This is a genomic window from Sphingomonas sp. YR710 (assembly GCF_900101455.1).
Taxonomy (GTDB): Bacteria; Pseudomonadota; Alphaproteobacteria; order Sphingomonadales; family Sphingomonadaceae; genus Rhizorhabdus.
Map to the genome: position 1 here is coordinate 1 of NZ_FMZJ01000021.1, position 57,671 is coordinate 57,671.

Sequence of the window (57,671 nt, forward strand, 5' to 3'; positions counted from 1 at the left end):
TCGGCAAACTGCTCGATCACTTCCCTTCCGCTGAGTGTGCAAACTACATCCGCGGTGCGGGCTATGCGTCAATATGAATCAGAAAGACTCTAAGGTTAGACGGCCGGCGTCGCAGATCAGCGGGCAACGGTCTCCATCATCGACACGATATGCGCCCGGCGGACGGGATCGCGCGTGATTTCCAGCATGGCGCTCAGACTGTCGCGCGCCTTTTCCGCCTGCCCCGTCTGCCATTGCAGCCGCGCCAGATCCCACCAGCATTGCGCATGCGCGGGGGCGACTGTGGTCGCACGTTCGTAGATCGCGCGCGCCCGCGCCCGATCGCCGCCGCGTTCGGCGCGGCTGGCCTGGTTGAGCAGCAGCCGAACCAGCACCTGGCGATTGGACATCGGCGCGAGATGGTCCTTGGTGAGCGCGACACGCGCGCCGAGCGCACCCGCGAGCAGATCGGCGATATGCGCCATCGGCACCGGCGCGCCGCCGTTGAACGGATCGATCACCACCGCGGCGCCGGGCGGCCCGATCCGCACCAGCACGTGGCCGGGCGTGTTGAGCGCGAAGGCGATCCAACCGATCCGCCGCGCCAGCGCGACATAGAGGATCGAGAGACTCACCGGCAGCCCGCGCCGCCGATCGAGCACGCGGATCATGTCGGCGTTGAGCGGCGCATCATACGTCTGATGATCGCCGGAAAAGGCATATTTGCCTGCCAGCAGCTCTGCCATGATCCGGCCCTGGCGAAGCCCGTCGGCATCCGCCCCCGCGGCCGGGGCAAGCCGCCCCTCCATCTCTTTGAGCAAGGCGAAATAGGGATCGAGGCTGACGCCCTCATGATCGAGCGCGCTGAGATCGAGCGCGGCCAGATCGAGCGCAATGTCTTCATCATCGAGAAGACCGAGATGGCTGACGGCGGGGATCATGCCCTTATGGCGTAGCCGAAGCGGCCGCCCAATGCCATATATGACGAAGCCGGCGGAACGCTATCGCGCACCGCCGGCTCGGTCAGCCGTCATCGGAAGGGCTCAGCGCGAGGCGAGCCGGGTTCCTTCAGCCTTGACGGCCATCGCGACCTGCGACCGGGCCGACTTCAGGGCTGTGCTGCGGCACTGCGCAACGGCCATCCGGTCACCGCTATTGTCGGCGCAGACCTTACGGGCAGCGTGGTGGATGCGGCTGTCGAGCGCATCGACGCCGGCCTGGGTACCGAGGTTCAGATCGCCATAAGCGACCTTGACCGAGGGCGCCTCGGCGCGCAACGGCGTGGCAACGGCGAGAGTGAGCATGGTGGCGACCAGCGCAGCGGTGCCAGCGAGCGAGCGGTTTGCGAAGTTGAGCATTGGTAGATCCCTTTGTGTAGAAGTTGGTGATGCACAGTCCTTCGCACAAACCGTGCCAAATGAATTTCACCTGATTTTATTGATGTTTTCGGAAAATATTACATAACTCTGTTGCCAATGATTGGCAGAATTTCCGTACTCATGGTGTTTTTTCCAAATTGCAGCGAGATTGATCGCTTGTTCGCATTAAAGAGAGGAAAATGATGGGCCCGGTCTTCGATACCGTGTTCAACGAGCGGCTTGCCGAGTTGCTGGCCTGGCGCCGGGATGTCCGTCGGTTCCGAACGGATCCGGTGCCCCCGGGCCTGCTGGATCGACTGTTCGATGTCGTCCAGCTCTCCCCGTCAGTCGGCAACAGTCAGCCCTGGCGATGGGCGGCCGTCGACGATCCCGCGCGACGCCAGGCGGTCTGCGCCAATTTCCAGCGCTGCAACGATGTCGCGTTACACGAGCAGGCGGATGAGCGGCAGGCGGCTTATGCCGCTCTCAAGCTCGAGGGGCTGCGCACCGCGCCGGCGCAGTTCGCGATCTTCTGCGATGTCGAAACAGAGCAGGGCCATGGCCTCGGCCGCGCGACGATGCCGGAGACATTGGCCTATTCCACCGTCCTGGCTATCGCCGCCTTCTGGCTCGCGGCGCGCGCCCGCGGGCTTGGCGTCGGCTGGGTATCGATCCTCGATCCGGCCGCAATCAACGCAATCGTCGATGTCGATCCGGCGTGGCGCTTCATCGCCTATCTGTGTGTCGGCTGGCCTGAAGAGGAGCATATCGATCCCGAACTTGCCCGCCACGGCTGGCAAAGGCGCACCGATGCAGGACGCACGATCCTGCAGCGCTGAGGCTGTAACCTTCCGCCGCATCCTCCCGAAGTAGCATGTGCCACATCGGCAATAACCTTTCGGAGAGACATCATGACCATCACCAGATCCGGCGTCAGCTTCGCCGCCACCGCCGCCCTGATCGCGCTCGCGGGTGCGACCGCATCGGCCCCGTCCTTTGCCGCCGGCGCGAAGACCGTCCATTGCTACGGCGTCAACAGCTGCAAGGGCACGTCCGACTGCAAGACCGCGCACAATGACTGCAAGGGCATGAACACGTGCAAGGGACAGGGCTTCAAGGAAATGACCGCGAAGAAGTGCACCGCCGCCGGCGGCAGCCTGACCGAGATCAAGTGACGATCCGGCCCGGCTGCGCCACGTGGCCGGGCCACATTCTTACGCGAGGACATGGCAGATGGCGCCTTCGGCATTTCATGGTTTCGGCCTCGGGCTGCGCGCCCGGCATTATCCGGATTTTCTGGAAAGCCCGGTGGCGGTCGACTTCGTCGAGGTGATTTCCGAAAATTTCATGATCGACGGCGGCCGGCCGCTGAACATCCTCGGCCGCATACGCGAACGTCATCCCGTTGCACTCCACGGTGTATCGATGTCGATCGGATCGACGGACGGCATCGATCCCGACTATCTGGCGCGATTGAAGGCACTCGCGGATCGGATCGAGCCCCTGTTCGTGTCCGATCATCTGTGCTGGACGCGGATCTCCGGCTTCAATTCGCACGACCTGCTGCCACTGCCCTATACGCAAGAGGCGCTCGACCTGGTCTGCGCCAATGTCGATCGGGCACAACATGCATTGCAGCGGACGATACTGATCGAGAATCCCTCAAGCTATATCGCTTTCGACGGCGCGGATATGACCGAATGGGAATTTCTCGACGCCTTGTGCGCCCGCACCGGCTGCGATCTGCTGCTCGACGTCAACAATATCTTCGTGAGCGCGACCAATCATGGCTTCGATGCGATGGCCTATCTAAATGGCGTGCCGGCACAGCGCGTCCGGCAGATCCATCTTGCCGGACACAGCCGCCGCGGCGACATGCTGATCGATACGCATGACCAACCGGTGCCCGATCCGGTGTGGGCATTGTACGAAGCGGCGATCCGGCGGGTCGGCCCGGCGGCGACGATGATCGAGCGCGACGATGCGATTCCGCCGCTGGCCGAATTGCTCGGCGAGCTCGATGTCGCCCGATCGCATGCGCGCAACCGCGAAAGGCTGGCCGCATGAGCACCGCAATGCCATTGGCCGAATTGCAGCGCGGTTTCTACGATTGGCTGGTCGACGCGCCGACCGATTTCGCCAGACGGATCGGCGATCGGGCGGCCGCGGGGCTTAAGGTATATCAGCACAATTACCGCAGCCAGCTTGTCGCCTGTCTCGGCGAAACCTTCGAACATCTTCATGCCTGGCTCGGCGATGAGGCGTTCGCCGATGCCGCCCGCGCGCATATCCAACGCAACCCGCCTTATGGATGGACGCTCGGCATCTTCGGCGAAGGCTTCGATCGGACGCTCGCCACGCTCTATCCGGACGATCCCGAGGTCGCCGAACTGGCCTGGCTCGAATGGTCGCTGGCGCAGGCCTTCACCGGGCCGGATGCCGATGAGATCGCGCCAGAAGAATTGACCGGCATCGACTGGGATACAGCTCGGCTGATCTGTGCGCCCACCATGCGGATGCGGGCCGCGACGACGAACGCCGGCGCGATCTGGTCGGCCTTGTCAGCCGGCGAGGCGCCCCCGGCCGCAGCGCTGCTGCCCGAACGGGGCGCGATGCTGGTGTGGCGCAATCAGCTTACGCCCTGTTTCCGAACGATCGAAGCCGACGAGCAAAAGGCGCTGGAGCGGATAGCCGCGGGCACCGGCTTCGGCGAAATGTGCGCGCAACTGGCCGCACAAGCCGGCGAAGCGGGTATTCAGCTGGCGGGGATCATGTTGGGCCAATGGCTGCGCGACAGAGTCGTGATCGGCGTGTTGCCGCCTGCGTGATACGCGGCGCGGCTCGTTACCAGCGGCCGCCGGTGAACGGCGCGAACGACTGGTGATATTTGCCGACATGCGCCTGCGCATAGGCCTCGAACACGGTCTGGGGATCGCAACCGGTCTTCGAAGACTGCACTTTCTGGAACAAGGCAGCGTCCATCAAGCGCTGTGCGACCTCGAAATTGATCTCCCGGCCGCTCGCGTCGCGCACCATTGTCACTGTTATATTCTCCCCCAAACCCAGAGATTCATAGCACAATGTTGTTACGGCTCAATGTTGTACGGTACAAAGATTGCCGTGGACTTAAGGCGAGCAGGGCTTGAGGCCCCACAAGATTCATTGCGCTTCACTCTGCCGGATTGGACTGTATAGCGACTCGCACGATGGCGGCCCGCTGGTTGGGGTCAGCCGGGAGGGGGATAGAAGCCGGATGAGTTATCCGCAGACGCAGGGCCTGTACGATTCACGTAACGAGCATGACGCTTGTGGCGTCGGCTTTATCGTGAACATCAAGGGCGAGAAATCGCACGCCACCGTCCAGCGCGGTCTCGAGATTCTGGTCAATATCGATCATCGTGGCGCGGTGGGCGCCGATCCTTTGGTCGGCGACGGCGCGGGCATATTGATCCAGATTCCCGATGCGCTGCTGCGCAACTGGGCCAGCGAGACCGGCATCGACCTGCCACAGCCCGGCGAATATGCGGTCGCGATGTGCTTCCTGCCGCGCGATGCCGCTGCACGCGACGTCGCCACCGCCCATTTCGAGGCTTTGATCGCCAAGGAAGGCCAGAAGCTGCTCGGCTGGCGTGACGTGCCCGTCGACACCGACGGCCTCGGCAAGACCGTGCTCGAAGAAATGCCCGCGATCCGTCAGGCGATCATCGGCCGCGGTGAAGGCCTCGACGATCAGGATGCCTTCGAGCGCAAATTGCTCGCGATCCGCAAGCAGACCCAGAATCCGCTCAAGGAACTGGCTAAAAAGCAGAATTTGCCGGGGCTCAGCGAATTCTACATGCCATCTTTTTCGACACGCACCGTCGTTTACAAGGGGCTGCTGCTCGCCGGGCAGGTCGGCAGCTTCTATCGCGACCTCGCCGATCCGCTGACCCAATCGGCGCTGGCTTTGGTCCACCAGCGTTTCTCGACCAACACCTTCCCGTCGTGGAAGCTTGCCCACCCCTATCGCTACATCGCGCATAATGGCGAGATCAACACGGTGCGCGGCAATGTGAACTGGATGAACGCGCGCCGCCGCACGCTGGAATCGGAGCTGCTCGGCCCCGATCTCGACAAGATGTGGCCGCTGATTCCGCACGGCCAGTCCGATACCGCCTGCCTCGACAATGCCCTCGAACTGCTCGTCGCGGGCGGCATCGCCTTGCCGCAGGCCGTGATGATGCTGATCCCCGAGGCGTGGGCAGGCAATGCGCTGATGTCGCCCGAGCGCAAGGCATTCTACGAATATCATGCCGCGTTGATGGAGCCGTGGGACGGCCCCGCCGCGATCGCCTTCACCGATGGCCGTCAGATCGGCGCGACGCTCGACCGCAACGGCCTGCGCCCGGCCCGCTTCGTCGTGACGGACGACGACCATGTCATCATGGCGTCGGAGTCCGGCGTGCTGCCGGTGGCCGAGGAGAATATCGTCCGCAAATGGCGGCTCCAGCCCGGCAAGATGCTGCTGATCGACCTCGAAGAAGGCCGGATCATCGAGGACGAAGAGATCAAGGCCAAGCTCGCCGGTGCCGCGCCTTATGCGCAATGGCTGGAAGCGACGCAGTATAAGCTGGAGGAACTCGACGTCGCGGCGGCACCGCCGGCTACGCCCAACGATCCCGATCGGCTGCTCGATCGCCAGCAGGCGTTCGGCTACAATCAGGAAGATGTCGGCAAGTTCCTCGAGCCGATGGCGCGCAATGCCGAAGATCCGATCGGATCGATGGGCACCGACACCCCGATCGCAGTGCTTTCGAGCCGGTCGCGGCTGCTCTACGATTATTTCAAACAGAATTTCGCACAGGTCACCAACCCGCCGATTGATCCGATCCGCGAGGAACTGGTGATGTCGCTGGTGTCGATGATCGGCCCGCGCCCGAATCTGCTGGGCAGGCAGGCGGGCATGCACAAGCGGCTCGAAGTCGCGCAACCGATCCTGACCGACATGGATCTGGCCAAGATCCGTTCGGTTTCCGAAGCGCTCGACGGCGCATTCCGCACCGAGACGATCGACATCACCTGGTCCGCGCAAAGCGGGGCCGCGGGTCTCGAACTGGCGCTCAAGGAAATGTGCTGGGCGGCGACCGAAGCCGTGCTCGCCGATCACAACATCCTGATCCTTTCGGACCGCGCGGCGAGCGAGGACAGGATCGCGATTCCGGCGGCGCTGGCCACCGCGGCCGTGCACCATCATCTGATCCGCCAGGGCCTGCGCATGCAGACCGGCCTCGTCATCGAGACCGGCGAGGCGCGCGAAGTCCACCATTTCTGCGTGCTCGCGGGCTATGGTGCCGAGGCGGTCAATCCATGGCTGGCGTTCGAGACGCTCGAGGACATCCGCGTCCGGCAGAACCTGCCCTTGTCATCCTATGAGGTGCAGAAGAATTACATCAAGGCGGTCGGCAAGGGCATCTTGAAGGTCATGTCCAAGATGGGCATTTCGACCTACCAGAGCTATTGCGGCGCGCAGATTTTCGACGCGATCGGCCTGTCATCGGCCTTCGTCGACAAATATTTCACGGGCACAACCACGACGATCGAAGGCGTCGGCCTGGCCGAAATCGCCGAGGAAACCGTCCGCCGCCATCGCGATGCTTATGGCAATAATCCGATCTACAAATCGATGCTCGATGTCGGCGGCAACTATGCCTATCGCATCCGTGGCGAGGATCATGCCTGGACGCCGACCAGCGTATCGAAGCTGCAGCATGCGGTGCGCGGCAATCGCGCGAGCGACTATGCCGAGTTCGCCGCCAGCATCAACGAGCAGAGCGAGCGGCTGCTGACGATCCGCGGCCTGATGACGCTGAAACCGGCCGACAAGCCGCTGTCGATCGACGAGGTCGAGCCGGCGGCGGAGATCGTCAAGCGCTTCGCAACCGGCGCGATGAGCTTCGGTTCGATCAGCCGCGAGGCGCACACCACGCTCGCGATCGCGATGAACCGGATCGGCGCCAAATCGAACACCGGCGAAGGCGGCGAGGAGCCCGATCGCTTCGTGCCGATGGCCAATGGCGATTCGATGCGATCCGCGATCAAGCAGGTCGCATCCGGCCGGTTCGGCGTGACCGCCGAATATCTGGTCAATGCCGACGACATCCAGATCAAGATGGCGCAGGGCGCGAAGCCCGGCGAAGGCGGGCAGCTGCCCGGCGACAAGGTCAACAAGAATATCGCCAAGGTGCGCCATTCGACCCCCGGTGTCGGCCTGATCTCGCCGCCGCCGCATCACGACATCTATTCGATCGAAGATCTCGCGCAGCTCATCCATGATCTGAAGAACGTCAACGATCGCGCCCGCATTTCGGTGAAGCTCGTCTCCGAAGTCGGCGTCGGCACGGTCGCCGCCGGTGTTTCCAAGGCGCGCGCCGATCATGTCACGATCTCCGGCTATGAGGGCGGCACCGGCGCATCGCCGCTGACGTCGCTCACCCATGCTGGCAGCCCCTGGGAAATCGGCCTCGCCGAGACCCAGCAGACCCTGCTGCTCAACGGGCTGCGCAGCCGCATTGCGGTGCAGGTCGACGGCGGGTTGCGCACCGGCCGCGACGTCGCGATCGGCGCATTGCTTGGCGCCGACGAATTCGGCTTCGCGACCGCACCCCTGATCGCCGCCGGCTGCATCATGATGCGCAAATGCCATCTGAACACCTGTCCGGTCGGCGTCGCGACGCAGGATCCGGTGCTGCGTACGCGCTTCACCGGCCAGCCCGAACATGTGATCAACTACTTCTTCTTCGTCGCCGAGGAACTCCGCCGGATCATGGCGGATATGGGCTTCCGCACGTTGAGCGAGATGACCGGCCGCGTCGACCGGATCGACATGAACAAGGCCGTCAGCCACTGGAAGGCGCAGGGCATCGATCTCGGCAAGATCCTGCATCAGGTGAAGCTGCCCGAAGGCGCGCCGCTGCGGAACACCGGCGGCCAGGACCATGGCCTCGATCTGGCGCTCGATCGCGAGCTGATCGCGGCATCGGCCGCTGCGCTCGATAGCAAGGAGCCGGTGCGGATCGAACGGCCCGTCCGCAACGTCAACCGGACCGTCGGCGCAATGCTGTCGGGCGAAGTCGCGCGGCGCTACGGCCATGCCGGCCTGCCCGAAAACAGCATCGTCATCCGGCTATCCGGCGTTGCCGGCCAAAGCTTCGGCGCGTTCCTCGCGCATGGCGTGACCCTGGAACTGACCGGCGACGGCAATGACTATGTCGGCAAGGGCCTGTCGGGCGGCCGCATCATCGTGCGCCAGCCGGCGCATATCACTCGCAACCCGCTGGAAAATATCATCGTCGGCAATACCGTGCTTTACGGCGCGATCGCGGGCGAAGCCTATTTCCAGGGTGTGGCGGGCGAACGTTTCGCGGTTCGCAACTCGGGAGCGATCGCGGTCGTCGAGGGCACCGGCGATCATGGCTGCGAATATATGACGGGCGGCGTGGTGGTCGTGCTCGGCAAGACCGGGCGCAACTTCGCGGCCGGCATGTCGGGCGGCATCGCTTATGTTTACGACAGCGATGGCCAGTTCCGCGCCTTGTGCAACCCGGCGATGGTCGACATCGAACCGATCTCGATAGAGCGCGACGATGATGACGGCTCCGGCCGTCCCGCGCAGCGCCCCACCGACGTCAGCGACTATGGCATGGGCGACGTGCTACGCCACGATGCCGATCGGCTGCGCATCCTGCTGGAGCGGCACGTGCTCCACACCGGAAGCGCACAGGCGAAGGCGCTGCTCGAAGACTGGCCGACAACCATCAGCCACTTCGTCAAGGTCATGCCGCGCGACTATCGGCGCGCTTTGCAGCAGATCGAGGCCGAGCGGATCGCCGCCGCCGCCGTCGCTGCAGAATAATCGGAGAATTTTTGAGATGGGCAAGGCCACCGGCTTCCTGGAAATCGAACGGCGCGACCGCGGCTATGACAAGCCGGAGAAGCGGCTGAAGAACTGGAGCGAGTTCGTCAAACCGCTCGGCGAGACCGAAATTCGCGATCAGGCCGCGCGCTGCATGAATTGTGGCATTCCTTATTGTCACAATGGCTGTCCGGTGAACAACATCATCCCGGACTGGAACCATCTGGTCTATGAGGATCAGTGGCGTTCGGCGCTCGACGTGCTGCATTCGACCAACAATTTCCCCGAATTCACCGGCCGCATCTGCCCGGCGCCGTGCGAGGCAAGTTGCACGCTCAACATCGACGATTCGCCGGTCACGATCAAAACGATCGAATGCCAGATCGTCGATCGCGGATGGGAAGAAGGCTGGATCTTGCCCCAGCCGCCCAGGATCAGGACCGGCAGGCGGGTGGCCGTGGTCGGATCGGGCCCCGCCGGTCTCGCCTGCGCGCAACAGCTCGCACGCGCCGGCCACGCCGTGACCGTGTTCGAGAAGAATGACCGGGTCGGCGGGCTGATGCGGTACGGCATTCCCGACTTCAAGATGGAAAAACACCTGATCAACCGCCGCGCACAGCAGATGGAGGCCGAAGGCGTCACCTTCCGCACCAGCGTCGAGATCGGCGTGATGATGTCGGTCGACAGCCTGCAGGAAAATTTCGACGCGGTGGTGATGGCGGGCGGCGCGGAAAAGCCCCGCCTGCTCGATATCCCCGGCTCCGAACTGTCCGGCGTGCGGCTGGCGATGGAATTTCTGACCCAGCAGAACAAGCGCAATGCCGGCGACGACGAAGTCCGCGCCGCGCCGCGCGGCTCGCTGACCGCGACCGGCAAACACGTCATCGTCATCGGCGGCGGCGACACCGGATCGGATTGCGTCGGCACATCGAACCGGCAGGGTGCCGCCTCGGTCACCCAGCTCGAAATCATGCCGAAGCCGCCCGAGCGCGAGGATAAGGCATTGAGCTGGCCGAACTGGCCGCTGCGCCTGCGCACGTCATCGAGCCATGAGGAAGGCTGCGACCGCGACTGGGCGGTGCTGACCAAGCGCGCAACCGGATCGGCCGACAAGATCGAAGCGCTCGAATGCGTCCGCGTCGAATGGGTGAACGGGCGCATGGAGGAAATCGCCGGCAGCGAATTCGCGCTGAAGGCCGATCTCGTCCTGCTCGCGATGGGCTTCACCGGCCCGATCCAGGCCGGGATGATCGAGCAGTCCGGCGTCACGCTCGACGCGCGCGGCAACGTCCAGGCGACCATGCAGGATTACAGGACCAGCCGTGATGGCGTGTTCGCATGCGGCGACATGCGGCGCGGCCAGTCCCTCGTCGTATGGGCGATCCGCGAGGGCCGCCAATGCGCCCGCGCGGTCGATCTGGAGCTGATGGGCACCAGCGAACTGCCGCGTTAGAGTTTTTCGGGCACAGACCGACGAAAGTCGGAAAACTCTAAGTCAGCAGGAAGGCGATGGCGACGGCGGCCATGACCGCTGTCGCCAGCCAGCCGCCGCCTGCCAGTTTGCGGGAAATCGCCAGGCGCCCCATGATGCGCCGGTTGCGCGCGATGATCATCACGACGGTCATCAACGGCGCGGCCAACATGCCGTTCACCACCGCCGCCCAATAGAGCGCCTTCATCGGATCGATCGCGACGAAGTTCAGCGCAAGCCCGCCGATCGTGGCCGCGGCGATTGTGGCGTAGAATGCCTTTGCCTCGCGCGGTTGCCGATCGAGCCCCTCAACCCAGCCGAACGTCTCGCTGACCGCATAGGCCGCGGAGCCCGCCAGGATCGGCACGGCAAGCAGGCCGGTGCCGATGATCCCGATCGCAAACAAGGCGAAGGCGAATTCGCCCGCGATCGGCCGCAGCGCTTCGGCCGCTTCGGCCGAAGTCGCGACATTGACGATACCGTGCGCATGCAAAGTGGCGGCGGTCGCGATGACGATGAACAATGCGGTAAGATGCGAAAAGCCCATACCGACCAGCGTATCGATGCGGATTCGCGTGAGTTCGGGTCCCGCCGAGCGTGGCGAGATACAGAGCGGCTTGACGTGGCGGCGATGCTGCTCCTCCACCTCCTGACCCGCCTGCCAGAAGAAGAGGTAAGGGCTAATCGTCGTGCCGAGAATGGCGACCAGCGCCATCGCATGGTCGCGATCGAACCGGAATTGCGGAATCACCGTCTGATGCAAGGCCGTCGCCCATGGCACATGCGAGACGAACACGACCGCCACGTAGGAAAAGAGCGACAGCGTCGTCCATTTCAGGATCTGCGCATAGCGGCTGTAGCTGAGGAAGGTTTCCAGCAATATGCTGACGATGCCGAATACGACCGTGAACAGCAGCACCGGGCCGGGTATCAGCAGCGCCAGCGCAGCCCCCATCGCCCCAAGATCGGCACCAAGGTTGATCACATTCGCGATCAGCAGCAGCACCACCACCGAACGCAGCAGCCAGGGCGAATAATGCCGCCGCAGATTTTGCGCGATGCCGAGGCCCGTCACCGATCCGATCTGCGCGCAGATCGCCTGGATCGACGCGAGCAAGGGATATCCGAACAACATCGTCCAGGCCATGCCATAGCCGAATTGCGCGCCGACCTGGCTGTAGGTCGCGATCCCGCTCGGATCATCATCCGCAGCACCGGTGACGAGCCCCGGGCCCAAAGCACCGACCAAGGCTTTTCCCCAATGACGGGGAGCCTGTTCCTCGCTGCTCGCGCCCTTGTCCGGCTTGATCACCCGCTCGTTCAAACGCCGTCCCCTAATATTTCAGCCCGACGAGCGGCCCCTGCCTCGCGACGCGAGCAAGATGATCGAACCGGATCGTTCAAATGCAGACCTGTCACGTTCAGACGGCCAGTTAACGCCAGGCACCCGACGACACCTTACGCAATAGTCCGCGGCCGGAAGCCGCAACCGTCCGCCGCTACAGCAGGTTGATCGCGATCTTGCCAAAGAAGTTGCCGCTTTCCAGATGACGCATCGCATCGGGCAGACGATCGAGATCATAAGCCACATCGACGACCGGGCGAATGCCGTGCAGAGCAGCGAAAGCCAGCATCACCTCATGCTGCCCGCGATGGCCGACGGCGATCGGAGCGACCGGCTTGCCGGGATCGAGTCCCCAGCTCGCGGAGCCCTCCAGCATGCCGACCGCGGCGATGATCCCGCCGTCGTTTATCATCGTCGCTGCCGTTTCCAACCCGGCGGCGCCGACGACATCGACGAGAATGTCGACACCCCGCCCGCCCAGCGCGTGGCGCGCGGCGGCGGCCCAATCCGGGGTCGTGCGATAGTTGATCAATATGTCCGCCCCCAGCGCGCGGGCACGATGCAGCTTGGCACTGGACGAGGAGGTGATCACGACATGCCCCCCTGCCGCCTTCGCCCATTGCAGCGCGGCGAGCGACACCCCGCCCGTACCCTGCACCAGAACCCATTCGCCGGCCGCCAGCGGCCGCGGCCCGAACAGCGCGTTCCACGCCGTCAGCCCCGCGCAGGGCAAGGTCGCCGCTTCCAGATCGCCCAGTTTATCGGGAATGAGGCACAGGCTTTCGGCATCGAAGGCCCCGTAGCTCCGCGCTACGCCATCGATCGGGCCGCCCAGCATCGCCGCCGTCGGCGTCGATCCTTTGAACCAGCCGAGCGCGAACAGCGGGCTCACCCGATCGCCCGGCTTGATCCGCGTGACGCCTTCGCCCACGGCTTCCACCTCGCCCACGGCGCAGGATAACGGAACATAATAGGGTTCCTTGACGCCGGACAATTGGCCTTTCACCATCAGCAGATCGCGATAATTGAGCGTTGCCGCCTTGAGCCTAAGCAAGGCCTCGCCAGGACCGGGTATGGGCATTGGCAGTTCGACGAGGGAGATTGAATCGATTCCCGCTCCGCCTTTTGCAATGGCTGCTTTCATCACCAGCGGCCCCTCCCCTGCAGCGGGCGCGTGACCCCCGCCGATTATTGTCCATCAATTGCGAAATCACGATCTGCACCCTTGGCGCGTCTGCTTCAAGAATGTCGCCTGCTTATTCATCTGATTTCCATAGGATAGGCCGGTATCTTCACGGGCGGCACCTGCTATGGTGGCCACAAGAAGACATGGACGGCGGGATCTTGATCGGAACGGGGCAGAGCTGGAGATTTCGCCGCGCCAGATGGTTCGGTATGCTTGTACTGGCATGGTGTGGCGCCATGCTTGCGGGCGATCCCGGGCTCACCGCCAATCGCTGGGACGGCTTGGCGACAACGGTTTTCCGCAACTACGGCCGTGATGAGGGACTGCCCCATCCCGTGCCGACGGCACTGGCACAGGACCATGCCGGCTTCATCTGGATCGGCACGCAAGGCGGGCTTGCGCGCTGGGACGGCTACCGCTTCGTCGCGTATAAGGCGAATCCGGCCGTGCCGGGCAGCCTGCCCGACGACTTCATCCAGACGCTGCATGTCGATCCGGCGGGCCGGCTGTGGATCGGCACGAGCGCCGGCGGCCTCGCACGTTTTGACGCCGCGCGGGGCCGGTTTGTTGCGGTGCCGATCGGTCCCTCGACCGGGCGAACCCATATCGGGGCGATCGCGGACGATGGGCATGGTGGCCTGTGGATAGGCTCGGATACCGGCCTGCATCAGCTGAACCCCATCGACGGCACGGTTCGCACGCTGTACCTCGGTCTGCCGGGAGGCCGGGTGCAGGCCCTGCTGCGCGATCGTGCGGGCGCACTCTGGATCGGCACGGCATCGGGCCTCGTCCGGCGCGCGACGGGATCGCAAGGCTTTGCCGCGATACCGCTCGCCACGGCGGGAACAGGTGTTTCGTCTCTGCTCGAGGATCGGGACGGCCGGATCTGGATCGGCACCGTGCGGCAGGGCCTGTTCGTTATCGATCGCCCGAACGCGCGGCCACGGCGGATCGGCACCGGATCGCATCTGCCATCCGCATCGGTATCGACGATCTGCATCGCGGGGCCCCACGAAATCTGGGCGGGACTGCGCGGCGACGGGATCATGGCGATCGATACCGTCACCGGCACGGTAAGGCCGATCCGCCACGACCGGATGGTGCCGAACAGCCTCGCCCACAACGACGTCTGGGCATTGCTGCGCGACAATGCCGGTTCCGTCTGGGTGGGCGGCATCGGCGGACTCGGCTATCACCCCCACGATGCAGGCCTGATCGCGACCGTTTTCGGATCGCAGGAACGATCGGGCGGATTCAGTGCCTCCGATATCCTGTCGGTGATGGCCACGCGAAGCGGCCGGATCTGGGTCGGCTATCTCGATGGCGGCGCCGACGTGATCGATCCTCTGCGCGGCCGGGTCGGCGCGCTCAGACCGGACCCCACCCATCCGGCACAAGCATTGCCGCCCGATGCAATGTTCGCGATGGCGGAAGGCCGCGGCCGCACCATCTACCTCGGCACCCGCCGCGGCCTTTACGTGACCGATCCGGATGCCCGTGCGGCACGGCTCGTGGCGCTGCCCGGACGCGAACCGCATCTGTCGGTCACCGCGCTCACCTTCGACGCCGGCCTGTTGTGGGTCGGCGGTGAAGACGATGGCCTTTGGGGAGTCGTGCCGGGGCGAGGGGCCGGCGATCCGGGCCGGCTCGTCTTCGGACCAGCCGAATCCGCGAAACTATCCGACAAAGGGATAGACGTCATCCTGCGCGGCACGGGGCCGGATCTTTGGGTGGGCACGCGCAACGGACTTAGCCGGATCGATCTGGCCACCCGCGCAATCGAAACGATTGCCGCCGATCCGTCCGATCACGATGCCCTGCCGGGTCGTTTCGTGGTCGCGCTGCTCATCGACCGAAAGGGGCGGCTGTGGGTCGGCACGTTCGGCGGCGGTTTGGCGGTGATGACCGGACGGAGCGCTGACGGCCGGCCGCGATTCCACCGGATCGGCCTTGCCCAGGGACTTCCGCATCTCAACATCGACAGCTTGCAGATGGATGGCACCGGCACGATCTGGGCCGGCACGGACAATGGGCTGGCCCGGATCGATCCGTCGACATTCGCAATACGCACACTGCGGAGGGCCGACGGAGCACCACTGATCGACTATTTCGCAGGTGCCGGCGCGACCGATACCGCTGGCGAAGCGCTCTTCGGTGCAAAGGGTGGCCTGACGATCGTGCGGCCGGGCCGCCTTCCGCGTTGGACCTTCCAGCCGCCGATCGTGGCGACCGATGCGCGGATCGGCGGGGCCGTCCTGCCCGTTGGCCCCTTGAACGGCGCGAGCGCCGTCGCGCCGCTGACCCTCACACCCGCAACGAACAGCCTTGCCGTCGAGTTCGCCGCACTCGATTTTTCGGCACCCGAGCAAAATCGCTACGCCTATCGGCTCGATGGTTTCGATCGCGACTGGACGCAGACCACTGCCGACCGCCGGCTCGCAGTCTACACCAACCTTCCGCCGGGTGCTTACAGCTTGCGGCTGCGCGGCACCAACCGCGACGGCCGGTGGACGGGGCGCGACCTTTCCATACCGATCCGGGTGCTACCGGCGTGGTATCAGCGCCTGTGGTTCAGGTTGATGATGGCGGCGGCGTTCGTCGCGGCGATCATCGCCCTCGTCCGGTGGCGAACCGCCTGGCTTCGGCGCCGCCAGGCCGAACTCGAACGCCAGGTCGCCGATCGAACGACCGATCTACGCGCCGCCAATGAGCAGCTTGCCCAACTCGCGATCACCGATCCGCTGACCGGCTGCGCAAACCGGCGGCATTTCATGGAGCGCGCGCAGGAATTGACGGCGCTCGCGCGCCGGCACGGCACGCCGCTCAGCATGGCCATCCTCGATCTCGACGATTTCAAGCGGGTCAATGACGAACATGGCCACCCCGGCGGCGACGCGGCGCTGATCAGGGCGGGCCACATCATCACCGCACATCTGCGCTCGACAGATCTGGTGGGGCGTATCGGCGGCGAAGAGTTCGCGCTTCTGATACCCCACACCACTGCTCCCAATGCCGGAAGGCTCGCGGAGCGTCTCCGCGCGGAGATTGCCGACGGGGTGGTCGAGGTCGATGGCGCGCGCATCGGGATCACCGCGAGCATCGGTGTAACCCAACTGCGCCCCGATGAGGATTTCGACAACCTCTACATCCGCACCGACGCAGTGCTTTACACAGCGAAACAGGCGGGCCGTAATCGCGTCGAGATGGTGCCCGCCGCCGAATGATCAGATGGACGGGCCCGGCCGACGGATGGAAGCCGCCGGTTCGGCAATCTCCCAGAGAGATATGCCGAGTAACGCAGATCGCCTGAAGAAAAGCCTCATCATGGCTGACTACCATCCAGCGCAGGGGATTCGAGACCGCCGTTCCTTTCCGGGGTTCGATCACGCGTTGTGGAAGGTTTCCTCACCCGCGAGCCGGGTGCGATGCATCAGGCGTCCGCTGTCGGCGCCATAAGGGAGCGCCCGGTGCATCGTCCCGGTATTGTCCCAGATGACGATGTCGCCGACCGACCATTTGTGGCGATAGACGAACTGCGGCTTCGTCGCCCAATCCCTGAGGCGCATCAGGAGGTCCATGCTATCCTCCGGCGGCCAGCCGAGGACATATTCCGCGGTCGCCCCCAGCACCAGCGACTTGCGGCCGTTGCGGTGCTTCCACACCAGCGGCAGGTCGGCGCCGCGCTGGCGCAGCCGCTGATAATGGTCGTAGGACATCTCCGGGAGATGGGATCGCCGGTTCGCCACTGGTGAGTGGTGCACGACAACGTCTTCGACGATCGCTTTGTCCTCGTCGGACAGATCATCATAAGCGGCATATGTGCTGCAAAATTCGGTCTCGCCGCCAACGGACGCCAGACGCTTTGCGCTCAGGATCGAGGCAAAGATCGGAACATCCGCCGTCGTGCCGTCGATGTGCCAGAGAAATGAAGCCTGGAGCGAATCCGCCATCTTCGTTTCTCTGGGATCGAGGCTCACTTTGAAGATCTCGCCATCAACGCCATCTTCCAGCGCGAAGATGCCCAGCGTCCTGGTGAAGGCGACCTGCTCGTCATCGGTCATGTTGACCTGCGGGAAGACGAGCACGCCGCGACTGGCCAGCAACGAACGAATTTCCTTCGCGTAGCGTCCGTCGAGCAAGGATGCGGGATCGATCCTGATCTCGGTGCCGACACGCGGAGTCAGCTCTGCCGTCGCGAACGGCATCCGATCCGCATATTCCGATGTTGTCCTCGGGGAGTTGCCTGTCATCATCTCGGACCGATCCTTGTTGCCTGCGACCGCCTCAGCCCATCCGCTGGGTCACCCCGGCATCGACGGGAAGAAGCACGCTCGTGATGTAGCTCCCATCCGGCCCCACCAGGAACAATGTGCTCTTTGCGATGTCCCAGGCGGTTCCCTCAATTCCCAGCGAGGTCCGCTTGGCCAGCGCCTTGTTGAGCGTTTCGACGTCGAGCCCCGATTTCGCCAACACGCCGGCGCGCATCGGCGTGTTGATCATGCCAGGCGCCACGCAGTTCACGCGGACGCCCAACGGGCCGTAAACTGCGGCAATGTCGGTCATCAAACCGTGCAGGCCGCCCTTGGAAGCGGAATAAGCGGCAGATCCCTTGGCGCCCCCCTGCCCCCGCAACGCCGCGATCGAGGTGATGAAGATCACCGATCCTCCCCCGCGCTTTATGATCTCCGGGATCGCCGCCTTGGACAGCATGAAGGGCGCGGTGAGATTGATCGCCAGCATCTGCTGGTAGAGTTCGGGCGTCGTATCGAGAAGGCTCGTCGACGACGACATTGCCGCATTGTTGATCAGGATATCGACCCCGCCATAGATTGCCACGGCCTCGTCCACGATGCGCTGGCATTCCGGGATCTGGCCGAGATCGGCAACGACGATCGTCGCCTCGCCGCCTTCCGATCTGATCAGATCCAGCGTTTCCTGTGCCCGATCCTGGAATTTGTCGACCAGGATGACCTTGGCCCCTTCCCGGGCCAGGAGGATGGAAATCGCTTTTCCGGTTCCGACACCGGGGCCGCTGGATCCCGCCCCGGTGACGATCGCCACCTTCCCTTCGAGTTTCTTCTCCACTTCGGCCATGCGCCACCCGCCTCTTCGGACCATTGGTTTCATTCGACGCAAGCCGTGCGTCATTCGGACAGATTCTCCGAGCGGTCTGCTTCTATGCCTTGACGACCGGCATCCCGACCTTCGCGCCGATACCGACATGAATGCAGTCCTTCATGTCGATTATCTGATCGATATGAGCTGCTATATTTTCAACGCTCATGTCCTCGCCTCTGAAACCCTCATTTTCCATGATGGCCATTCGCATCACTTGTTTCCCGCCGCTCACCAGGAGAACGCCATTCAGCGTGCAGGACTCATGCGCGAGGTAAATAGCCGCCGGCGACGACAGTTCCGAAGGAAACATCGCCATATTCTTCACGAAGTCTTCGGCCGGACGGTCATAGACGTGAGCAAGCACGTCGGGCGCCGACAGGCGGGTGGCGATACGCGGTGCAAAGCCGTTGACGCCAACGCCATGAAATTTGGCTTCCGCGGCCAGCGACAGGGTGAGACCGATCACGCCCGCCTTCGCACCGCCATAGCCCGTGCCCCGTTCATGCATGCCGGTCGGACCTTCGGAAATGGTATTCACCAACCGTCCGTTGCCAGCCTTGACGAGATGCGGCCAGGCAGCCTTCGTTACATAGACCGTGCCGAGATAGTGCACCTCGTTCAGCAACTCGAATTGCTCGAGCGTCTGTTCTTCGAACAGTTCCGGCATACTGTTGCCGGCGTTGTTGATGAGGATATCGAGGCGGCCGTATGAATCGAGCGCGAGTTCCACCATGCGCGCCGCGCCGGCCCGGTCATTCACCTTCTCGAAGGATGCAACAGCCTCGCCGCCCGCCGCTTTGATCTCGGCCACAACTTCGCTGGCAGGTGCGTTTGACGCGCCCGAACCCCCATCCAGAGCAACGCCCGGATCGACCACCACGACCTTCGCGCCGCGCGCCGCCAATGTCAGTGCATGGATACGACCGACCCCGCGGCCCCCGCCGGTAATGATCGCGACTTTCCCGTCGAACCGCAATTCACTCATCGTTTTTCCTCTCCAGAGAGCAGCTTCAAGACCGATTTGCGTCAATTGTAGCCCTCGCAGCGCTTAAGGCAATTGCCTTATACCGATCGCACGAGAATAATGTACCCTCGCCGATGCGAAGGAGAGAGATGACGGGCAGCGATTCCAACACGCGACGCGCCCACGGGCGAGACGCAACCTACATCGCCCTGATCGAAGCCGCCGAAATGCTGTTCGGGCAATCGGGCGTCGATGGCGTGACGACCCGCGAGATCCAGGAGGCGGCGGGATCGGCCAACAAAAACGTCATTTCCTATTATTTTGGCAGCAAAGAAGCACTGGTGAATGCCATCTACCGGCATCGAATGCCGGCCATGGAGGCACGGCGGGCCGAACTGCTGGAAGCGCTCGATCGATCGGGGACGGGGAAGGATCTGGCCGCCCTGCTCGACGCGCATTATCGCCCTCTGCTCGAACAGACCGACGTCCACGGTCGGCATAGCTACAGCCGCTTCCTTTCGGCACTTCATTCCGGATGGGGACATACGCGCCTGAACGTCCGCCAGGACTATCAGGTAACCGAAACGCTGGTCCGGCGGATGAAGGAACTCCTGCCCGCGAGCGTAGCCGGGCGGCTGGAGCACCGGTTGCGCATCGTCTATATGATGATCGCGGCCGCGTTGCGGATCATCGACGAGCATCAGGCCGAACATGCTCTAAGCGCGCATCACCTTTTTTCAGAAGCCGTACATATGGCCGCTGCGGCGCTTCGGGCGCCCTTGGACCCGACAACCGAAAACCCGCCACGCTGAACAACGCAAAAGCGGCGACATAACCTGTTCCTCAGAAGGCGGGCACGCCATGTCGCCGCAGGCTCTCCTCGTTCAGGCTGCGCCCGAGGCCCGGACCACGAACCTCCAGTCGACCATCGCTGTCCGGCTCTGGCGCATCGCTGACGACCGGATGCCACCAGTCGAACACCTCCACCGGCATGCTCTCCGGCAATGCCCCCAGCAGGTGCAGCGATTCGTGCGCGAAGGTATGCGAACCGATCTCACACCCCAGCGCCTGGAGCGTGCGAGCCGCCTCTAGGAAACGCAGCGGGCCGCCCAGATATTGAACGTCGAGGATCAGCCGGGTGATCCCGATTTGCCTCAGCGCAAGCAGTTCGGAAAGTGAGATGCAGGCTTCCCCTGCAGCGACCAGTTCCTTAAAGGCCGCACCGTCGATCGCGTGGTACGGCATGGGATCCTCGATCCACATCGGCTCGCGCGAGCGCCCCTGCATAAATTGGCGGGTCCGCGTCGGGCTATATTTGAAGTGGGCCTCGACCGCGATCGAGCGAGGCTCGGGAAAAACCTCGCACAGAGCTTCAAAACGAGCTTCATCCTCTTCGCCGGGCAGGCCCAGACGCATCTTCGCCTTGCGGAAGCCGCGCTGACGAGCGGCACGGGCCTCTTCGACGAGCTCCGCCGTCGACACATCGGAGAAGAATCCGCTGGTATAGGCATCAAGCGGGGTCCGATGCCCGGCACCGCTCCAGAGGGCGGCGCACGCCTGCCCGCACGTCTGGCCCAGAAGATCCCAGGCGGCCATGCTGATCGCGCAGACTGCCGAGCGCCCCGCCTGATCCCCCATCATGCCACTGTCGAGACGCTCGATCTGGATCAGCCGGTCAAGGTTGCCGCCGCGCTCGTCGAGCAGGGCGGTCATGATCCCGGCCACCCGATGCATCACATCGGCGCTGTTCGTCTGGGCATAAGCAACACCCTCCGCGCCCTCGTCACCCCGCAACCTGAGCGCCACCGCAAAGACCCGCTCGAACGGCCCGGCCGGCGTGCCGAACGCGCGCGGCAGCGGAATCTCCAACTTCCACAATTCGTGGCGCACGCGGTCAGCGGTCATGGCAGCTCCAGGCGCTCGATCAGCGCAGCAAAGTCATCCGAGCCGATCGCGCAGGACAGGCAGCGCCGTATCACCGCTTCTCGGACGCCGCCGCCCTCTCATTCCCACTCGATCGTGCCCGGCGGCTTCGATGTCAGATCATAGGTCACGCGGTTGATCCCCGCCACTTCGTTGACGATCCGCGTCGCGACGCGCCCGAGGAAGGCGGAATCGAATGGATAGACGTCGGCGGTCATGCCATCGGTCGACGTGACGGCGCGCAACGCACAGACATAGTCGTAGGTGCGGCCATCGCCCATCACCCCGACCGAGCGGACCGGCAGCAGCACCGCGAACGCCTGCCAGATCGCGTCGTACAGGCCGGCGCGGCGGATCTCGTCAAGATAGACGGCGTCGGCCTTGCGCAGGATGTCGCAACGCTCCTTCGTCACCTCGCCCGGGATGCGGATAGCAAGGCCGGGGCCCGGGAAGGGATGGCGACCGACGAAGATTTCGGGGAGGCCGAGTTCGCGGCCGAGCAGCCGGACCTCATCCTTGAACAGTTCGCGCAGCGGTTCGACCAGCTTCATGTTCATCCGCTCGGGCAGGCCGCCGACATTGTGGTGGCTCTTGATCGTAACCGACGGGCCGCCGGTGAAGCTGACGCTTTCGATCACGTCGGGATAGAGCGTGCCCTGCGCGAGGAAATCGGCGCCTCCGACCTGGCGCGCCTGATCCTCAAACACCTCGATGAAGGTCTTGCCGATGAATTTGCGCTTGGCTTCCGGGTCCGTCACGCCCTTCAGGCCGTTCAGGAACAAGGTCTCGACATTCACATGGACGAGCTTGATGCCGTAATGTTCGCGGAACAGGCTGACCACCTGATCGGCCTCACCCATCCGCATCAGCCCATGGTCGACGAACACGCAGGTGAGCTGATCGCCGATCGCCTCATGGATCAGCACCGCCGCCACCGCCGAATCGACGCCGCCCGAAAGCCCGCAGATCACGCGGCCATCGCCAACCTGCTTGCGGATTTCGGCGATCTTGGTTGCGCGGAATTCCGCCATTGTCCAGTCGCCGGCAAGCCCGCAGACATGGCGTGCGAAATTGGCGATCAGCTTGCCGCCGTCGGGGGTGTGGACCACCTCGGGATGAAACTGGACGCCGTAGAAGCGGCGCTTCTCATCCGACGTCACCGCGAACGGCGCGCCTTCGGACACCGCAACCGGCGCGAAGCCCGGCGGCAGCGCGTCGACCTTGTCGCCATGGCTCATCCACACCTGATGATGCTCGCCTTCCTTCCACAACCCGTCGAACAGCGCCGACCGGCCCTTGATCTCGATGAAAGCGCGGCCGAATTCGCGGCCGTCCTGCGACGGGGTGACCGATCCGCCGAGCTGGGCGCACATCGTCTGTTGCCCATAGCAGATGCCGAGGATCGGAATGCCCGCCTCGAAAAAGCGCTGCGGCACGCGCGGCGAGCCGATCTCGGTGACCGAGGCGGGGCTGCCAGAGAGAATGATCCCCTTCGGCTGCAGGCGATCGAACGCGGCATCGGCGGCGTTGAACGGGGCGATTTCGCTATAGACCCCCGCTTCGCGAACCCTGCGGGCGATGAGCTGGGTGACCTGGCTTCCGAAATCGACAATCAGGATCGATTCGTGCGGCTGGCCGGCGATCTGGGCGGGAAGCTGGGCTGTCATGCGGAGCCGATAAAGGCCTACGCCCGCGCTGTCCAGAGGAAGGACGCTGGCAGAACCAACACAAGTTGCCATCCCAACCGAAGCCGGAAAAGCTTGCCCCTCTTTTTCTTGGCCGCGAGGAAGGTGCCAGCATTCGCTGGCATGACACGCAAGCCCTAGCGTTGCGCCAATTGGACGTAATCGACCCGGCCGAAACGCGTGCCACAAGCAAAGCCGCGATTGCCATGTTCGGTATCGACGGTACCCTCGACCCGCCAGCCATCGCCTTCACGGCCAACCGAATCGATGCCAATGACCCGATCGTGCGACATGCCCTCCGCCGCATCACTGCAGATCGACGTCACCGCGCGCGCCTCGTCACCCGCGTTGCGGACGTCGACGACGCTGTCGGAGCGATAGACCGGCCGATCATCCCGTCTGGGCGAACTGGCGATCGCGACCGCGCCGCCGACCAATAGCCCGCCGAGCAGGAAGGCACCGAGGTCGTCGCCGCCGCCATGATCATGGTGGTAGCCATAGCCGCCCCAATAAGGCCGCGCCGCCGCCGGCGAAACGATGCTGGCCGCCATCGCCAGCGCCGCGACCGATCCGATCATCATCTTCTTCATCGCCCGAACCCCATGTTCCACGCCGTCATTATGCCAGAAGCCGCTTTACATGCCATCGGCTTGCCGCACGCTGAACATCATGGCGCGACGGGGACGGTCAGGCCGGTCCAGTGGCCGAAGAATGCCCAGAGATCGGCATAATCCTCAATTAGCTGGTCGGTGGACCTGCCGCCGCTATGGCCCGCCCGGCTGTCGACGCGCAACAGATGCGGGCGCGATCCGATGTCGGCGGATTGCAGAGCCGCCGCATATTTGAAGCTGTGCGCCGGGACGACGCGATCGTCGGTGTCGGCGGTCGTCACCATGATCGCCGGATAATCTTCATGATCCCGGATATTGTGATAAGGCGAGTAGCCGCGCAGGATCCGAAAATCATCAGCCCTGGCGGGATCGCCATAATCGTCGACCCAATAGCGCCCCGCGGTGAAGTGGGTGAAACGCAGCATGTCCATCACGCCGACCGCGGGATTGACGGCCGCGAACAAATCGGGCCGCTGGTTGACGACAGCGCCGACCAACAGGCCGCCATTCGATCGGCCCATCGCCGCGAGCCTCCCCTTTGCGCTGATCCCGCTGCTGATCAGAAACTCGCCGGCAGTAATGAAGTCGTCGAACACATTCTGCTTGTTGGCGAGCCGCCCCGCATCGTGCCAGGCCATTCCATATTCGCCGCCGCCGCGCAGGCTGGCGACCGCATAGACGCCGCCCATCTCCATCCATTGCAGGACCGCCGGCGAAAAGCCGGGCGTCTGCGCGACGTTGAACCCACCATAACCATAAAGCAGCGCCGGCGCGCCGGGCGGAGTCGACTTCTTGCGCGCGATGAAGATCGGGATGCGCGTGCCATCCTTCGAACTGTAGAAGAGCTGCTCGACGCGATAATCGCCGGGATCGAACGCCAGTTTGGGCCGGGCGAAGATATCGACCTTCCCGGTCGACGTATTCAGCCGATAGATTGTCGGTGGGATCGCATAGCTCGAAAAGCTGAAGAAGGTTTCAGGATCGCCGATCCGGCCACCGAAGCCGGCGCCGGTGCCGATATCGGGCAGGTTGATCGGCGTGACCAGCCTGCCATCCAGTTCGTGCAGTTCGGCTTCGGTGGTGGCATCGCCGACGTAGGCGAGGATCAGCCGGCCGCCGACCAGCGACGCACCGGCCAGCACCTTCCTGTTCTGCGGAATGATTTCGAGCGGTTTTCCGATCCCGCCGGCAACATCGATCATCACGACACGCCCGTTCGGCGCGAGATAATCCGTCCGCAGCAACAATTTCGAGCCGATACTGCCGATGAGCGCCCATTCATTCGCAAAGCCGCGCACCAGCCTGCGCGGCTTCGATTCCGGCCGGGACAGATCGAACAGCGTCAGTTGATAGCGCTCGTCAGTCCCCTGCGACGAAATGATCAGGAGGTAGCGGCCATCCTCGGTGGTCACCGCGCCGTGGTTGAGCTCAGGCCGATCGGGCGTGGCATAGACCAGGCGATCGGCCGATTGCGACGTTCCGATCGCATGGTGCCAGACCTGATGGCCGAGATTGACCTGCTGATAGGCGGCTCCCGCCGGAGGCTCCGGGAAGCGGGAATAGAAGAAGCCCCCGCCATCGCCATCCCAGGCAATCCCGGAGAACTTCACCCAGTCGATCTGATCGTCGAGCAGCTTGCCCGTAACCACATCTACGATATGGAGCGTCCGCCAATCGCTTCCCCGATACTGCACGCTATACGCGAGCAGCGCGCCGTCCTGTGATGGCACCCACTGATCAATCGCCATAGCGGCATCCTGGGGCCAGCTATTGGGATCGATCAGCGCCCGGGCCTTTCCGGACAACCCATCGCGGACGAACAGCACCGACTGGCTCTGCAGCCCGCTATTATGCATATAGAAGTAGTGGCTGCCACGCTTGCGGGGCACACCAAAGCGCTCATAATTCCACAATTGCCTCAGGCGGGCCTCGATCGCCGGCCGCCCCTGCAGCGTATCGAGATAGGAAGCGGTCAGTCGATTTTCGGCATCAACCCACGCCCCGACCGCCTTGTCGGTCCGCAGATCTTGTTCGAGCCAACGATAGGGATCAGCGACTTCCTCCCCAAACATCGTCTCAACCGTATCGCCGCGCTCCGTGGGCGGATAGCGTAGCGCGCCGGCATGGGCAGGCGTCAGCAAAGCCGCCGCCAGCAGCACAAACAAACCCGGGCGGCCGCATATTATCGGAGCAGCCACGACATCCTCTCAACGAAAAAGAGCCGCGAACCTAACGGTTGCGGCTCCTTTTACAATGGGTACGGGATCGAAAGGATCAGGCGGCTTCCGCCTCGTCCTCATCGTTCACCGGACCCGAATCCTGGCCCTTGGCGCTGACGTCGCGATCGACGAATTCGATGATCGCCATCGACGCGGCATCGGACATGCGGATGCCGGCCTTGACCACGCGGGTATAGCCGCCATTGCGGGTCTTGTAGCGCTCGGCGAGCACGTCGAAGAGCTTCACGAGCTGCGCGTCGTCGAGCAGGCGCGAATGCGCGAGACGACGGTTGGCAAGGCCACCCTTCTTCGCAAGCGTCACCAGCTTTTCGACATAAGGACGCAGTTCCTTCGCCTTGGCGAGGGTGGTCGTGATCTGCTCATGCTTGATCAGCGCTGCCGCCTGGTTGCGGAACAGGGCCGTACGATGGCTCGAGGTCCGCTGAAGTTTACGTCCGCCTACACGATGGCGCATGGGTCATTCCTTTGCGTTTGTCAGGGGGCCGTTCAAGGTACCCCAAGCCAGGCGGTGATTGAGGGCACCGCCCATACCCTATCTGTCAAGAAGCCCCTCCCCTGAAGGGGAGGGCCTTTAGCAATCAGAATTCCTGTTCGAGCTTCTTGGCCATTTCCTCGATATTCTCAGGCGGCCAGCCGGGGATTTCCATGCCCAGGCGCAGCCCCATCGAGGCGAGGACTTCCTTGATCTCGTTGAGCGACTTGCGGCCGAAATTCGGGGTCCGCAGCATCTCCGCCTCGGTCTTCTGAACCAGATCGCCGATATAGATGATGTTGTCGTTCTTGAGGCAATTGGCCGAGCGCACGGACAGCTCGAGCTCGTCGACCTTCTTGAGAAGGTAACGGTTGAGCTGGTTCGAATCGCTCTCCGGCTCGGCGCTACCGCCCATCGGAGCCGCGTGGCCCGAGGACGCGACCGAAACCGCCATGCCATCGTCGAAGTGAACGAAGAGCTGGAGCTGATCCTGCAGGATGCGCGCCGAATAAGCGAGCGCGTCCTCCGGGGTTACCGTGCCATCGGTTTCGATGGTGAGGGTCAGCTTGTCATAGTCCAGTTCCTGGCCGACGCGGGTGTTTTCCACCTTGTACGCGACCTGACGGACGGGCGAATAGAGCGCGTCGACGGGGATCAGCCCGATCGGCGCGTCGGCCGGACGGTTGACCGCGGCGGTGACATAGCCCTTACCGATGTCGGCGGTGAGCTCCATGTTGAGCGTCGCGCCTTCATCGAGATGGCAGATCACCAGTTCGGGGTTCATCACCTCGATATCGCCGCTGGTGGCGATCAGGCCGGCCGTCACTTCGGCCGGGCCGGTGGCGGAAAGCTGGAGCCGCTTCGGGCCTTCGCCCTGCATGCGCAGCGCGATCTGCTTCACGTTCAGGACGATGTCGGTCACATCCTCGCGAACGCCCGCCAGCGACGAGAATTCATGCAGGACGTTCTCGATCTTGATCGACGTCACCGCTGCGCCCTGCAAGGAAGAGAGCAGCACGCGACGCAGAGCATTGCCGAGCGTCAGGCCGAAACCCCGCTCCAGCGGCTCGGCGACGAAAGTCGCCTTGCGCTTGCTATCGCCGCCCGACTTCTTTTCGAGGCCGTTCGGCTTCTTGAGTTCCTGCCAGTTCTTTGGATTGACAGCCACTTTGTTCCCCTTGGGAAAGGCAGGACACAGGCCCTGCCGGAAACGGAAAGGCGAAGGGCCGAAGCCCTTCGCTCATAGTATGATCAGACGCGACGGCGCTTCGACGGGCGAACGCCATTGTGCGGGATCGGCGTCACGTCGCGGATCGACGTGATGTGGAAGCCGACCGCCTGCAGCGCGCGCAGCGCCGACTCGCGGCCCGAACCGGGGCCCTTGACCTCGACTTCGAGCGTCCGAACGCCATGCTCGGCGGCCTTCTTGCCCGCGTCCTCGGCGGCGACCTGAGCGGCGTAAGGCGTCGACTTGCGGCTGCCCTTGAAGCCCATCTGGCCGGCCGACGACCATGCGATGGCATTGCCCTGCGCGTCGGTGATCGTGATCATCGTGTTGTTGAAGCTGGCGTTCACATGCGCGACGCCAGAGGTGATGTTCTTGCGCTCGCGCTTTTTGATGCGCTGAGGTTCGCGTGCCATGGTTTCGTTCCTGACTTAAATCTCGTTTGCCGCCCTAGGTGGTCTCTTGTGAAACCCTGCCTCCGGCGGAGTAAACCATCACCCGGACGATTTACTTCTTCTTACCTGCGATCGGCTTGGCCTTACCCTTACGCGTGCGCGCATTGGTATGCGTGCGCTGTCCGCGAACAGGCAGGCCCTTGCGATGGCGCAGACCGCGATAGCAAGCGAGATCCATCAGGCGCTTGATGTTCATCGCCACCTGGCGGCGAAGATCGCCTTCCACGGTGTAGCTTGCGTCGATCGCTTCACGGATCTGCAGGACTTCATTGTCCGAGAGATCCTGAACGCGACGCGCAGGCGCGATGCCCAGCTTGCCGGTGATTTCCTTGGCCTTGGACGGGCCAATGCCATGAATGTAGGTCAGCGCGATTTCTACGCGCTTGTTGGTCGGGATATTAACACCCGCAATACGTGCCACTGAGCTATTCTCCTGCTCCACGGGGCGACTGGCAGCGCCACCCCATCTCTACGCCAATCCCAAAACGCAATAATCGCGGCACACGCAAATAGCGGCACCGATCAGGGCATTATGGGAACACGGGTCACTATAGCTGCCGACCAGGACTGTCAAGCGCGTGACGTCCGCTAATTACACCGAATCGGTGGAATCGGCAAGCGCCCCGCCGCGCGCTCGAGCCCACACCATGCACATGTCAGCTTCCGCCAAAAAGCTGCGCCTTTACATGTGGATAGGCTTACCCTGCACCGCCATCGCGGCTTCCTTGATCGCTTCCGCATGGGTCGGATGGGCATGGCAGGTATATGCGATGTCTTCGCTGGTCGCGCCGAATTCCATGGCGATCGCAGCCTCGGCTATCAGCGTCCCCGCCAGCGACGAGATGATGTGGACACCCAGCACGCGATCGCTCTTCGCATCGGCGATGATCTTCACGAAGCCGTCGGTATCGCGATTCGTCTTGGCGCGGCTGTTGGCGAGAAACGGGAATTTGCCGACCTTGATCTCCCCGCGCTCTTTCGCCTGCTCCTCGGTCAGACCCACGCTGGCGATTTCAGGATGGGTATAAACCACCGCCGGAATCACATCGTGATTCACGATGCCAGTGAGCCCCGCGATATTTTCCGCAACCGCGACGCCTTCATCCTCGGCCTTGTGAGCGAGCATCGGGCCGGGCACGACATCGCCGATCGCCCAGATTCCGGGCACGACGGTGGCGAAATCATGGTCGATCTCGATCTGGCCACGGCTGTTGGTGGTGAGCCCAGCCTGTTCGAGCGCCAGGCCATCGGTATTGGGCCTGCGGCCGATCGCGACAAGCACGGCATCGGCCTCGATCACCTCGGCCGCGCCGCCCGCAGCCGGCTCGATCGTCACGCTGGCCTTGCCGCCCTTCACGACGACGCCGGTAACCTTGGTCGACAGCTTCATCTCCAGGCCCTGCTTCTTGAACAGCTTGTTCGCTTCCTTGCGAATTTCGCCATCCATGCCAGGCAGGATCTGATCGAGAAATTCGATGACGGTGACCTTCGCGCCGAGCCGCTTCCAGACCGAGCCCAGTTCAAGTCCGATCACACCGCCGCCGATCACCACCATATGCTCGGGCACCTTCGGCAAGGCCAGCGCACCTGTGGAGGACACCACGACCTTTTCGTCGATCGTCACGCCCGGCAATGGCGTGACGCTCGAACCCGTGGCGATCACGATATTCTTCGCCCGCACCGAGCGGCCACCAACCTCGACCGTGTCTTTCGATACGAAAGAAGCCCGGCCCTTCAGCCATTCGACCTTATTCTTCTTGAACAGGCCCTCGATGCCTTTGGTCAGCTCGCCGACGGCCTTGCTCTTTTCGGCATGCATCTGATCGAGATCGAGAGTCACGCCCGAAAAGGTGATCCCGAACTTGGTCAAGCCGCCGCCATGCGCTTCTTCATAATATTCGGAGGCGTGGAGCAGGGCTTTGGACGGAATGCACCCGACATTGAGGCAGGTGCCGCCCAGCGTCTCGCGGCTTTCCGCGCACGCCGTTTTGAGACCGAGCTGCGCCGCTCGGATCGCCGCGACATAGCCGCCTGGGCCAGCGCCGATCACCAGCACGTCGAAGTCATAGTCGGCCATAGTTCGTCTCCACGTCACCTCGGCTCATGCTTCGGGCACGAACTCCGACAACTTCCCAAATCGTCATTCCCGCGAAAGCGGGAACCCATGGGCGGCGGCCCGCCCGATGCTGTGAGCCCCCGCATCCGTGGGTTCCCGCTTTCGCGGGAATGACGAAGTCGGAGGTGGTTCTCACGCGTGCGAATTACAAATCGATCAGCAACCGGGTCGGATCCTCGATCGCATTCTTCAACGCGACGAGAAAGGTCACCGCCTCACGTCCGTCGATCAGGCGGTGATCGTAGCTCAGCGCCAGATACATCATCGGGCGAATCACGATCTGCCCGTCACGGACGACCGGGCGATCGTCGATGCGATGCAGGCCGAGCACGCCCGACTGCGGCGGGTTGATGATCGGGGTCGACATCAACGATCCGAACACGCCGCCGTTCGAAATGGTGAAGGTGCCGCCCTTCATCTCGTCCAGTTTCAACGTACCGTTCTTGGCGCGCTTGCCGAAATCGCCGATCGTCTTTTCGATATCGGCTACCGACAGGGTCTCGGCATTGCGGATCACCGGAACGACGAGCCCGTTGGGTGCCGAGACCGCCACCGAGACATCGACAAAATCGTGATAGACGATCTCTTCGCCTTCGATCGATCCGTTGACCGCAGGCACATCGCGCAGAGCCATGCAGGCCGCCTTCACGAAGAAGCCCATGAAGCCAAGGCGCACGCCATGCTTCTTTTCGAACAGGTCCTTATATTTGTTCCGCGCCTCGATCACCGCCGTCATATCGACATCGTTGAACGTGGTCAGCATGGCGGCGGTGTTCTGCGCCTCCTTCAGCCGTGACGCGACGGTCTTGCGCAACCGCGTCATCTTGACGCGCTCTTCCTTGCGCCCACCGGCAACCGCCGCGACGGGAGCAGGCACGGCGGCTGCGGCAGGTGGAACAACCGGTGCAGTCACCATAGCGGCGTTGCCAGCCTGCGCTGCGGCCAGAACATCGTCCTTGGTCAACCGCCCATCCTTGCCGGTGCCGCGAATCTTCGACGGATCGACATGATGTTCGAGCACTGCGCGTCGGACGGCCGGCGACAGCGTGAGTGGATCGCCGCCTTGATCGGTGGGCGCCGATGCGGGCTCGGCCGGAGCCGCCGCTTCGGCCTGGCCCACCGCCGTGCGATCCTCGACCGCCGGCGTCGCCGTGACGACGGCGCTCGCCCCCGCCTCGATCCGCGCAATGACCGCGCCGACATTGACCGTGTCGCCCTCAGCCACGACGAGTTCGCCGATCACGCCCGATACCGGCGATGGCACATCGACCGCGACCTTGTCGGTCTCCAGGCTGGCGATCGGCTCGTCCACCTTTACCGCTTCACCTGGCTTCTTGAGCCATTGACCGAGCGTTGCTTCGGTGATCGATTCGCCGAGCGTCGGCACCACCACATCGGTTGCCATCCTATATACCCTTTACGTCGTGGCCGAGAGCTTCGGCGACAAGCGCCGCCTGTTGGGCGGCATGATTGCGTGCAAGTCCGGTCGCTGTCGCCGCAGCCGCCTTGCGGCCTGCATAGAGCGGCCGCAAAGACTTACAGCCGGCATCCTGCAGAACATCCTCGATGAAGGGCTGGACGAACGTCCAGCTGCCCTGGTTCTTCGGTTCTTCCTGTGCCCAGACGACCGTTTCCAGATTCTTCATGCGGCTGAGGCGCAACGCCAGCGGCTCGGCCGGGAAGGGATAGATCTGCTCGATACGAATGATCGTAGTGCTCGTATCGCCTGCGGCGTCGCGCGCCTCGGCAAGATCATAGAAGAGCTTGCCGGACACCAGCACGACCCGCTTCACCGTCTCATCGGCGGGCGCATTCGGATCGGACAGGATCCGCCGAAAATGCGTTTCGCCGGTAAATTCGTCGATCGTCGAGACCGCCGACTTGTGCCGCAATAGCGATTTCGGCGTCATGATGATCAGCGGCTTGCGGAAGTTGCGCACCATCTGCCGGCGCAGAATATGGAAATAGTTCGCCGGCGTCGTGCAGTTCGCCACCTGCATATTGTCTTCGGCACATAGCTGCAGATAGCGCTCGAGCCGCGCCGAGCTATGCTCGGGCCCCTGCCCCTCATAGCCGTGCGGCAACAGCATGACGAGGCCGTTGACCCGCAGCCACTTGGCCTCGCCGGCGGCGATGAACTGATCGATCATCACCTGCGCGCCGTTGGCGAAATCGCCGAATTGCGCTTCCCATAGCACCAGCGTGTTGGGGGCCGTCGACGCATAGCCATATTCGAAGCCGAGCACGCCGAATTCGGACAGCGGGCTATCGAGCACCTGGAATTTGCGATCGAGCGCGGAGAGCGGAATATATTTGTGCCCATCCTTTTGATCGACCCACACGGCGTGGCGCTGGCTGAACGTGCCCCGGCCCGAATCCTGCCCGGACAGGCGGACACCAAAGCCCTCCTGCAGCAGCGATCCGAACGCCATCGCTTCGGCCGTCGCCCAGTCGAAGCCTTCGCCGCTCGCGAACATCTGCTTCTTGGCATCGAGAATACGGCCCAGCGTCTTGTGGATCACAAGGCCTTCTGGAACCGTCGTCAACTGGCGGCCCAGCGCCGCAAGCTTGTCGGTGCCGATACCCGTGATCGCCGCGCGACGTTCGGTAAGCGCCTCACGCGGAGCGGCGAAACCCGTCCAGTCTCCCTCGAACCAGTCGGCCTTATTGACCTTATAGCCCTTGGCCGCATCGAAATCGCTTTCGAGACCTTCGACGAAACCCGCCTCGGTCGCAGCCGTCCAGTCGGCATCGATGACGCCTTCTTTGACGAGCCGTGCCGCGTAGATAGCGGAAACCGGCGGATGCTGGCGGATCGCGTCGTACATTTGCGGCTGGGTGAAGCCTGGCTCGTCGCCCTCATTGTGGCCGAAGCGGCGATAGCACCACATGTCGATCACCACGTCGCGCTTGAACGTCTGCCGAAATTCGGTCGCGACCTTGCAGGCGAAGGTCACGGCTTCGGGGTCGTCGCCGTTCACGTGCAGGATCGGCGCCTGCACCATCTTGGCAATATCCGACGGATAAGGCGATGAGCGCGCAAATTGCGGACTGGTGGTGAAACCGACCTGGTTGTTGATCACGAAATGGATCGTGCCTCCGGTATTGTAACCGCGCAGGCCCGAAAAGCCGAAACATTCCATAATGATGCCCTGCCCCGCAAAGGCCGCATCGCCATGGAGCAGGATCGGCAGCACCCTGCCGCGCTCGAGATCGTCGAGCTTGGTCTGCTTCGCACGGGCCTTGCCGAGCACGACCGGATTGACCGCCTCGAGATGGCTGGGGTTCGGTGCCAACGACAGATGGACGACATTGCCATCGAAATCGCGATCGGTGGAAGTGCCGAGATGATATTTCACGTCGCCCGAACCGCCGACATCCTCGGGGTTCGACGAGCCGCCTGCGAACTCGTTGAAGATCGCGCGGTAGGGCTTGGCCATCAGATTGGCGAGCACGTTCAGCCGCCCGCGATGGGCCATGCCGATCACGACCTCGTTCACACCATAGGCGCCCGAATATTTGATGACGGCTTCAAGCGCCGGGATCATCGATTCGCCGCCATCAAGGCCGAAGCGTTTGGTGCCGACATATTTGCGGCCGAGAAACTTTTCCCACTGCTCGGCGTGGATGACCTTGGTCAGGATCGCCTTCTTGCCCAGCGGCGTGAACTGAATTTCGGCGTTCCGGCCCTCGACTCGCGACTGCAGGAAACGACGCTCGTCCACGTCGCCGATATGCATATATTCAATGCCGAGGTTGCCGCAGTAATTCTTGCGGAGCACCTCCAGAATTTCACGCGGGGTCGCCCAATCGAGACCGAGCGCGCCGCCAATAAAGATCCTTCGATCCATATCGGCTTCGGTGAAACCATGGAATTCCGGTGCCAGATCCTTCGGCTCTCCAGGTTTCGCCAGACCGAGCGGATCGAGCGTGGCGAGCAGGTGGCCCCGTACGCGATAAGTGCGGATCAGCATCTGCGCACGCATTGCGTCGAGCGCGATCCGCTCGATATCGGCGTCCGGAGTCGGCACGGCCGCAACGGCTGGCGGCGCCTTTGCGGGCTTGGGTTCGACCTGCATCTGCAACGGATCGAGCGCTGCCGTAAGAGAGTCGGTCGCAGATGGAGGCCAGTTCGGACTGGCCCAGCTCGGCCCGGTAACGCTCGCCTCAATGCCGGCAAAATAGCTTTGCCAGCTCGGATCGACGCTCGCACTGTTCGCGCGATACTGGCGATAGAGCGATTCGACAAAAGAAGGGCTTACGCCCTCCAGCCCGTCGAACCCGAGGCCTTCGATACCCATGTCACCATCCTTGGCTGCACTCGGTTCGACAGAAAGGGCTGAACCGGGGGGAGGGAAGTGCAGCAAATAGGGTTAATCAAACCTTATTATAAGCGCCCCCCGCCCTTTTGGGCAGGGGGCCTCGCATTTTAGCCCTTCAAGACCGCCGCAAGCGTGGTCCCGAGTTCGGACGGGCTTGCCGCAACACGGATCCCGGCGGCTTCCATCGCCGCGATCTTGTCATCAGCGCCCCCCTGGCCGCCCGAGACGATCGCACCGGCATGGCCCATGCGGCGTCCCGGAGGCGCAGATCGGCCAGCGATGAAACCGGCCATCGGCTTTTTCCGGCCCTTCTTCGCCTCGTCGATCAGGAACTGAGCGGCTTCTTCTTCCGCTGAGCCACCGATTTCACCGATCATGATGATCGACTTGGTCTCGTCATCGGCGAGGAACAGTTCGAGCATGTCGATGAAGTTCGTCCCATTGACCGGATCGCCACCGATGCCGACCGCCGTCGTCTGGCCAAGGCCGATCGCCGTAGTCTGGAACACCGCCTCATAGGTCAGCGTACCCGAACGCGACACCACACCGACAGAACCCTTCTGGAAGATCGAACCGGGCATGATCCCGATCTTGCATTCATCCGGGGTCAGCACGCCAGGACAGTTCGGGCCGATCAACCGAGACTTGGAGCCCTGCAGCGCGCGCTTGACCTTGATCATATCGATCACCGGAATGCCTTCGGTGATGCAGATGATCAGCGGGACCTCGGCATCGATCGCTTCAAGGATCGAATCGGCGGCGAAGGGCGGCGGCACATAGACGACCGAAGCGTCGGCGCCGGTCGCAGCAACGGCTTCGTGCACGGTATCAAAGTTGGGCAGGCCCAGGAACGTCGTACCGCCCTTACCGGGCGTGACACCGCCAACCATCTGCGTCCCATAAGCCAGAGCTTGTTCCGTGTGGAACGAGCCGGTCTTGCCGGTCATGCCCTGGGTAATGACCTTGGTGTTCTTGTTGACGAGGATGCTCATAACCTGCGCCGTTCCCTTCATCTGTTCCCGCCGGCCCGGCCGATGCCGGGAACGGCGGCCATTTTATGCCAGGCTGGGATCGATAGCCTTGCAGGCAACCAGCAATTCCTTGACCGCGTCCACCGAGACGGCGAGGCCAGCCTTGGCTTCTTCGCCGAGCTTGATCTCGACGATCTTTTCGACACCGCCCGCGCCGATCACGACCGGCACGCCGACGTAGAGATCGTCGACACCATATTGGCCTTGGAGATAGGCCGCGCAGGGCAGGACGCGCTTCTTGTCCTTCAGATAGGCTTCGGCCATCGAGATCGCCGATGTCGCCGGCGCATAATAAGCCGAACCGGTCTTGAGCAGCGCGATGATCTCGCCGCCGCCGGCGCGGGTGCGCGCGACGATCGCGTCGATGCGCTCCTTGGTGGACCAGCCCATTTCGATCAGATCGGGGATCGGAATGCCGGCAACCGTCGAATATTCAACGACGGGCACCATTGTATCACCATGGCCCCCCAGCACGAACGCCGTGACGTCTTCCACCGATACCTTGAACTCTTCGGCGAGGAACGCGCGGAAACGTGCCGAATCGAGCACGCCGGCCATGCCGACGACCTTATTGTGCGGAAGGCCCGAAAATTCGCGCAGCGCCCACACCATCGCATCGAGCGGGTTGGTGATGCAGATGACGAACGCGTTCGGAGCATTCTGCTTGATGCCCTCGCCCACGGACTTCATCACCTTCAGGTTGATGCCGAGCAGATCGTCGCGGCTCATGCCTGGCTTCCGCGCGACACCGGCGGTGACGATGATGACATCGGCGCCCGCTATGTCCGCGTAATCATTGGTCCCCTTCAATACGGCGTCGAAACCTTCGACGGGGGCGCAATGCGAAAGGTCGAGCGATTTGCCCTGGGGAATGCCGTCGACGACGTCGAACAATACGACGTCACCAAGTTCTTTCGATGCCGCGAGGTGGGCAAGCGTTCCACCGATGTTACCGGCGCCAATCAGCGCAATCTTGTTCCGAGCCATACGACCCCTCCGAAAGAAAACCGCAACAGGGAGGCGGCCGCGCCGTTGCAGCCACCGATAGTGCGGGGCCCGCTTAGCCTCGAGAACTCGCGGGGGCAACCTTCGGATTTCGCATTGGCAGCAAGTTTTTTCAGGCGGGGCATTGCCACGACTTCACGCTCGCAAATCGGCAAATATGATTCCGGCCGGGATCATAGTGCGGTTGCGTGTGCCATTCTCACGCGCCATGCCCTGTCGCCAGATATTCCTGGCTCTGCATCTCCATCAGCCGGGAGACGGTCCGCTCGAACTCGAAAGCACCATCTCCTTCCGGATAGAGCTGGAATGGCTCGGCGGCGGCGGTCGCCAATAGCTTGACCTTATGCTCATAGAGAGCGTCGATCAGCACTTTGAAACGGGCGGCCTCGTTCCGCAGCTCGGGGCCGAGCGACGGTATGCCGACGATGATCACCGTATGATAATTGCGCGCGATCGCCAGATAATCGGGAGCGCCCCTGGCTTCGGCACAAAGCCGCTTGAACGAGAAGACCGCGACCCCTTTCAAGCTTTTCGGCACGTGCATCGTGCGTCCGGCGGATATCTGCAGCTCGGCCGAGGGGACATGCGCGCGGTCCTCGGGGGGATAATCGGTCAGCCGAAAAAAGGCCTCGGCGACGGCTGCGGTAGCCTCGGGCCCGATCGGCGCATACCAGGTCGGCATGCCCCCTAACCGTTCGAGCCGATAATCGACCGGACCATTCAGGCACAATATGTCCAGCTTCGCCTGGATCAACGCGATGAAGGGCAGGAAATGCTCACGATTGAGGCCGTCCTTGTACAGATCGGACGGCGGCCGGTTCGATGTCGTGACCACGGTGACCCCGGCGCCGATCAGGCCGGTGAACAGGCGGCTGAGGATCATCGCATCGGCAGTATTGTTGACGACCATTTCGTCAAACGCGAGCAGCCGCGCCTGTTCGGCCAGCGCCGCGACGACGGGCGGGATCGGATCGCCACGTTCCTTCATCCGTTCGACTCGAAGCCGTTCGTGGACCTCGATCATGAACTCGTGAAAGTGGACCCGACGCTTGGCCGCCATCGACACGCTATCGAAGAACAGATCCATCAGCATCGACTTGCCGCGCCCGACGCCGCCCCACATATAAATGCCGCGGGGGCTTTCGGGGGTCTTGCGCAACATCCGCCAGAGCACGCTGCCCCTGGCCGGTATGGCGTCCAGCGTATCGGCCAGCGCAGCCAGTCGCTCGACGGTCGCACGCTGATCGGGATCGGCGCGCAGTTCGCCCGCCACCAGCAACGTTTCATAACGCACAAGGAGATTGCTCATCGTTTCGCGTCCGCCTTGCGCAGCATGCCTGAGAAGTTGCAGATGTTCGCCCCCTCCTGCACCAGCAGCCCACGCAAGAAGACGAAGCGGCCGGTGATCCGCAGCACGTCGATAACTGCGTCAAGCGGCACGTTGAGCCTGCCCGATGCGAGAAATTGGACGTTGCATTCCAGCGTCAGCCCCTGACTGGTGCCCTCGGCGCCGAGAATCGCAGCACCGGCAAACAGCGCGCAGTCGATGAACCCCATCATCAGGCCGCCATGGATCGCGCCGGTATAGTTCGCGTGCTCCGGACGCGGCTGCAGACGGACGATCGCCTGATCGCCTTCCCGGCGGGCAAGCAACGGCCCCACAAAATTGTTGAAACAATCAACGTCATGGAGTTCCCAGATCATCCATCCCGGATGATCTGGGGCGGCTTCCCAGCAGAAGGGGTCAGTCAAGCGTCGTGCTTCAGATGACGCGCTCGACTACCATCTTCTTGACTTCGGCGATCGCCTTGGCGGGGCTGAGGCCCTTGGGACAGACGTTCGAGCAGTTCATGATCGTGTGGCAGCGATAGAGGCGGAACGGATCCTCGAGCTCGTCGAGCCGCTCGCCGGTCATCTCATCGCGGCTGTCCGCGAGCCAGCGATAGGCCTGCAACAGGATCGCCGGACCAAGGAACTTGTCGCTGTTCCACCAATAGCTCGGGCATGCCGTCGAGCAGCAGGCGCACAGGATACACTCGTAAAGTCCGTCGAGCTTCGCCCGATCGTCGGGCGACTGCAGCCGCTCCTTGCCCGAAGGCGGCGTGGTCACGGTCTTCAGCCAGGGCTGGATCGACGCATATTGCGCGTAGAAATGGGTGAAATCGGGAACCAGATCCTTGATCACGTCCATATGCGGCAGCGGCGTGATGCGGACCTCGCCCTTGCAGTCCTCAATCGGGGTTGTGCAGGCGAGGCCGTTCTTGCCATCGATATTCATCGAGCAGGAACCGCAAATACCCTCACGGCACGAACGGCGGAACGTCAGCGACGGATCCTGCTCGCTCTTCATCTTGATCAGCGCGTCGAGGACCATCGGGCCGCAATCATCGGTATCGATCTCGAACGTGTCATAGCGCGGGTTTTCGCCCGAATCGGGGTCGTAACGATAGACCTTGAACGGCTTGACCGTCTTCGCGCCGGCTTCAGCCTTGTGGACCTTGCCCTTTTTGATGACGCTGTTTTTTGGCAGTGCGAATTCAGCCATGAAACGAGATCCCCTTGCTGGCCCGGACGGCGATAGCGAATAGCGGCGTGATGCTCAATGGCGCAACCCTATAGCATTCGCCTTTTCTATGCCCAACTTCATGCTGCGCCATGCCGCGTCATGCCCGCGCGCGCAATATTGCCTCGACCATCGCATGATCGGATGGCTTGTCGACGTCGATACAGGCCTGGGCATAAGGCAAGACGACAGCGCGCGCAGATAGTCCCAGTCGGCGCCCGACCCGCGCGATCGCTTGATCGAGCGTCAGCAGCCGCAGCCCGACCATCAGCGCAAGGCCGCCACCGAACGCGCCCAATACCGCACGCGCCTTCTTGCGCTGCTGCTCGATGCCGCGCCACACGGCGAGCGCCTCGTTGGCCAAAGGACTGCCGAGCCAGAACAAATTGGCGCCCGAGTATGCCCCGCCGCGGAACGGCAGCCAAGTACGGCGATTGCCAGGATAGGCGGCCTCCAGCGTCTTGCGCTCGACGAGCGCAACGGCGACGTCCTGCGCAGCCGCGCCCGCAACAAACGTATCGGTCATATGATGGTCGAGCAGGACATTATCTGCGGTGGTCAGCAGGAACGGGTAAGCATCGGGAAGCGCGGCCAGTGTATCGATGATCGCCTGCACGACCGAGTCACCGCAATCGCGCGCAATGATGCGGGCGTCGTTCGCCATCCAGGCCGTCGCTGGATGGTCGAACAGCTTCGCGACGTTCTGCGCGACGATGACGATCTGCTGCGCATTCTTGCATGCGGCAAGCGTGCGACCGACCCGTGCCAGCATCGGCTGGCCCGCGACATCGATCAGCGCCTTATAGGGTTGCCCGAAATGCTGCGCGAGCGGATCGACGCCGGGGCGTTGGCCGGCAAGGACGATCGCGGTGAAGGGAGAAGCCGTCATAGTTCGCCGCACATCACTTCAGCGGCCCCCTCGCTGCAAGGAGTTGGAAGCATTGGCGCGAAGATAAGCCGTAACGTTCTCATTATATGGCATGGTCTGTCCCCTTCCGCTCCTCCCCCGCCAGGGGGAGGTGGCAGCGCAAAGCGCTGACGGAGGGGGAGGACGGCGTACGCCTGGAAGGGTGACGAACCGGTGAGCCCTCAAGCAACAGTTCGTCGTCGCCCGCCCCCTCCGTCGCCTTCGGCGACACCTCCCCCTAGCGGGGGTGGATGAGAGAACGTGTTCGCCAGCACGCCCCTTGATCCCCCCCCTTTCCGGGAGGGGAGGCCCACTCAATAAACGCGCGCCTTCGGCTTGATATACTCGGCCTCATCGGTGAGCGTATATTCGTGGACCGGACGATAATCGATCGTAACCGCACCCTTATCGAACCAGGTGATCGTGTGCTTCATCCAGTTCGGATCATCTCGGTTGGGATAATCCTCATGCATGTGGGCGCCACGGCTTTCCTTGCGATTGGCTGCCGAGTGCATCGTCGTCACCGCCTGTGGCAGCATATTGTCGAGTTCGAGCGTCTCGATGAGATCGGTGTTCCAGATCAGCGAGCGATCGGTAACTCCGACATCCTGCAGGGTCGAATATACCGTGTCGATCAGCCCCAGCCCCTCGCGCAGAAGTTCGGTATCGCGGAACACAGCGCAATGCTTCTGCATCGTATGCTGCATGTCGAGACGGATCTTGGCCGTCGGCGTACCGCCCTTTGCGTTGCGATAATGATCGAGCCGGCCGAGCGCTTTTTCGTCGGCTTCCTTGCTGACGGCGCCATGCTTGCTGTTCGGCTTGATCAGTTCGGCAAGGCGGAAGCCGGTAGCGCGTCCGAATACGACAAGATCGATCAACGAATTGGAGCCGAGGCGGTTCGCGCCATGGACCGACACGCAGGCGGCCTCACCAACGGCGAACAGGCCCGGCACCACAGTATCCGGATTACCGTCCTTCAGCGTAACGACTTCGCCATGATAGTTACAGGGAATGCCGCCCATATTGTAATGAACCGTCGGCGTGACGGGCAAAGGCTGCCGCGTCAGATCGACATTGGCGAAGATCTTGCCGGTCTCGGTGATCCCCGGCAGACGCTCTGCCAGCACTTTTGGATCGATATGATCGAGATGCAGGTAGATGTAATCCTTGTTCTTGCCAACACCGCGGCCTTCGCGGATTTCCATCGCCATCGAGCGGGAGACCACGTCGCGGCTGGCAAGATCCTTCGCGGACGGTGCATAGCGCTCCATGAAGCGTTCGCCCTCGGAATTGGTGAGATAGCCACCCTCGCCCCGCGCGCCTTCGGTAATCAGCACGCCCGCGCCGTAGATACCGGTCGGGTGGAACTGGATGAATTCCATGTCCTGCAACGGCAGCCCCGCGCGCAGCACCATGCCACCGCCGTCGCCGGTGCACGTATGCGCCGACGTCGCCGAAAAATAGGTGCGTCCCGAACCACCGGTCGCAAGGACGACCGCCTTGCTGCGAAAACGGTGGATGGTGCCGTCTTCCATGCAGAGTGCGATCACGCCCTTGCACTCGCCGCCTTCCATGATCAGGTCGAGCGCGAAATATTCGATATAGAAATCGGCCGCATATTTCAGGCTCTGCTGGTACAGCGCATGCAACATTGCGTGGCCCGTGCGATCGGCCGCGGCGCAGGTCCGCTGCACGGGCGGTCCCGCACCCATATTCTGCATATGCCCACCAAACGGGCGCTGGTAGATCTTCCCCTCGTCGGTGCGGCTGAACGGCACGCCGGCATGTTCGAGTTCGATCACCGCTGCGGGCGCTTCGCGCACCATATATTCGATCGCATCCTGATCGCCGAGCCAGTCCGATCCCTTGACGGTATCGTACATGTGCCAGGTCCAGTGATCCGGCCCCATATTGCCGAGCGAGGCGGCGATGCCGCCCTGCGCCGCCACCGTATGGCTGCGGGTCGGGAACACCTTGGTGATGCAGGCGGTCCGCAGGCCCGCGCCCGCCGCACCCATGGTCGCGCGCAGACCGGATCCGCCAGCGCCGACGACGACCGCGTCATAGACGTGATCGATGATCTTGTAAGCCTCGGCCATCAGGCGGGCACTCCCCCGAATGCAATCTTGAGAATGGCGAAGATCGACAGCGCAGCGCCGCCGATCGCATAGAAATTGAGCAACAGGATCAGCGCGACCTTGCCGCCCTCTTCATGCACATAATCTTCCATCAGGATCTGCAGGCCTAGCCGCAGGTGCCAGAACACAGATATCACCAGCAATACCAGCGGCACAGCCACGAGCGGCGAACCGATCCATTTCACGACCGATGCATGATCGAGCATCGGAAGCCGGAACAGCGAAACGATGAACCATGTCACCAGCAACGCATTGCCAGCGGCGGTTACGCGCTGGCGCCACCAATGCTGCCCGCCATGCTTTGCCGATCCGAGCCCCCGGACCCGACCAATCCCCGTTCCCGTTCCCATCAGTGCCTCGCCATCGTCAGAAGAATTGGCGCCCAGACCAGAACCGTCGCAACGATCGCACCGGCCATGACAGCAATGGCGCCCATGCGGTTGACCCGCAATTCATAACCGGCACCGGTATCCATCACGAAATGGCGCAGGCCGGAAAAAAGATGTTCGAAGAACGACCAGGTCAACCCAACGGCGACCAGATAGCCGAACCATGATGTCGCCACCTTCAGGAAGGTGGCATATGCTTCTGCGCCGCTTGCTGCGGCCAAGAGCCACCATATGAAACCCAACCCGCCCGCAACCGCCAAAGCGGCACCGGTCACACGGTGAAGGATCGAAACCGCCATATGCGGTCCCCATTTCCATATCGTGAGATGCGGCGATAGTGGACGCCCTGGATTGCGCGACATGATGCCTCCCGTCTGTCGGACCGCCGTTCTTTAGACGAAGCGCAGCGGCATGCAAGCAGATCGGCAATCACTTGCAACAATCCGAAACGACATCATCGCGAGCGGATCGATAAGATGTCGTTTACCATTGCCCCCTAAGAGTTTGCGGCGAACGTCGGCTTCATATGAACGGGATGCGCTGCAGCGATGAGCACGGACCTCAACTTCGACCAGAATCTTCTCACCGACGAGATGATCAGGAGCGTCCTCGCCACCTACGACCCCGCGGGGGATCTGCATCAAAGATTGAGCAGATTATGGGACGTTGCGGGGGATGATCTGATCGCTGATTTGCGCAAGGCATGCTCAAAACGGTTATCGATCAATAGCGCCATTTCCCGATATTATGGACGTTTCGCATCCAGCGGAGATGCTATCGACGGCATCATGCTTTTGTGGCGGGGCATTTTGCAAACCAAGATCGATGCGCAGTGGGTGCGGCGTATCGAGTACCGGACAATCGAATCAAGCGAATACCTTTCAAGCCAATCCGAATTTGCCAATTTCAACGGCGCGGTCCTGGCCCTCGTCTGCGAATGGGTTGCCTGCGCATATGCGCATGATTCAGCCTTTGTCGGCGAATCGCTCGGGGCCCTTATCAGCTGGAACAATATATTCCTCGACGTGACATTCACCCTGGTCGGTGCTGCTGCCCGCGCCGCAACATCGCGCGATCTCGTCAGCGACGGTCACCAGTTCCGTTCGGAAATTTCGAGCGGGCTGAAAAAAGCGCTCGGCAATTCTCGCAGCCTGCGCGAGCGTACCGGCCTGACGTCGGTCGCAGCGCGTGGCATGCTGGGCAAGGCTTCCGAAGTCGCCGCAGCCGCCGAGCAATCGGCGCTGGCGATGCGTGAAGCCGCCCACACAGCGGCGGGATTGATCCGGGCAATCGAGGAAAGCCGAGCCGAAGTCGAAGTGGCGGCACAGATCGCTACCCGCGCAGCCGAACGATCGGTGCACGCCGTGGGCTTGTCCGAAGTATTGTCGGATCACGCCAAGGCGATCGAGTCGATCCTGGGTCTCATCCGCGATATCGCCGGACAAACCAATCTGCTCGCCCTCAACGCTACGATCGAAGCCGCACGTGCCGGCGACGCCGGTCGCGGCTTCGCCGTCGTCGCACAGGAGGTGAAGAGCCTGGCAAGCCAGACCGCACGCGCCACCGACGATATCGCCGCAAAGATCGCGGCGATCCAGGCTGCCACCCGCCAGACCGTCGACGCCAATGGCGCGATCCGCGACATCGTGGGCGAAGTGCAAAGTTCGGCGCAGCGCATTCGCAAGACGATGGAGACGCAGGCGCAGACGGTTACGATGATCACCGCGGCCGTTGACGAAACCGCGCTCGCGGCCGATTCGATGTCTTCGACGATCTCGGCCATTCGCTCGGATACCGAAAATGTTGCGGGCGAGATCGATCAGCTCGAAACCGGCTTTGGCAATGTCGATGGCGAATTGTCGCGGTTGGAAACGATAACCGGCGATTTCGTCAACCGGATCGCCGCATAAAGCCGCATCGCCCCTTTTCCTGACGGCGCGGCAGGCCTATCGCGCGGCGACATGACCAAACATATATTCGTGACCGGCAGCAGCCGCGGGATCGGCCGGGCGATCGTTGAGCGCTTCAAGGACGATGATGTGCGCGTGATCGGTCATCGATCGAGCGACGGCGACGAAAACACGATTGCCGGTGATCTGAGCGACCCCAGTGCAGCGCGGCGACTATGGGATCAGGCACTATCCCTGCTCGACGGCCGGATCGACGTCTTGATCAACAATGCCGGAATCTTCGAAGCCGCAGCGCTCGAAGCACCCGACGTCGCCTGGTCGGATAGCTGGACCAAGACCATGCAGGTCAACCTCACATCTGCCGCCGAACTTTGCCGGATGGCCGTGCTGCATTATCGCAAGGCCGACGGCGGGCGGATGATCAACATCGCCAGCCGCGCCGCCTATCGCGGCGACAGCCCTTCGCACTGGCATTATGCGGCGTCGAAAGCCGGCATGATCGGCATGACCAAGACGATCGCGCGCGGCTATGCCGCCGAAAATATCCTGGCATTCGCCATCTGCCCCGGTTTCACGATGACGGGAATGGCGGAAGATTATCTGGAAAGCCGCGGCGGCGACGCACTGCTCGCCGATATCCCGCTCGGCCGTGTAGCCCTGCCGGAGGAGATTGCCGAAGCCGCGCGTTTTCTGGCGTTGAGCGCTCCGCCATCGATGACGGGCTCGGTGATCGACATTAATGGAGCCAGCTATGTTCGCTGATGAACCCAAGGGTGACGGCATAACCGGCTTCCCTTTCGACGCGGCCCGAGAAGGCAGCTGGAAGATCAGTCTGCCGTGCACCAAGGCCGAGGCCGAGCAGCTTGCGGGCGACATTCCCTCCATTGCCCTGCTCGATCCGCAGCCGACGCTGATGACCAGCGAACCGGATCCCGCACAACCCGACGTGTGGCAGCTTGACGTCTATGTCGAAGGAGCGCCCGATGCGACACTGATCGAGATCGTGCGCGGCCTGGTGCCCAGCGCCCGCGGGCAGGACCCTGTCGTCGAGCATATCGCCGAGGCGGATTGGGTCACTTTATCGCAGTCCGGGCTTGAGCCGATCCGCGCGGGCCGATTCTTCGTGCATACGCCCGTCAATGCGGACCATGTCCCCAACGGCCTGATCGGTTTCACGATCGATGCGGGCCGCGCATTCGGAACGGGCCATCATGAGACGACAACCGGCTGCCTCGAAATGCTCGACCGGCTGAAAAGCGCCGGGCGCCGGTTCGCCGATATTGCCGATATCGGCACCGGCACCGGCCTGCTGGCATTTGCCGCACGCGCCTTGTGGCCGGCCGCACAGGTGATCGCCTCGGACATCGATCCGGTCTCGATCGACGTGACGGCGGAAAATGCCGCGGTCAATTCGGTGCCGCTGGGGCGTGGCCGGGGCAAGGTGGAACTGGTTGTGGCCGCAGGCCTCGCGCATCGGCGACTCAAGACGCGCGCGCCCTATGACCTGTTGATCGCAAACATCCTGGCAGGCCCGCTGATCGAGCTCGCACCGATCTTTGCCGGCGCAATCCTCCCAGGCGGCTCACTGATCCTGGCTGGCCTGCTCGACACACAGGCCGACACCGTCGCGGCGGCTTATCGACGTCAGGGCATGTGGCTGGCGGACCGCCGCGACCGCGGCGACTGGCCCACCCTGCGGATGGTTAGGCGGCGGCGTCATTAGGAGCGAACGCCGGTGGCAGGTCCGACCGGCAACGGCCGATTGACGCCCCCGCCATCGAGCACGTCGCGGACCTTCATCGCGAGCTGCTGAACACTGAACGGCTTGGGCAGGAAGGCCACCCCGGCGTCGAGCATACCGTTGTGGACAACAGCGTTGCGGGTGTAGCCCGTCGTGAAGAGGACTTTCAGTTCGGGTACCAGCGCCCTCGCAGAATCGGCCAGCTGCCGGCCATTCATTTCGGGCATCATGATATCGGTGAACAGCATCGAAATCTGCGGCTGATCGGCCAGCAGCCTCAGCGCCGCAGCGCCGTTTGGCGCCGACAGGACGACATAACCGAGCTCACGCAACGCATCGACCGAGAAATGCCGCACGCGACTTTCATCCTCGACGACCAGAATCACCTCGCCAGGCCGAGCCTCGGGCGCGATGCGATCGTTGAGCGCGGCGACTTGCGGCTCGACGGCCTCGCCCGTACCGCGCGGCAGATAGAGCTTGACGGTCGTCCCCTGCCCGACCTCCGAATAGATCGCTACATGGCCGCCAGTCTGCTTCATGAACCCGAAAATCTGGCTCAGCCCAAGCCCCGTACCGCGCCCGACCGGCTTGGTCGTGAAAAAGGGTTCGAAAGCCTTCGCTATCACCTCCGGCGTCATGCCCGTGCCGGTATCGCTGACGCTGATCATCACATATTGACCAGGCGAGACGTCCGCACGATCGCGACAATATTCGTCGTCGAGATAGGCATTCGCCGTCTCGATCGTCATGCGCCCGCCACCATCCATCGCGTCGCGTGCATTGATCGCCAGGTTGACCAGTGTATTTTCGAGCTGACCGGGATCCGCCATCGTCCGCCACAGCCCGCCCGCAAGCACCGTCTCGACCAGAAACTGCTCGCCCATAGTGCGTCGCAGCAATTCGGACATGCCCGAAACCAGTTTGTTCACATCGAGTGTCAGCGGCGCCAACGGCTGCTGGCGCGAGAAAGCCAGCAACCTGGCCGTTAACGAAGCGGCGCGCTCGGCTCCCTCATAGGCGTTGGCGATACAGCGCTCGAGCTTCTCCGGGTCCCCGCGTAGCCGGCGCTTGGCAAGATCAAGGCTACCGATGACGATCGCCAGCATATTATTGAAATCATGTGCAATTCCTCCGGTGAGCTGGCCGATGGATTCCATCTTCTGCATTTGCCTGACCTGCGCCTCGACACGCTCGCGGCGATTGATCTGATCCCGCATGGCCGCACCGGCTGCCAGCGCCTCGTCGCGCGCCAAGGTCAGTTCGCGTTCGCGACGACGCGCATCGCGCAGGACGAGCGCCGCAACCAATAGAGCCGCGACTACCGTCAACAACAGCGCGACACCCGTCCCCAGCACGATCCGATCGGTGGCTTTACGGCGGATGACCAGCAACCGATCCTCTTCCAATTTCATCCTGTGCATGATCGCCAGCGCATTGTTCATCAGCCGGGCACCTGTGCCGGCCTCGATCTGCGCGATCGCATTTCGCTTGGCGGCCAGATCGATCGGCGATGTCGTAGCCAGCGCGAACCGCGCCTTGGCTGTCAATGCCTCCCGCAGCTGGAGGATATTTGCACGCTGCCTGGGATTGTCGGAAACTTCGGCGGCAAGGGTGTCGACGGCCGGCCCGAGTCCCGCCACGAGACCGGCCAATTCTGTCTTCATGCGCGGGTTGCCCGTGAGCAGATATCCGCGATTGTCCGACTCTATCGCCCGCACATGCTCGATGAGTTGCCCGACTGTGACCTGAACATTCAACGAATGCTGAACCCAATGGTTCGATCGCGTCTCGGCCCGGATCAGGAATAACGCGGTCACTGTTGCCAGCGTTGCCAGTGACAGCCCGGCCACCGGGAAAAAGGCTGTCCTATGTATCGCCCCGCCCATCCGCATTGCAGCACAATAGGCATGAAGACGATCAACGCAATTCGAAATCGAAGCCCGTTTGGACAGAATTTTGCCAAATGACAGGATAGCTATTTGTTACGAATTCGAAACAATTTCTGCCCAACCCGCCTCATCGATCGTCTTGATACCGAGGTCTGCCGCCTTCTTGAGCTTGGAGCCCGCTCCCGGCCCCGCGACGACCAGATCGGTCTTGGCCGATACCGAACCGGAAACCTTCGCTCCCAGCGCCTCGGCCTGCGCTTTCGCCTCGTCCCGCGACATGGTTTCGAGGCTGCCCGTGAACACCACAGTCTTGCCCGACACCGATGACGCCCGGGTTTCATGGATGACAGGCTGCACCTGAACCTGCCCCAGCAAATCGTCGACGACCGCCCGGTTGTGCGGCTCCGCGAAGAAATCCGCGAGCGCGTGCGCGACTTCCGGCCCGATACCTGGCGTCTCGATGATCGCCGCCATTTCTTTCGCGACGCGCTGACGGAATTTGTCGTGGGTCTCGCCGACCGCCGGCACCGCTGCCGTGCGATGATCGGCAATATGCGCCAGCACATCGGCAAGCCCGTTCCAATCACGATAGCGCCGCGCGAGGTCCCTTGCCGTCACCTGCCCGACATGACGAATCCCGAGTCCGAACAGCAGCCGATCGAGCGGAGGAGTGCGTTTGGCCTCGATGGCCGCAATCAGATTGTCGACCGATTTGTCCTTCCAACCTTCGCGAGCGATCAGTTCGTCGCGCTTCAGATGCAACCGGTAGATGTCGGCGGGCGAATGGATCAGATCATCATGAAAGAAACTTTCGATATGGGTGAGGCCGAGCCCTTCGATATCGAGCGCGTAGCGCGACACGAAATGGCGCAACCGCTCGACCCGCTGCGCCGGGCAGATCAGCCCGCCGGTGCAGCGATAATCAACTTCGCCTTCTTCACGGGTGGCAAGCGATCCGCATTCGCGGCACGTCTGCGGAAATATATAGGGTTCGCGCACTACATCACGCGTCAGATTATCGACGATTTGCGGGATCACATCACCCGCGCGCTGAAGGACGACCCTATCACCGGGGCGAACGCCCAGCCGGACGATTTCGTCGGCATTGTGGAGCGTGGCATTGGTGACGACGACCCCGCCCACCGTCACCGGCTCAAGCCGCGCGACGGGGGTCAGTTTGCCGGTCCGGCCGACCTGGATATCGATCGCATTCAGCGTGGTCTGCGCCTGCTGCGCGGGAAATTTGTGCGCGATCGCCCAGCGTGGCGCCTTGGCGACGAAGCCGAGCCGCTTCTGCCAGTCGAGCCGATCGACCTTATAGACGACTCCATCGATATCGAACGGCAAATCGGCGCGGCGCGCCTCGATCCCGCGATAATGGGCGAGCGTCTGTTCGAGCCCGTCGACCCGCACGAGATCGTCGGAGACGGGCAGGCCCCAATCGGCAATCGCATCCATCACGCCCTTCTGCGTGTCGGCCGGCAGAGCGGAGGCTTCGCCCCAGCCATGCGCAAGGAAACGCAACGGCCGCGATGCCGTCACCGCCGGATCCTTTTGCCGCAGCGAACCGGCCGCCGCATTGCGCGGGTTGGCAAACTGACGCGCCTTGGCGGGATCCTCGGCGTCGGCGATCAGCCGTTCGTTGAGCGCGACGAAGGCGTCCTTGGCCATATAGACCTCACCACGCACCTCGAAAATGTCGGGCACCGGACCGCTCAGTCGATCGGGAATATCATCGATGCTGCGGACATTCGCCGTCACATCCTCCCCGGTCATGCCATCGCCGCGCGTTGCCGCGAGCACGAGCACACCCTTTTCGTAACGCAACGAACAGGACAAGCCATCGATCTTCGGCTCGGCTGTCAGCACCACGGGCTCACCGGAATCGAGGCTCAGGTAACGCCGGATGCGCGCGATGAACTCGGCGACATCCTCATCGGCAAAGGCATTGTCGAGGCTGAGCATCGGCAGGGCATGGGCGACCTTGGCAAGATGGCCGGCCGGCGCCGCGCCCACCTTTTGCGAGGGCGAATCCGCGCGGCGCAGGGCAGGGAAAGCCGCTTCGATCGCGCTATTCTCACGCACCAGCACGTCATATTCGGCGTCCGTAATCTCGGGCGCGTCCTCGGCATGGTAGAGCGCATTATGCCGCGCGATCTCCGTGGCAAGCCAAGCGAGCCGCGCTTCGGCCTGCTCGGGAGTCATGGTGGCGGGGTTTGCAATCTGACCCATGAATGTTCGGGTCCTTTCTCTTTAATCATCATTCCCGCGTACGCGGGAACCCACGGATGCGGCACGTTCGACCTCTTGCAATCCGTGTCGATGGGTTCCCGCTTTCGCGAGGGTGACGAATGGTTCCAGGTCTGGTTCTGTCTCTAGCAAAGCCCGAACGGAAGTGCGACGATCGGATCGAAGGGGAAATCATGCGCAAACTCCTGCTCCTCGCCATGCTGTTGCTCGGCACCAACGCGGCCAACGCCGCCCCCACCATGCTCGTCCATCTGCTCGGCACCGGCGGCCCCGAACTCACGCCCGATCGTCAGGGCTACGCCACCCTGATCGAGGCGCCCGACGAACTGCTGCTGTTCGATGCCGGCCGCGGCGTGATGCAACAGATCTACGAGCAGGGTATCAACCCCAAATGGGTGACACGGATATTCCTGACCCACCTCCACAGCGATCATATCGCGGGCCTGCCCGATCTGTGGATGACGCCATGGTTCCTGCTCGGCCGCACCGCCCCGCTCGAAATCTGGGGACCGCCCGGCACCCACAAGATGATCGCCGGCATGCGTGCGATGTATGGACATGACATCGACAGTCGGGTTGACAGGTTCAACACGATCTGGGGGCTCGAAGTGACGGTGCACGAGATCGTACCGGGCAAGGTCTATGAGCGCGCCGGGCTGGTCGTCACCGCGTTCGCCGTGAAGCATGCCGACGGCGATCCGGCGTTCGGCTATCGCATCGATCGCGCGGGGCACAGCGTCGTCCTCTCGGGCGATACCACACTGACACCGAATTTGGTGACGGCCGCGAAGGGCGCTGACCTGCTCGTGCAAAATGTCATCGCCTTCAGCCCGCGCCTCACCAGCCGCCCGGAGATGCAGATGGTACTGGCCAAGCTCACCACCCCCGAACAGGCGGCCGAGTTACTGAAAGAAGCGCAGCCGAAGCTCGCCATCTTTTCACATATCGTGAAGAAGGAACTGCCCGGCCGCACAGGCGACGACGCGATCATCGCACGGGTTCGGCTGGCCGGCTATGCGGGGCCCGTCCAGATCGGCCACGACCGCGAAGTGGTGTCAATCGACGATAAAGTGACAGTAAGCCCGCCGCCCTCGACAGTGGGCTTACCCGAACTGGATGGCAAATAGGGGCTTCCCAGCCGGGCGGCCTGCCTTCTCACGTCGCCGCGAACCGCTTCCAGTGCTGCTTTACCCTGCTTGCGCGTCCAGTCATTCTCCCGCAAAATCACCGCATGAAACGGTCCATCGCCCTGGAGAAGCTAAAGCCCATGGAGACGGCCCTGCGCGCCCAAGGCATATCAGCGCTTTACCTGTTTGGCTCGGTCGCTCGCGATGTGGCGCGCGATGACTCCGATATCGATCTGTTGTTCGAGGTGTTACCACAGCGGCGATTCAGCCTGTTCGATCAGGCCGGCCTGCAGGTTGACCTTTCGGAAGCGCTGCAGACCCACGTCGATTTCGTCCCCCGTATGGCATTGAGGCCAAGAATGCGGGAGCGCGTCGAGGCCGAGATGGTCAGGGTTTTCTGATGGGTCAAGGGGCCGGCGATCTGCTGGATCAACTCAACATCCTCCTCGATCGCGTCGAGCAAACGCTGCGCGGCAAGACGTTCGAGAATCTGCTGCGTGATCAGGATGCGCTGGATGCCATCACGTATCGCCTCTCCATGATCGGCGAGACCTGCAAGAAACTGCCCGACGGCCTCAAAGCGCGTTACCCGGCGTTGCCATGGAAACAGATGACGGGATTTCGCAACATCGCCAGCCATGACTATCTCTCGGTCGTTCCAGCCTTCGTATGGGCGGCGGCGCAGGAACTCGCGCCGATACGCGCCATGTGCGATGCTGAGCTAGCGCGCTTGGACGGAAGGAATGAGCCGCAGCCTGAATAATCTGAGAGGCGTGAAACAGCCGATCAACCCGACAACTTCCAAGCCCGCACGCTTCACGCCGTCTCCAGCAACCTTGCCGCCTGCGCGCGTGCCTCGGCCGTCACTTCAGCGCCCGATAGCATCCGGGCAATCTCCTCGCGGCGCTCGCCGGCGTCAAGCGGGCGGACGCCGGTACGGGTGACGAGGCCGTCATGGCTCTTGGCGATCAGCCAGTGATTGGTGCCACGTGCGGCGACCTGCGGGCTGTGCGTCACGACCAGCACCTGCGCCCGGGTGGACAGGCGTGCCAATCGTTCGCCGATCGCGCTGGCCACCGCGCCGCCCACGCCGCGATCGATTTCGTCGAAGACCATCGTCGCGGCGCCCCCCTCGTCCGCCAAAGCGACCTTGAGGGCGAGGATGAAGCGCGAAAGTTCGCCGCCGCTGGCGATTTTGATCAGCGGCGCGAACGGCGCACCCGGATTGGTGGAGATTTCGAATTCGACGCGATCACGACCACCCGCAGCCCATTGCGTTTCGGGTAGCGGATCGACGACGGTGCGGAAGCGCGCAGCGTCGAGCTTGAGCGGCGCCAGTTCTCCGGCCACGGCGGCATCGAGCCGCGCCGCCGCAGCCCGCCGCGCATCACTGAGCGCCTCGGCGAGATCGAGATAGGTTTGGCGTGTCGCGCGCGCGCCAACCTCAAGCCTGGCCATGCCGGCGTCACCGTCGACGATCAGCGCCAGCCGCGCTGCCAACTCGTCGCGCAGATCCGCCAACGCATCGGCATCTACCCGATGCTTGCGGGCAAGCGCACGCAGCTCGAATAGCCGGGTTTCGACCGACTCCAGCCGCGCCGGATCGAAACTCAACGCCTGAGCGGCGGCGGCGAGATGGTCCTCCGCTTCGGACGCTTCGATCACCGCGCGGTCGAGCGCGGCCAGCGCCTCGGTAAGTGAAGGGTGCTCGCCCGCGATTCGGTCGAGCCGCCGCGCCGCCTGCCGGAGCGCTGCCAGCCCGCCCTCCGATCCATCGAGATGCGCGGACACCGAGATCAGATCCTCGGCGAGCCGTGCACCCTTCTGCATGTCCGAACGTTCCGCGGCGAGCGTCGCCTCCTCGCCGGGCTCAGGCGCAAAGCCGGTCAGCTCGGCGACCGCATGATCGAGCCATTCGCGATCGCGCGCGGCGGTTGCAAGATCGGTACGGGCCCTTTCCAGCGCGGCCTCGGCCTCCCGCCACGCCCGCCAGGCATCGCCGACGGCACGCGCATCGAGGCGGCCAAATGCATCGAGCAACGCGCGATGGCCGCGCGGATTGAGCAGGCCGCGATCGTCATGCTGTCCGTGAATCTCGACCAGCATCGCACCAAGCTCGCGCAGCAGCCCGGCCGAAGCCGGCTGATCGTTGACGAACGCGCGGCTGCCGCCATCGGCCTTGACGATGCGGCGGATGATCAAAGGCTCGCCGGGTTCGATATCGAGCCCGTTTTCAGCCAGCAGGCCCGCCGCCCGGTGATCCATGAACAGTTCGAAGCTGGCGGTGACCACGGCCTGCGCCGCACCGTTGCGAACAAGGCCGCTATCGGCGCGCGCACCGAGCGCCAGTCCCAGTGCATCAAGCAGGATCGATTTTCCCGCGCCGGTTTCACCGGTCAGCGTGCCGAGGCCCGATCCGAATTCGAGGTCGAGCGCCTCGATCAGAACGACATCACGAATGGCGAGTGCGGTCAGCATCGCATGCTGTGTAGAGCAGGCTCTACGCCCACGCCAACCGCCGATTCTCTCAGGCTGTCGGGACCTTCTTGCGAATCAGGCCATAGGCATGCTCGTACCATTTGCTGCCCGGATAATTATGCCCCAGCACGGCCGCGGCCCGTTCGGCCTCGGCCGGCACGCCGAGCGCCAGATAACTTTCGGTCAGCCGCATCAGCGCCTCGGGCACATGGGTGGTGCCATCATATTTTTCGACCACGATGCGGAAGCGGATGACGGCGGCAAGCCAGTCGGCACGGCGCTGATAGAAACGGCCGATTTCCATTTCCTTGCCGGCCAGATGATCGAGAATCAGATCGACCTTCACCCGGGCGTCTGCCGCATAGCGCGATTCGGGATAACGGCGAATCAGCTCGTTCATCGAATCGAGCGCTTCCTGGGTGACCTTCTGGTCGCGCGTCACGTCCTGGATCTGCTCATAGTGAGAGATCGCGATCAGGTAGAGCGCATAAGGCGCGTCACGGTTGCCGGGATGGATCGAGATGAAGCGCTGCGCCGACTGGATCGAATCGGGATATTCGCGCGCGAGATAATAACTGAATGCGCTCATCAACTGCGCCCTGCGCGCCCACACCGAATAAGGGTGCTGCCGCTCGACTTCGTCGAACAGCGCCGCCGCCAGCTTATACTGGCGCTGGGCGAGCCGCTCCTTCGCCGCATTGTAGAGCGTGTCGACATCGCGGGCGACATATTTGGTGTCGGCCTTATTCTTCCCGGTGGCACAACCGGCCAGAGGAGCGATAAGGGCGGCAGCGATCATCAGCATGATCGGGCGGGTGACGTTGCGCAACATGGGGGCTTCTTAGCGAAGCCAAAGGGCAAGGCCAATGGGAGATCGCATGATGGGCGAAGAGAGCGAAACGAACCGTGCGAATGCAAAGCCGGACACGTTGCGCGTGCTGACGCTTTCGTCGCTCTATCCCGACCGAAGCCGCCCCACGTTCGGCGTGTTCGTCGAAAGGCAGACGCTGGGACTGGCCGCGCGGCCCGATGTCGAGGTCCGCGTCGCAGCGCCAATCGCGGTGCCACCGACGGCGTTGCTCAAGCTCCACCCGCATTACCGGGGTTTGAGCAGCCAGCCACGGGTCGAGCAATATAAGGGGCTGACCGTCTATCGCCACCCGTTCCGCACCTTGCCGTTCATTGGAAAACGCTGGAACCCGCTCTCAATCGCCTGGGCGCTTATCCCGCTGCTTGACGATGTCTATCGTGAATTTCCGTTCGATGTGATCGACGCCGAATTCTTCTACCCCGACGGACCAGCGGCGATGCGGATCGCCCGCCATTTCAACGTGCCCTTTTCGATCAAGGCACGCGGCGGCGACATTCATTTCTGGACCGACAATCCCGCCTGCAAACGCGCCATCCAGGCCGCGGGCAAGGCCGCCGACGGCCTGCTCGCGGTATCCGAAGAGATGCGCAACGACATGATCGCGCTCGGCATGCCCGCCGAACGGATCAAGGTACACCACACCGGCGTCGATCAGGAATCTTTCCACCCGATCGACCGCGCCGCTGCCAAGGCGGCCCTCGGCATCAGCGGGCCGCTGATCCTCACCGTCGGCTATCTGATCGCGCGCAAGGGCCAGACGCTGGTGATCGATGCGATGCTCGAGATTCCCGGCGCGACCCTGCTGATCGTCGGCCAGGGCCCGGACAAGGCGATGCTCGAGGAACAGATCCGCGCGCGGGGCCTGCAGGATCGCGTGCGGCTGATCGGCCCCAAGGCGCATGAGGATCTGCCGGCTTTGTTCGCCGCCGCCGACGTGATGGCGCTTCCCTCCGCCTCCGAAGGCCTCGCTAACGTGTGGGTTGAGGCTACAGCGTGCGGTACTCCGATCGTGATTGCCGATATCGGCGGTGCGCGCGAAGTGGTGGAGAGCCCATCAGCCGGCCGGATCGTCGAGCGCACACCGGCCGCGATCGCGGCGGCGATCAACGAATTGCTCGCCAATCCACCCGCGCAGGCGGAGGTGGCGAAAGCTGCGGCGAAGTTCACATGGGCGCGCAATACCGAGACGTTATACGCGCATCTCAGGGGCATCGTGGATGCGTTTCGGGCGACGTAAAAAAGCCCCTCTCTGCCAAGGGAGGGGAGTCAGAGCGGTAGCAGCGCCGCCACGATCTGCCGCCCCTCGCCGCGCAGGACGATCCACGCGCGGGCGGCCGCCCGACTGTCCATGACCTCGACACCGATACCCATCGCTTCGACGGCAGCGGTGAATGTCTGCGACGGGCGCCGCATCGCCCCCCCAGTCCCCAGCAACAGAAATTCGGGCGATCCGTCGAGCAACGCCGCGACATCTTCGACCCGAAGATCGTCGATCGCCGGCGCCGGCCAGTCCGACGCCTGCTCCGGCGTCAGCCACAAGCCGCCGTCATAAACGACACCATCCACCCGGAAGCCGCGTCCGGAAAAACCCTGGATGACTGGCCCGCCCTGCGGCTGCTCGCGATCGAACGTCACCATCGCCTATTTGCGCGGAGCCACGCGCTCCGCATCGGGCCGTCCGGTCTTCGGCTTGCTGTCGAATTTCTGCGGCTGCAACCCGAGGGTGATCAGCAGCGACGACGACACATAGACCGACGAATAGGTGCCCACCACGATACCAAGCATCATGGCCGCGGTGAAACCGCGCAACACATGCCCGCCGAACAGCAACAACGATGCCAGCGCGATCAGGATCGTCAAGGACGTCATCACGGTGCGCGGAAGGGTCTCGTTCACCGACAGATCGATCAGGCTGCGCATGTCCATCTGACGGAACTTGCGCATATTTTCCCGGATACGATCGTCGATCACCATCTTGTCGTTGATCGAGTAACCAATGATCGTGAGCACAGCCGCAACGATGTTGAGATCGAACTCCAGCCGGGTCAGCGCGAAGAAGCCGAGCGTCATCAGCACGTCATGGATGATCGCGACGAAGGTCGACACGCCAAACTGCCATTCGTAGCGCAGCCAGCTGAAGATCGCGATGCCGACGATCGCCAGCAGCACCGCGAGCAGGCCGTTGCGGATCAGCTCGCCCGAGACCTTGCCCGACACCGTATCGTAACGCGAGAAGGTCACGCCCGGATAGGTTGCCTTCAGCGAAGCGCTGACGGTGTTGACGACCTTGTTGGTGGCGCCTTCGTCGGTGCTCGCCGGGATCGGCAGCCGGATCGACACGGTGTTGGGATCGCCGAACTGCTGAAGCGATCCTTCGCCGACGCCGAGCCGATCGATCTGGCTGCGCACCTTGTCGAGCGGCGGGGGCGATGCGAATTTCGCCTCGATCATCAGCCCCCCGACGAAATCGACGCCGAGGTTGAGGCCGCGCGCGGCGACGAGACCGATCGCGGCGATCGTCAGCAAGGCGGTGATGGCGAACGCCATCACGCGAACGCGCACGAAACCGATATTGGTGTTGTCGGGAACGAGTTTCAGCAGGCGCATGGCCGTTGTCCGATCAAACGTTGAGGGCGCGGGGACGGGCGCGGCGCAGCCACAGCGCCACCATCATCCGCGTGAAGACGACCGAAGTGAATACCGACGTCGCAATACCGATCAGCAGCACGACCGCGAAACCCTTCACCTGGCCCGAGCCGAGCGCGAACATGATCAGCCCGGCGATCGAGTGGGTGACGTTCGCCTCGAAGATCGTGCGGCTCGCTTCCTTATAGCCATATTCGACGGCCTGGATCGGATTGCGCCCGCGATGGGATTCTTCCCGGATGCGTTCGTTGATCAGCACATTGGCGTCGACCGCGGTGCCGATCGTCAGCACGAAGCCGGCGATGCCGGGCAAGGTCAGTGTCGCGTTGAACAAGGCCATCACGCCGAGGATGATGAAGATG

At 63.1% G+C, this 57,671-nt stretch carries 50 protein-coding genes (1 of these 50 running past the window's edge); 15 read left to right on the forward strand and 35 right to left on the reverse strand.

Annotated elements, in window-relative coordinates; genetic code table 11:
• Positions 1–116: 116 nt before the first annotated feature.
• Together BLS13_RS18485 and BLS13_RS18490 are read right to left on the reverse strand one after the other, a co-directional pair.
• A complete protein-coding gene (locus tag BLS13_RS18485) occupies positions 117–920 on the reverse strand; it encodes a SirB1 family protein (RefSeq protein ID WP_093454347.1) in 804 nt (267 codons plus the stop codon).
• Between the two features lie 102 nt (positions 921–1,022).
• Complete coding sequence (locus BLS13_RS18490; RefSeq protein ID WP_093454348.1) at positions 1,023–1,337, reverse strand: UrcA family protein; 315 nt, start codon at positions 1,335–1,337, stop codon at positions 1,023–1,025.
• A gap of 200 nt (positions 1,338–1,537) precedes the next feature.
• On the opposite strand from BLS13_RS18490, the gene bluB reads away from it, so the two are divergent.
• The 4 genes from bluB (at position 1,538) to BLS13_RS18510 (ending at position 4,165) form a co-directional block, all read left to right on the forward strand.
• Complete coding sequence (bluB, locus tag BLS13_RS18495; RefSeq protein ID WP_093454350.1) at positions 1,538–2,176, forward strand: 5,6-dimethylbenzimidazole synthase; 639 nt, start codon at positions 1,538–1,540, stop codon at positions 2,174–2,176.
• A 72-nt stretch (positions 2,177–2,248) separates the two neighbouring features.
• Positions 2,249–2,512, forward strand: a complete 264-nt coding sequence (locus BLS13_RS18500) for a BufA2 family periplasmic bufferin-type metallophore (RefSeq protein WP_093454351.1) — start codon at positions 2,249–2,251, stop codon at positions 2,510–2,512.
• 58 nt (positions 2,513–2,570) lie between these two features.
• Positions 2,571–3,404 (forward strand): MNIO family bufferin maturase, encoded by an 834-nt coding sequence (locus BLS13_RS18505; protein ID WP_093454353.1) that lies wholly within the window; start codon positions 2,571–2,573, stop codon positions 3,402–3,404.
• Positions 3,401–4,165: an HvfC/BufC N-terminal domain-containing protein gene (locus tag BLS13_RS18510; protein WP_256325968.1), complete on the forward strand. Its 765-nt coding sequence runs from the start codon at positions 3,401–3,403 to the stop codon at positions 4,163–4,165. The genes BLS13_RS18505 and BLS13_RS18510 overlap by 4 nt, the downstream gene beginning before the upstream one ends.
• Positions 4,166–4,181: 16 nt before the next feature.
• Here BLS13_RS18510 and BLS13_RS18515 read toward each other — a convergent pair whose 3' ends face one another.
• On the reverse strand, positions 4,182–4,373 hold the full coding sequence (locus BLS13_RS18515; protein ID WP_037526797.1) for a hypothetical protein: 192 nt from the start codon (positions 4,371–4,373) through the stop codon (positions 4,182–4,184).
• Positions 4,374–4,590: 217 nt separating this feature from the next.
• Between BLS13_RS18515 and gltB the strand changes: the two genes are divergently transcribed.
• Both gltB and BLS13_RS18525 read left to right on the forward strand, forming a co-directional pair.
• Positions 4,591–9,228, forward strand: coding sequence for a glutamate synthase large subunit (gene gltB, locus BLS13_RS18520; protein ID WP_093454354.1), 4,638 nt, complete (start codon positions 4,591–4,593; stop codon positions 9,226–9,228).
• 16 nt (positions 9,229–9,244) lie between these two features.
• The gene (locus BLS13_RS18525; protein WP_093454356.1) at positions 9,245–10,681 is read left to right on the forward strand and encodes a glutamate synthase subunit beta; all 1,437 of its coding nucleotides are present in this window, start codon (positions 9,245–9,247) and stop codon (positions 10,679–10,681) included.
• Between the two features lie 37 nt (positions 10,682–10,718).
• On the opposite strand, the gene BLS13_RS18530 is transcribed toward BLS13_RS18525, so the two are convergent.
• Positions 10,719–12,023: an NRAMP family divalent metal transporter gene (locus BLS13_RS18530; RefSeq protein WP_093454357.1), complete on the reverse strand. Its 1,305-nt coding sequence runs from the start codon at positions 12,021–12,023 to the stop codon at positions 10,719–10,721.
• 175 nt (positions 12,024–12,198) lie between these two features.
• On the reverse strand, positions 12,199–13,125 hold the full coding sequence (locus BLS13_RS18535) for a zinc-dependent alcohol dehydrogenase family protein (RefSeq protein WP_256325969.1): 927 nt from the start codon (positions 13,123–13,125) through the stop codon (positions 12,199–12,201).
• Between the two features lie 341 nt (positions 13,126–13,466).
• On the opposite strand from BLS13_RS18535, the gene BLS13_RS18540 reads away from it, so the two are divergent.
• Complete coding sequence (locus BLS13_RS18540) at positions 13,467–16,454, forward strand: ligand-binding sensor domain-containing protein (protein ID WP_093454423.1); 2,988 nt, start codon at positions 13,467–13,469, stop codon at positions 16,452–16,454.
• Between the two features lie 159 nt (positions 16,455–16,613).
• Here BLS13_RS18540 and BLS13_RS18545 read toward each other — a convergent pair whose 3' ends face one another.
• The 3 genes from BLS13_RS18545 to BLS13_RS18555 all read right to left on the reverse strand — a co-directional run bounded on the left by BLS13_RS18545 (position 16,614) and on the right by BLS13_RS18555 (position 19,378).
• Positions 16,614–17,483: a TauD/TfdA dioxygenase family protein gene (locus BLS13_RS18545; RefSeq protein WP_256325970.1), complete on the reverse strand. Its 870-nt coding sequence runs from the start codon at positions 17,481–17,483 to the stop codon at positions 16,614–16,616.
• A gap of 31 nt (positions 17,484–17,514) precedes the next feature.
• Positions 17,515–18,324, reverse strand: a complete 810-nt coding sequence (locus BLS13_RS18550; protein ID WP_176943677.1) for an SDR family NAD(P)-dependent oxidoreductase — start codon at positions 18,322–18,324, stop codon at positions 17,515–17,517.
• Positions 18,325–18,406: 82 nt separating this feature from the next.
• Positions 18,407–19,378 carry an SDR family NAD(P)-dependent oxidoreductase gene (locus BLS13_RS18555; RefSeq protein WP_143012015.1) on the reverse strand — a complete coding sequence of 324 codons (972 nt, stop codon included), beginning with the start codon at positions 19,376–19,378 and terminating at the stop codon, positions 18,407–18,409.
• 83 nt (positions 19,379–19,461) lie between these two features.
• Here BLS13_RS18555 and BLS13_RS18560 point away from each other — a divergent pair, with 83 nt between their 5' ends.
• Positions 19,462–20,124, forward strand: coding sequence for a TetR/AcrR family transcriptional regulator (locus BLS13_RS18560; RefSeq protein ID WP_176943678.1), 663 nt, complete (start codon positions 19,462–19,464; stop codon positions 20,122–20,124).
• A 31-nt stretch (positions 20,125–20,155) separates the two neighbouring features.
• Here the strand turns inward: BLS13_RS18560 and BLS13_RS18565 are convergent, their stop codons facing one another.
• The 20 genes from BLS13_RS18565 to sdhC all read right to left on the reverse strand — a co-directional run bounded on the left by BLS13_RS18565 (position 20,156) and on the right by sdhC (position 42,759).
• Positions 20,156–21,217, reverse strand: coding sequence for a mandelate racemase/muconate lactonizing enzyme family protein (locus tag BLS13_RS18565; protein WP_093454368.1), 1,062 nt, complete (start codon positions 21,215–21,217; stop codon positions 20,156–20,158).
• A 98-nt stretch (positions 21,218–21,315) separates the two neighbouring features.
• Entirely contained in the window at positions 21,316–22,902 is a 1,587-nt protein-coding gene (guaA, locus tag BLS13_RS18570; protein ID WP_093454370.1) for a glutamine-hydrolyzing GMP synthase, read from the reverse strand.
• A 155-nt stretch (positions 22,903–23,057) separates the two neighbouring features.
• Positions 23,058–23,510, reverse strand: coding sequence for a hypothetical protein (locus BLS13_RS18575; protein ID WP_093454371.1), 453 nt, complete (start codon positions 23,508–23,510; stop codon positions 23,058–23,060).
• Between the two features lie 77 nt (positions 23,511–23,587).
• Positions 23,588–25,729, reverse strand: coding sequence for a prolyl oligopeptidase family serine peptidase (locus tag BLS13_RS18580; RefSeq protein WP_256325971.1), 2,142 nt, complete (start codon positions 25,727–25,729; stop codon positions 23,588–23,590).
• Between the two features lie 76 nt (positions 25,730–25,805).
• Positions 25,806–26,225: a 50S ribosomal protein L17 gene (gene rplQ / locus BLS13_RS18585; protein ID WP_093454374.1), complete on the reverse strand. Its 420-nt coding sequence runs from the start codon at positions 26,223–26,225 to the stop codon at positions 25,806–25,808.
• Positions 26,226–26,349: 124 nt separating this feature from the next.
• Positions 26,350–27,411 carry a DNA-directed RNA polymerase subunit alpha gene (locus BLS13_RS18590; RefSeq protein WP_037526782.1) on the reverse strand — a complete coding sequence of 354 codons (1,062 nt, stop codon included), beginning with the start codon at positions 27,409–27,411 and terminating at the stop codon, positions 26,350–26,352.
• Positions 27,412–27,494: 83 nt separating this feature from the next.
• Entirely contained in the window at positions 27,495–27,884 is a 390-nt protein-coding gene (rpsK, locus tag BLS13_RS18595; RefSeq protein WP_093454376.1) for a 30S ribosomal protein S11, read from the reverse strand.
• Between the two features lie 91 nt (positions 27,885–27,975).
• The gene (rpsM, locus tag BLS13_RS18600; protein WP_093454377.1) at positions 27,976–28,344 is read right to left on the reverse strand and encodes a 30S ribosomal protein S13; all 369 of its coding nucleotides are present in this window, start codon (positions 28,342–28,344) and stop codon (positions 27,976–27,978) included.
• A gap of 261 nt (positions 28,345–28,605) precedes the next feature.
• Positions 28,606–30,000, reverse strand: a complete 1,395-nt coding sequence (gene lpdA, locus BLS13_RS18605) for a dihydrolipoyl dehydrogenase (RefSeq protein ID WP_093454379.1) — start codon at positions 29,998–30,000, stop codon at positions 28,606–28,608.
• A gap of 184 nt (positions 30,001–30,184) precedes the next feature.
• Positions 30,185–31,444 (reverse strand): 2-oxoglutarate dehydrogenase complex dihydrolipoyllysine-residue succinyltransferase, encoded by a 1,260-nt coding sequence (gene odhB / locus BLS13_RS18610; RefSeq protein WP_093454380.1) that lies wholly within the window; start codon positions 31,442–31,444, stop codon positions 30,185–30,187.
• Between the two features lies 1 nt (position 31,445).
• Complete coding sequence (locus BLS13_RS18615; RefSeq protein WP_093454382.1) at positions 31,446–34,340, reverse strand: 2-oxoglutarate dehydrogenase E1 component; 2,895 nt, start codon at positions 34,338–34,340, stop codon at positions 31,446–31,448.
• A 128-nt stretch (positions 34,341–34,468) separates the two neighbouring features.
• On the reverse strand, positions 34,469–35,353 hold the full coding sequence (sucD, locus tag BLS13_RS18620; RefSeq protein ID WP_093454425.1) for a succinate--CoA ligase subunit alpha: 885 nt from the start codon (positions 35,351–35,353) through the stop codon (positions 34,469–34,471).
• A 63-nt stretch (positions 35,354–35,416) separates the two neighbouring features.
• Positions 35,417–36,379, reverse strand: a complete 963-nt coding sequence (gene mdh / locus BLS13_RS18625) for a malate dehydrogenase (RefSeq protein ID WP_093454383.1) — start codon at positions 36,377–36,379, stop codon at positions 35,417–35,419.
• Between the two features lie 217 nt (positions 36,380–36,596).
• Complete coding sequence (zapE, locus tag BLS13_RS18630; protein WP_093454385.1) at positions 36,597–37,706, reverse strand: cell division protein ZapE; 1,110 nt, start codon at positions 37,704–37,706, stop codon at positions 36,597–36,599.
• On the reverse strand, positions 37,703–38,149 hold the full coding sequence (locus BLS13_RS18635) for a PaaI family thioesterase (protein ID WP_256325972.1): 447 nt from the start codon (positions 38,147–38,149) through the stop codon (positions 37,703–37,705). Before BLS13_RS18635 ends, zapE begins: the two co-directional genes overlap by 4 nt.
• Before the next feature lie 10 nt (positions 38,150–38,159).
• Positions 38,160–38,942: a succinate dehydrogenase iron-sulfur subunit gene (locus tag BLS13_RS18640; RefSeq protein ID WP_093454387.1), complete on the reverse strand. Its 783-nt coding sequence runs from the start codon at positions 38,940–38,942 to the stop codon at positions 38,160–38,162.
• A 118-nt stretch (positions 38,943–39,060) separates the two neighbouring features.
• On the reverse strand, positions 39,061–39,849 hold the full coding sequence (locus tag BLS13_RS18645) for an NTP transferase domain-containing protein (RefSeq protein ID WP_093454388.1): 789 nt from the start codon (positions 39,847–39,849) through the stop codon (positions 39,061–39,063).
• Between the two features lie 332 nt (positions 39,850–40,181).
• Complete coding sequence (gene sdhA, locus BLS13_RS18650) at positions 40,182–41,969, reverse strand: succinate dehydrogenase flavoprotein subunit (RefSeq protein WP_093454389.1); 1,788 nt, start codon at positions 41,967–41,969, stop codon at positions 40,182–40,184.
• Positions 41,969–42,358 carry a succinate dehydrogenase, hydrophobic membrane anchor protein gene (sdhD, locus tag BLS13_RS18655; RefSeq protein WP_093454390.1) on the reverse strand — a complete coding sequence of 130 codons (390 nt, stop codon included), beginning with the start codon at positions 42,356–42,358 and terminating at the stop codon, positions 41,969–41,971. The genes sdhA and sdhD overlap by 1 nt, the downstream gene beginning before the upstream one ends.
• On the reverse strand, positions 42,358–42,759 hold the full coding sequence (gene sdhC / locus BLS13_RS18660; RefSeq protein ID WP_093454392.1) for a succinate dehydrogenase, cytochrome b556 subunit: 402 nt from the start codon (positions 42,757–42,759) through the stop codon (positions 42,358–42,360). Before sdhC ends, sdhD begins: the two co-directional genes overlap by 1 nt.
• A 447-nt stretch (positions 42,760–43,206) precedes the next feature.
• Between sdhC and BLS13_RS18665 the strand changes: the two genes are divergently transcribed.
• From BLS13_RS18665 to BLS13_RS18675, 3 genes are read left to right on the forward strand one after another with little or no spacing between them, the layout of a single operon-like run.
• Positions 43,207–44,307 (forward strand): methyl-accepting chemotaxis protein, encoded by a 1,101-nt coding sequence (locus BLS13_RS18665; protein WP_371128225.1) that lies wholly within the window; start codon positions 43,207–43,209, stop codon positions 44,305–44,307.
• Positions 44,308–44,358: 51 nt separating this feature from the next.
• On the forward strand, positions 44,359–45,069 hold the full coding sequence (locus tag BLS13_RS18670; protein WP_093454394.1) for an SDR family NAD(P)-dependent oxidoreductase: 711 nt from the start codon (positions 44,359–44,361) through the stop codon (positions 45,067–45,069).
• A complete protein-coding gene (locus BLS13_RS18675) occupies positions 45,059–46,030 on the forward strand; it encodes a 50S ribosomal protein L11 methyltransferase (protein WP_093454396.1) in 972 nt (323 codons plus the stop codon). The genes BLS13_RS18670 and BLS13_RS18675 overlap by 11 nt, the downstream gene beginning before the upstream one ends.
• On the opposite strand, the gene BLS13_RS18680 is transcribed toward BLS13_RS18675, so the two are convergent.
• Both BLS13_RS18680 and ligA read right to left on the reverse strand, forming a co-directional pair.
• Complete coding sequence (locus tag BLS13_RS18680; RefSeq protein ID WP_256325973.1) at positions 46,027–47,898, reverse strand: ATP-binding protein; 1,872 nt, start codon at positions 47,896–47,898, stop codon at positions 46,027–46,029. The genes BLS13_RS18675 and BLS13_RS18680 overlap by 4 nt on opposite strands.
• A 132-nt stretch (positions 47,899–48,030) precedes the next feature.
• Entirely contained in the window at positions 48,031–50,142 is a 2,112-nt protein-coding gene (gene ligA, locus BLS13_RS18685; RefSeq protein WP_176943680.1) for an NAD-dependent DNA ligase LigA, read from the reverse strand.
• A 218-nt stretch (positions 50,143–50,360) separates the two neighbouring features.
• Here ligA and BLS13_RS18690 point away from each other — a divergent pair, with 218 nt between their 5' ends.
• The 3 genes from BLS13_RS18690 (at position 50,361) to BLS13_RS18700 (ending at position 52,077) form a co-directional block, all read left to right on the forward strand.
• On the forward strand, positions 50,361–51,314 hold the full coding sequence (locus tag BLS13_RS18690) for an MBL fold metallo-hydrolase (protein WP_176943679.1): 954 nt from the start codon (positions 50,361–50,363) through the stop codon (positions 51,312–51,314).
• Between the two features lie 104 nt (positions 51,315–51,418).
• Positions 51,419–51,715: a nucleotidyltransferase family protein gene (locus BLS13_RS18695; RefSeq protein ID WP_093454400.1), complete on the forward strand. Its 297-nt coding sequence runs from the start codon at positions 51,419–51,421 to the stop codon at positions 51,713–51,715.
• The gene (locus BLS13_RS18700) at positions 51,715–52,077 is read left to right on the forward strand and encodes a HepT-like ribonuclease domain-containing protein (protein WP_093454402.1); all 363 of its coding nucleotides are present in this window, start codon (positions 51,715–51,717) and stop codon (positions 52,075–52,077) included. Before BLS13_RS18695 ends, BLS13_RS18700 begins: the two co-directional genes overlap by 1 nt.
• Before the next feature lie 53 nt (positions 52,078–52,130).
• Here the strand turns inward: BLS13_RS18700 and recN are convergent, their stop codons facing one another.
• Positions 52,131–53,792 (reverse strand): DNA repair protein RecN, encoded by a 1,662-nt coding sequence (recN, locus tag BLS13_RS18705; RefSeq protein WP_093454404.1) that lies wholly within the window; start codon positions 53,790–53,792, stop codon positions 52,131–52,133.
• A gap of 49 nt (positions 53,793–53,841) precedes the next feature.
• The gene (locus BLS13_RS18710) at positions 53,842–54,624 is read right to left on the reverse strand and encodes an outer membrane protein assembly factor BamD (RefSeq protein ID WP_093454405.1); all 783 of its coding nucleotides are present in this window, start codon (positions 54,622–54,624) and stop codon (positions 53,842–53,844) included.
• 46 nt (positions 54,625–54,670) lie between these two features.
• On the opposite strand from BLS13_RS18710, the gene BLS13_RS18715 reads away from it, so the two are divergent.
• Positions 54,671–55,900: a glycosyltransferase gene (locus tag BLS13_RS18715; protein ID WP_256325974.1), complete on the forward strand. Its 1,230-nt coding sequence runs from the start codon at positions 54,671–54,673 to the stop codon at positions 55,898–55,900.
• 29 nt (positions 55,901–55,929) lie between these two features.
• Here BLS13_RS18715 and BLS13_RS18720 read toward each other — a convergent pair whose 3' ends face one another.
• The 3 genes in view from BLS13_RS18720 to secD are tightly spaced (at most 13 nt apart) and all read right to left on the reverse strand, a layout consistent with a single transcriptional unit that may run on beyond the window.
• Positions 55,930–56,301, reverse strand: a complete 372-nt coding sequence (locus tag BLS13_RS18720) for an Mth938-like domain-containing protein (RefSeq protein WP_093454407.1) — start codon at positions 56,299–56,301, stop codon at positions 55,930–55,932.
• A gap of 3 nt (positions 56,302–56,304) precedes the next feature.
• Entirely contained in the window at positions 56,305–57,270 is a 966-nt protein-coding gene (secF, locus tag BLS13_RS18725; RefSeq protein WP_093454408.1) for a protein translocase subunit SecF, read from the reverse strand.
• A gap of 13 nt (positions 57,271–57,283) precedes the next feature.
• Positions 57,284–57,671, reverse strand: the 3' portion of a protein-coding gene (secD, locus tag BLS13_RS18730) for a protein translocase subunit SecD (protein ID WP_093454410.1). 1,205 nt of this gene lie beyond the right edge of the window; only the last 388 of its 1,593 coding nucleotides appear in the window; its start codon lies beyond the right edge, outside the window; the stop codon is at positions 57,284–57,286.

Excerpts from the sequence above, each read along its gene's own strand:
- BLS13_RS18485 (WP_093454347.1), bottom strand. The coding sequence starts at position 920 with ATGATCCCCGCCGTCAGCCATCTCGGTCTTCTCGATGATGAAGACATT.
- BLS13_RS18490 (WP_093454348.1), bottom strand. The coding sequence starts at position 1,337 with ATGCTCAACTTCGCAAACCGCTCGCTCGCTGGCACCGCTGCGCTGGTC.
- bluB (WP_093454350.1), top strand. The coding sequence starts at position 1,538 with ATGATGGGCCCGGTCTTCGATACCGTGTTCAACGAGCGGCTTGCCGAG.
- BLS13_RS18500 (WP_093454351.1), top strand. The coding sequence starts at position 2,249 with ATGACCATCACCAGATCCGGCGTCAGCTTCGCCGCCACCGCCGCCCTG.
- BLS13_RS18505 (WP_093454353.1), top strand. The coding sequence starts at position 2,571 with ATGGCGCCTTCGGCATTTCATGGTTTCGGCCTCGGGCTGCGCGCCCGG.
- BLS13_RS18510 (WP_256325968.1), top strand. The coding sequence starts at position 3,401 with ATGAGCACCGCAATGCCATTGGCCGAATTGCAGCGCGGTTTCTACGAT.
- BLS13_RS18515 (WP_037526797.1), bottom strand. The coding sequence starts at position 4,373 with ATGGTGCGCGACGCGAGCGGCCGGGAGATCAATTTCGAGGTCGCACAG.
- gltB (WP_093454354.1), top strand. The coding sequence starts at position 4,591 with ATGAGTTATCCGCAGACGCAGGGCCTGTACGATTCACGTAACGAGCAT.
- BLS13_RS18525 (WP_093454356.1), top strand. The coding sequence starts at position 9,245 with ATGGGCAAGGCCACCGGCTTCCTGGAAATCGAACGGCGCGACCGCGGC.
- BLS13_RS18535 (WP_256325969.1), bottom strand. The coding sequence starts at position 13,125 with ATGCCCATACCCGGTCCTGGCGAGGCCTTGCTTAGGCTCAAGGCGGCA.
- BLS13_RS18540 (WP_093454423.1), top strand. The coding sequence starts at position 13,467 with ATGCTTGCGGGCGATCCCGGGCTCACCGCCAATCGCTGGGACGGCTTG.
- BLS13_RS18545 (WP_256325970.1), bottom strand. The coding sequence starts at position 17,483 with ATGATGACAGGCAACTCCCCGAGGACAACATCGGAATATGCGGATCGG.
- BLS13_RS18550 (WP_176943677.1), bottom strand. The coding sequence starts at position 18,324 with ATGGCCGAAGTGGAGAAGAAACTCGAAGGGAAGGTGGCGATCGTCACC.
- BLS13_RS18560 (WP_176943678.1), top strand. The coding sequence starts at position 19,462 with ATGACGGGCAGCGATTCCAACACGCGACGCGCCCACGGGCGAGACGCA.
- BLS13_RS18565 (WP_093454368.1), bottom strand. The coding sequence starts at position 21,217 with ATGACCGCTGACCGCGTGCGCCACGAATTGTGGAAGTTGGAGATTCCG.
- guaA (WP_093454370.1), bottom strand. The coding sequence starts at position 22,902 with ATGACAGCCCAGCTTCCCGCCCAGATCGCCGGCCAGCCGCACGAATCG.
- BLS13_RS18575 (WP_093454371.1), bottom strand. The coding sequence starts at position 23,510 with ATGAAGAAGATGATGATCGGATCGGTCGCGGCGCTGGCGATGGCGGCC.
- rplQ (WP_093454374.1), bottom strand. The coding sequence starts at position 26,225 with ATGCGCCATCGTGTAGGCGGACGTAAACTTCAGCGGACCTCGAGCCAT.
- rpsK (WP_093454376.1), bottom strand. The coding sequence starts at position 27,884 with ATGGCACGCGAACCTCAGCGCATCAAAAAGCGCGAGCGCAAGAACATC.
- lpdA (WP_093454379.1), bottom strand. The coding sequence starts at position 30,000 with ATGGCCGACTATGACTTCGACGTGCTGGTGATCGGCGCTGGCCCAGGC.
- odhB (WP_093454380.1), bottom strand. The coding sequence starts at position 31,444 with ATGGCAACCGATGTGGTGGTGCCGACGCTCGGCGAATCGATCACCGAA.
- BLS13_RS18615 (WP_093454382.1), bottom strand. The coding sequence starts at position 34,340 with ATGGGTATCGAAGGCCTCGGGTTCGACGGGCTGGAGGGCGTAAGCCCT.
- sucD (WP_093454425.1), bottom strand. The coding sequence starts at position 35,353 with ATGAGCATCCTCGTCAACAAGAACACCAAGGTCATTACCCAGGGCATG.
- mdh (WP_093454383.1), bottom strand. The coding sequence starts at position 36,379 with ATGGCTCGGAACAAGATTGCGCTGATTGGCGCCGGTAACATCGGTGGA.
- zapE (WP_093454385.1), bottom strand. The coding sequence starts at position 37,706 with ATGAGCAATCTCCTTGTGCGTTATGAAACGTTGCTGGTGGCGGGCGAA.
- BLS13_RS18640 (WP_093454387.1), bottom strand. The coding sequence starts at position 38,942 with ATGGCTGAATTCGCACTGCCAAAAAACAGCGTCATCAAAAAGGGCAAG.
- BLS13_RS18645 (WP_093454388.1), bottom strand. The coding sequence starts at position 39,849 with ATGACGGCTTCTCCCTTCACCGCGATCGTCCTTGCCGGCCAACGCCCC.
- sdhA (WP_093454389.1), bottom strand. The coding sequence starts at position 41,969 with ATGGCCGAGGCTTACAAGATCATCGATCACGTCTATGACGCGGTCGTC.
- sdhD (WP_093454390.1), bottom strand. The coding sequence starts at position 42,358 with ATGGGAACGGGAACGGGGATTGGTCGGGTCCGGGGGCTCGGATCGGCA.
- sdhC (WP_093454392.1), bottom strand. The coding sequence starts at position 42,759 with ATGTCGCGCAATCCAGGGCGTCCACTATCGCCGCATCTCACGATATGG.
- BLS13_RS18670 (WP_093454394.1), top strand. The coding sequence starts at position 44,359 with ATGACCAAACATATATTCGTGACCGGCAGCAGCCGCGGGATCGGCCGG.
- BLS13_RS18675 (WP_093454396.1), top strand. The coding sequence starts at position 45,059 with ATGTTCGCTGATGAACCCAAGGGTGACGGCATAACCGGCTTCCCTTTC.
- ligA (WP_176943680.1), bottom strand. The coding sequence starts at position 50,142 with ATGACTCCCGAGCAGGCCGAAGCGCGGCTCGCTTGGCTTGCCACGGAG.
- BLS13_RS18690 (WP_176943679.1), top strand. The coding sequence starts at position 50,361 with ATGCGCAAACTCCTGCTCCTCGCCATGCTGTTGCTCGGCACCAACGCG.
- BLS13_RS18695 (WP_093454400.1), top strand. The coding sequence starts at position 51,419 with ATGAAACGGTCCATCGCCCTGGAGAAGCTAAAGCCCATGGAGACGGCC.
- BLS13_RS18700 (WP_093454402.1), top strand. The coding sequence starts at position 51,715 with ATGGGTCAAGGGGCCGGCGATCTGCTGGATCAACTCAACATCCTCCTC.
- recN (WP_093454404.1), bottom strand. The coding sequence starts at position 53,792 with ATGCTGACCGCACTCGCCATTCGTGATGTCGTTCTGATCGAGGCGCTC.
- BLS13_RS18710 (WP_093454405.1), bottom strand. The coding sequence starts at position 54,624 with ATGTTGCGCAACGTCACCCGCCCGATCATGCTGATGATCGCTGCCGCC.
- BLS13_RS18715 (WP_256325974.1), top strand. The coding sequence starts at position 54,671 with ATGATGGGCGAAGAGAGCGAAACGAACCGTGCGAATGCAAAGCCGGAC.
- BLS13_RS18720 (WP_093454407.1), bottom strand. The coding sequence starts at position 56,301 with ATGGTGACGTTCGATCGCGAGCAGCCGCAGGGCGGGCCAGTCATCCAG.
- secF (WP_093454408.1), bottom strand. The coding sequence starts at position 57,270 with ATGCGCCTGCTGAAACTCGTTCCCGACAACACCAATATCGGTTTCGTG.